The following is a 56040-nucleotide window of genomic DNA, read 5'->3' as shown; positions in this document are numbered from 1 at the left end:
AACGATATAAGTCACGCCGATGTATTGCGCCAGCTTGCGGGCTACCAAGGCTTTGTCGTCTGCGAAAAGCCGCTCGCCACACCCACTGACGCGCTGAACGGCGTCCAAGACGCGCTCAGCGGTGTCGGCGGATTCGCGTTGAATCTGATTGAGCGCTATTCGCAGGCGACGCAGATCTTGCGTGAATGGGTCGCCCGCCATGGGTGGGAATTGGCACGTGCCAGCTTCTATTGGGGCAAGGATCGCATCAATGACTACCGGCCCACTTGCGGAGTTACCAGTGAAGCGATTCATGCGTTGGATCTGCTGCGCTGGGTATGCCCGACCGCGGGTCCGCTGCGGCTGGATGGCGTTCTGGGTATCCGGTCAGACTTTTCGGTATCTGGACTTGCGGTTCTCGACACCGTGCAGCTGACTGCTGTCCTTGGTTCCGCGCCAGTCACCGGCTACAGCAGCTTTGTCAACGTCGTTCGCCAACGCACCGTCGACTTCAGCTTTATCGATCGGGAAGACCAGCTTATCCATGCGCGACTGACCTTCGATACGCCGCGCTGGGATCATGACCATCTGCGGATCTGGATGCGGGATATCGACGGCACGGAACTCGTGCTGCACGAGCTCCGACTCTCTCCCAGCCAGTCGGGACTCGAGATTCTGCACAAGCTTTCTGAGTTCTGCCAACAGGTCCTTGACTGGGTCGTGCGGCGCCAGCCGCCTCCCCTCCCATTCGCCAGCCTGGACGACGCCGTCGAGCTACAGGAATTGCTCAATCAACTGGAGCATCGCGCGCTCACCCCTGCCGCGGCCCGTTACAACCGTGGCGCTCAGCGCGCCTTGCTCGTCGAGGGCAGCGACCTGGAAGCCCTCGGCTAAATGGATATCAGCGGGAGAACCACATGTGTGGAATAGTTGGATGGCTGTCCTACAGCCAGGACATGCAGGCGCAACGCAATACGCTGAAGCGCATGACCGAGACGATGGCAAATCGGGGGCCCGACGCCGAGGGGATCTGGATAACGGGTCCAATCGGCTTTGGCCATCGAAGGTTGTCAATAATCGACCTGGAAGGTGGTCGGCAGCCCATGCTGGCTCGACGCGACGACGGGTTAGAAGCGGCGGCGATCACCTACAGCGGTGAGGCCTACAACTTTCGTGAACTGCGCGCCGAGCTGAAAGGACGCGGCCATCGTTTCGAAAGCCTCAGCGACACTGAAGTGGTCCTGCGCGCCTACCTAGAATGGGGAGAGGGATTCGTCGAGCGGCTCAACGGGATGTATGCCTTCGCGGTTTGGGACCTCACAACGCAGGAACTACTGCTGGTTCGTGACCGGATGGGCGTGAAGCCGCTTTATTACTACGAGACGGTCGACGGGGTGGTGTTTGGGTCCGAACCCAAGGCCCTGTTAGCCAACCCGCTCGTGCCCCGTACCGTAAGGGCCGACGGGCTGCGTGAGATCCTGGAGATGGTCAAAACTCCGGGCCATGCAGTGTATGACGGCATGCGTGAAGTCTTGCCTGGCGAGGTCGTTCGCATCAATCGTCAGGGCCTCACACGACACCGTTATTGGCGACTCGAGGCTCGTGAGCATGGTCATACGCTTGACCAGACCGTCCGGCATACGCGAGATCTCCTGGAAGATATCGTGCAGCGGCAAGTCGTTTCGGATGTACCCCTGTGCAGCCTGCTTTCCGGTGGTCTCGATTCGTCGATCATCACCGCCTTAGCGTCCAGAAAACTGCTTGCTGAAGGCAAGGAAAACATTCATTCGTTCTCGGTCGATTTTCTCGATCACGGCAGCAGTTTTGCCAGCGATGCAGTGAGGGGCACGCCTGATGCGCCCTTCGTTCGCGACTTGGTTGAGCGTATCCACTGCAGTCATCACGAGATCGTCCTGGACAGCCGAGAGCTGGCCGATCCGGCGCTTCGCCATCGAGTCATCGAGGCGCTCGATCTACCGCCTGCCTTCTGGGGCGACATGTGGCCATCGCTCTATCGGCTGTTCCAGGAAGTGCGCCAGCACTCCACCGTTGCACTGTCCGGAGAAAGCGCGGACGAGGTCTTTGGGGGCTACCGCTGGTTCCACGACCCCGCGGCAATCCAGGCCCAGACCTTTCCCTGGCTGGTGTCTGTGACGGGCAAATACTTCGACGGCAAGACCCTCTTCGAGCCGGCGCTCCTACATCAGCTAGACCTGCCCGGGTTCGTACAGGATAGCTACAGTCAGGCGCTCAGCGAAGCCCCAGTACTGCCGTCGGAGGAGCAGACGGATCGGCGCATGCGCCAGATGAGCTACGTCAACCTGACCCGCTTCGTCCAGACATTGCTTGATCGCAAGGACCGGATGAGCATGGCCGTCGGTCTTGAGGTCAGGGTGCCCTTCTGTGACCACAGGCTTGTCGAGTACGCATTCAACATTCCTTGGGAAATGAAGACCTTCGACGGGCGCGAAAAGAGCATCTTGCGTGCGGCGACTCGTGACCTGTTACCCGAATCGATCAGCGATCGGGTCAAGAGCCCCTACCCCTCGACGCAGGATCCTGCTTACGAGCAGGCGCTTCGCACCTCACTCATCCAGATCATGGCCGACAAGGACGCACCTGTGCGAGCCCTTCTCGATGCATCGCAGGTCAAGCGCACCCTGGAGAGACCCGTTGGCGACACCTCGCCCATGTACGACCGCATGGGCATGGAGCTGGCGGTTGGCCTGAACACCTGGCTGACCGAACAGGATGTCAGCCTCGAACCTTAACTCAGCGCGACGCGGTCCGGCGGCCGCGTCCAGCCTTCTTCCTGGAGCGGCGATACTATGAATACCCCGTATTCCAACAAGCAACTTCCCATCTACCTGATCGCACTCGGTGCATTCGCGCTGGGCATGGCCTCCTATGTCACAGCAGGCCTGATTCCCCTAATCGAGGCCTCCTTTTCCGTTTCGGTCGCTGTGGCTGCGCAGCTGGTGACCGCCTTTACCCTCGCCTATGGCCTTGGCTCGCCGGTATTCGTTGCGCTGACCCCGCCCGATCATCAACGCACCAGTCTGCTATTCGCGCTTGGATTGTTCGTTCTAGCAAACGCGGCCAGCGCCCTCGCAGCAGAGTTTACCGAACTAGTGATCTGGCGGGCCGTAGCCGGGATCGGCGCTGGCGTCTACCTCGCCATGGGCATCGGCGCCTCAGCAGCGCTCTCATCGCCCGAGCGGCGCGGAAAGTCGATCGCCATCATCATGGGGGGTATGGCCAGCGGCGTTGTGCTGGGTGTTCCAGTGGGTTTGATAACTGCAGATCGCTTCGGCTGGCAAGCTGCACTTTGGCTCGTCACCTTGCTGGGGTTGTTAGCTTTTGCGGGCCTGGTATTGATGTTGCAGAGGCTGCAAGCGGCGCCCACCAGCTCCCTGGGACAAAAGCTCAGGATCCTTGCCGATGGGCACGTGATGACCATACTTCTTATTTCCCTACTAGCTGCCGTTGCCAGTCTGGGCATGTATACCTTTATCGCTCCACTGCTCGCCGACCCGGAACTCGGTGCAGTCCGCTCGGTAACGCCTTATCTCTGGATCTGGGGCATCGGCGGCGTGCTCGGCAGCTTTCTTGTAGGCCCGGTTGTCGATCGAGTCAGGGGGCCCGTGCTGGTCTTCGCCATTATGGTCATCCTCTCGGCCTCCTTGTTTCTCTTACCGGTTGCGGCCACGCTCGGCACGTGGCTGGTCATGCTGCCGATCATGGCATGGGGCGCCGTAGGCTGGGCCCTGCAGGTACCGCAGAACAACGAACTGATACAGGCCAGGCAGGCACACGGCGATGGCAACCTTGCCATCGCTCTCAACGAATCGGCGCTATACCTGGGCAGCGCCATAGGTGCGGCCGCCGGAGGCTTCGTCCTGCTGCTACAGATGCCCACCTGGACGCTGGCCGCCTGTGCCGGCTTGATCGCCTTACTCGGCGCACTGCTTCAGGTTCTCAACCTTCGTCGTCAGCGAGCCTGGCCGCGCACAGTCCAACCTGAAACCAACCATTGACCTAGCCGGAGGTGCAAGTTGGAGCTTCGTCATCTTCGCTGTTTCGTGGCCGTCGCCGAGGAGCTGCATTTCGCACGGGCTGCCGAACGTTTGCATATGGAGCAATCGCCCTTGTCGCGGACCATCAAGGACTTGGAGTACCGCTTGGGTGTGCAGCTGTTCGAACGCACAACGCGCCGAACGCGTCTCACCTGGGCCGGCACGGTCCTGTTGCAAGAAGCCCGGCGTGTCATTGCGGTCGTAGAGCAGGCCAAAGCGAGCGTGAAAGGCGCCGCTTCGGGTTACCAAGGTCAGCTACGTATTGCCCTGTCCGACGGCGTCCCGCAATCGCGGCTGGCGTCGCTGCTCGCGCTGTGCCGCGAGGAAGACCCCGACATCGAAATCTTCCTGCGCGAAGTGCCGTCTGCGATGCAGACCAGAGGCCTGCTGGACGATTTGTTCGATGTCGGTCTGTCGCAAACCACATACCAGGCTGACGGGCTGCTGGCCGTGCCCGTATGGCATGACCCGCTTGTCGTTGCCCTGCCAGCACGCCACCAATTGCTCGCCCACCGCGAGATTCCGCTGGAGGAACTCGCCGGGCTCCCATTGGTGCTCTGTGAGCCTCAAGTCTGCGAAGGGTTCTGGCAGCAGCTACAGCTCGTACTAAGGCCTATTGCGCCCAGACTGACCATTGCGGAGCGTGTCCCAACCCTCGATCTGATGATCGCGCTGGTAGCCGCCGGTTACGGTCTGGGGTTCTCCAGCCTGCCGCGAATTTCAGAGCTCCATAATCCGGACATCGCCACCCGTCCCCTGGCGGGCCAGAGCAAGCTGACCACCTACTTGGTTCGTCGCAATAGCGAGCCGTCAGCACCATTGGATCGTTTTATCGACCGAGTGGCACGGGTTGCGTGCGGCATGGATGATCATTCCGGCCACCAACCGACAGGCTTGCGCTCTCTGGACGCATAGGTACGGACCTGAGCCACGAGTCCAGTGGGCACTCGCCAGGATTTGCTGCAGCTACAACCTCAAGCCCCGCTGTGCCTTGCGCAACGGCGGGCTTCAAGCGCTCTGAGCGCTCGGCGTAGAAAGCGACGAGGATCCAGAGCGGTTTGCCTCACGTTTGAACCCGCGGTCCCCCGCCATGAAGGCCTCCAGCATGTACGGGACGAGGGTTACCGCATCAACCGGCTCGCCATATGTCTCCACGTGCATCGAGGCGTAACGGTCTAGATCGGCCTTAAGACTTGCAGGACAGAGAAAGGTCAGCTTGGTGTTCTCAGTCTTAGGCAGCGGCCCCAGTCTCAGCTTGCGCGTCGCGCTCATCGTGATCCTCCACTGTTAAAGAACAAGGGTTGGTAAGGTCGCAGCACCAAGTCCCGGTTAACGATGATGCGCACCGGCAAGCCTGGTCGTTCGGTCAATGTCGGCTGGATGTTCATATTGCGCCGGGTCATTTCCTGGCCCACCTGATTGACGCTGTCTTGAAGGCCATCGCGACCAGCGATGATGACGCGGTCTCCGCCCTGTCGGTTTTCCGGTGCTGCCAGCTCGGCGCCGATACCCAGCAGCGTGGTCAACGCAGCGCCGGCGAAGACGCGATTCCAATGCCAGTCGGTCCCATCCTCCAGGCCGGCGTAGCCGGCCGGGTCGGTGCCGATCAAATTATCCAGCGTCAGCGAACTTGTGTCCGGCAGGATGATGCGGTTCCACACCACCTGCACGCGGCTCTGCCCGTAGCTGACCTGGCTGTTGTAACGTCCAAGTATTCTCGAACCCTGGGCTTGCATACCAAGGAAGCCGCAGACCCTCTCGCGCAACAGATCACGCTGAGAAATCGCGATGAAATCCAACCCTACATCGATGCTTTGACAGCCCAGGCCTGACCTCCCATGACAACAATTTTCGAACTAGTTAAAGACCCATACGAGCGCAAGGCTCGAGTGGTTCCGGGTCTTCTCGTGGCGTTGCCATTGCTCGTCCCTTTGCTATGCGTATACGGAGCAAAGCATCCTGTGCTCACAGGCGTTATCGGTTTACTTGGCGGCTGCGGCGCCATTTACGCGCTTGCGAGCGTGGCACGTGGGCGCGGTAAAAAGCTTGAAGAGCTTTTAGTCAAGAAATGGGGCGGCATGCCTACAACCATAGCCCTGCGGCATCGCGACAATTTTCTCGATAGCGTAAGCAAGCAGAGGTACCACTCTGCGATCACTACTAAACTGGGTATCGACATACCAACGGCAGAAGAAGAATCAGCGAACCCTGACAAAGCGGACGACATCTACATCGGAGCAACCAAGCGACTTCGCGAACTCACGCGTACCAATAAGCAACTCCTACTGAAAGAGAATATTGCCTACGGATTCCACCGCAATATGCTGGCGATGAAGCCCGTCGGCATCCTGTCGAGCCTCCTGGGAATCCTCTACGGATTGCTGATTGCAAAGGTTCTGCAGATAACGCCTCCCCATTTTTACCCCGTGCATTTTGCAGACCCGGGACTCGCCGCTGGCTTGACACTGCTTATTTCGATGGCGCTACTCGCGGCCTGGCTGCTGTATTTCGATCAGAGTGCCGTCAGACGTATGGGGTTTGTGTATGCGGAACGTCTGTTTGAGTGCCTGCCGTCGCTGACTTCTTCAGCATCACGAAAGAAGGCACCAAAATCGACACCTACAGAATGATCACCTCCGGCTGAGCTGCTGGATAAGGGAGCAGGATCGAATTAACTGGAGAACTGCCACAACCTCAGCGATGAAATAACATCACTGAAAGCTTTCTAGCAGCCAATAATCGCACCAGGTCTGCCCCTGTACGCCGCAGCGGGTTGTCCCGATAAGCACCGAACCGCAAGATGCCCCATCCAACCAGACTCACGGAGTCCGAGATGGAACATCTATCGCCTACACCCGGCGCGTCAATTCTCGAATTCGTCCAGCCTCTTCCGAGGCCTAACACGGAAGCCTACGAGGCATTGCCGCAGTTTCCGAAGGGAAGCCCCCTTCCCTTCCGGCGCACCATTCGACGACAAGAGCTGAGGCAGATCATCCCGCTATCTGAGACGACCATCTACGAGATGGAGCGACGTGGCGAGTTCCCTAGACGCTTTAACCTGACACCACGTTGCGTGGTGTGGGACTTGGCCGAGATCGAAGCATGGATCGAGGAGCGCAAGCAGGCGCCTCGTAAAGACATCAGCGGACCGGATGTCCGCCTAAGGAAAACTCGCCCTGTTCGGGCGGGTTCGGATCAGGCATGAGGCCGGCAGTCACCTCAGCCAACGAGAGCCTCCAGCTCCTCGGAAGCCGAGCGCGGTAAACGTCGACTTTCCTTGGCTAGATTGACCTGCAAGGCCACTCGCGCCACCTCCAGAACATCCCTGGCCAGCGAATAACCACCTTTGGTCTGTAGCCAGGCCAGCACGTCTGCCAGGTGCCAGATCGACGCACTGCCCTCGTGTACCGGTGCCGGGAAGCTGCCCGGATTGGCCAGCATCAGCTTGCGCATGTTTTGTCGCGATACCCCAACCATTTCGGCCACGTCGGTTAGACCAACCAGATCAGGGGCGACCTCGATCAACCTGGCAGAGGGCACTGCATGGCGCACATCGGCCAGTGCACTGCGCACAGCCGCATCTGCACTCTCCGCCTCTCGAGTGAACTCCAGCGCCAGCCGACCCGGCTGGCCGATGCCTACCAGGGCATCGTCGCAGCCCGATTCGCCAAGGCGCTCGACCAGAATATCCGGAGTACGGCCATCCTCGGCGAGTTGGTATTTCAGTGTGAAGGTGTATTCCATCGTGCTACTCCTCTGCACCGTCGGCAGCATCCTGATGCTTACGATGCGTGGTGCAGTTGTCCGCCACGCGCCGTAAGGCGCGTGCGTGGTTGCTGGGGTTCTTCGGCGTACTCCACACGCTCGTGATGCAGAACTCGCCGCAGCGACATTCCTCGTCGTTGTAGGGGCAGTAGATCCGCCCCCAGGCGTGACTGCCGCCAACTTCGATGCGCCACCCCTGCCCTTCGGCATGCTTGAGCGCTTCTTCGACCTCTTTCTTCGGATGCGAGGGACGGCCCATTAATGATCTCCAGTATCCCCATGACTCGACAGGTTGTCAACTGACAACCAACCCATTCCCTTAAACAGCGGCACTCAACACCGGCACGGTCACATGTTCCGGCAGCAGCTTCGGCACATAAGTCCGACCATCGATCCAGGCATCGACCATGTCTGCCCACTCCTGCAGCATATGGCGCCGCTGCTCCGCGTACTCGGCCTTGTTGTAGACCGAGCGCGATGTACGCCCATCCTCATGCGCCAGGCACTTCTCGATCCAGTCGCTATTGAAACCCACCTCATTGAGTAATGTGGATCCTGTCCTGCGCAGGTCGTGAACAGTAAACGGCTCCAACGGCAGCCCCGCTTCCTTAGCACGCGATGCAATGAGTTGGGTGATCCGGTTCAAAGTGGCGTGCGACATGCAGCGGTGGATGTCATAGCGTGAGGGCAACACGAATCTGGAACCAGCAGCACAGGTGTGTAGCGCAATGAAGATATCCAAGGCCTGTCGCGACAGGTAGACCACATGGGGATTGCGCCCCTTCATCCGTTGCTTGGAGATCGTCCAGGTGGCATTTTCAAAATCCACCTCATTCCAGGTCGCCTCAATCAACTCGCTCTTACGTACAAGGGTCAAAAGCACCAGCCGCAAGGCCAACCGTATAGTGGGGTACGCAGCAATGGACTCCAACTGGTGAAAAGCCAGGCGAATCTCGGTCGGAGTCAGCGCTCGGTCTTTCGGCACGAAGGTGGCGATCGATGCCGCCTTCACATCGTCGGCCGGATTCTCGACCTTCTCGCCATGCAGGATTGCGAACGCATAGACCTGCTTCACGATGTCGCGAATATGGACGGCCGTAGCCGGAGCGCCACGGCCCTTCACCTTGGCACAGAGCGCCCGCAGATCGTCAGGAGTGATTTCGGTCAGGAGCCGGTTCTCGAAGACCGGCAAGATGTCGCGGTCGATGATGCTCTTGCGCATGGACCGCGTGCTGTCGGCCATACGCGCATCAGCCAGCCAGTTCTTCAGCATGTCGCCGAACGACTTGGCAGCTGTCAGACGCCGTTTGGCCCGCTGCTTTTCCAGGGAGGGCGATATGCCCTGGGCGACCATTCGCTTGGCATCCAGCAACTTTTCGCGAGCCATGGCCAGCGAAATTCCCGCTGGGCCATACCGTCCGATGGTCAGCGTCTCCCGGCGCCCATTGAGACGGTAATCGTAGCGAAAGGTGACGGTACCGCCGGGAGATACCGTCACGTACATGCCATCACGGTCGGAAGCCTTATAGGGCTTGGCTTTGGGCTTGAGATTGCGCAGCGCGGTGTCAGTAAGCATCGAGGTTTTTCCTCCTGTTCATGACGGCTTTTACCGTCAAGGGCCAGGAGACCTGCTGATGCCGGGAAAGCCGCATGGCGCAAGCTTTCCCAAGGAGAGATTTACCGTCAAAGACCGGTTTGGTCTCGATAGTAAACGGGAGGGTCTTAATCCGGCTTCCGATTCCTACCGTCACCCTTACCGCCAGAGCGTTCTGCTGCTCGGCGATAGCCACCGATAGATGCCGTGACATATTTTCTTCTAAATCAACACGTTACAGCATCTTATCGATAGGTGCCGATAGTCCCTGAAGGACCTGATTTCACTCCCACTCGATGGTCGCCGGCGGCTTGCTCGACACATCGTAGGTCACGCGGGAGATGCCTTCGATTTCGTTGATGATGCGGTTGGACACCTTCTCCAGCAACTCGTATGGCAGGTGCGCCCAGCGCGCGGTCATGAAGTCGATGGTCTCCACCGCGCGCAGCGCGACGACCCAGGCGTAGCGGCGGCCATCACCCACCACACCGACCGATTTCACCGGCTGGAACACCACGAAGGCCTGGCTGGTCTTGTGGTACCAGTCGAAGTTGCGCAGCTCTTCGATGAAGATGTGGTCGGCGCGACGCAGCAGGTCGGCGTATTCCTTCTTCACCTCGCCGAGGATACGCACGCCCAGGCCAGGGCCCGGGAAGGGGTGGCGGTAGACCATGTCGTAGGGCAGGCCGAGTTCGAGGCCGATCTTGCGCACCTCGTCCTTGAACAGTTCACGCAGCGGCTCGACCAGCTTGAGGTTCATCTCTTCCGGCAGACCACCAACGTTGTGGTGCGACTTGATCACATGGGCCTTGCCGCTCTTGGCGCCGGCAGACTCAATGACGTCGGGATAGATGGTGCCCTGGGCGAGGAACTGGATGTTGTCCAGCTTGCTGGCCTCGGCATCGAACACGTCGATGAAGGTGCGACCGATAATCTTGCGCTTCTTCTCCGGATCCGCCTCACCTTCGAGGTTGGCCAGGAACTGCGCCTCGGCATCGGCACGGATCACCTTGACGCCCATATTCTCGGCAAACATGGCCATCACCTGGTCGCCCTCGTGCAGGCGCAGCAGGCCGTTGTCGACGAAGACGCAGGTCAGCTGGTCGCCGATCGCCTTGTGCAGCAGCGCCGCGACCACCGACGAATCGACACCACCGGAGAGGCCGAGCAGAACGTTGGCATCACCGACCTGAGCACGCACCTGGGCGATGGCGTCCTCGACGATATTCGACGGCGTCCACAGCGCTTCGCAGCCGCAGATCTCCAGGATAAAGCGCGACAGGATGCGACCGCCCTGGCGAGTGTGGGTCACTTCCGGGTGGAACTGCACGCCGTAATAGCCACGGGCATCGTCGCCCATGGCGGCAATCGGGCAGCTCGGGGTGCTGGCCAGGATGTGGAAGCCGGTAGGGATCTCGGTGACCTTGTCGCCGTGGCTCATCCACACGTCGAGGCCAAACACGCCGTCGTCATCCATGTGGTCTTCGATGCCGTCGAACAGCTTCGACTTGCCGACCAGATCGACGCGGGCATAGCCGAACTCGCGAACGTCGGAGCCCTGCACCTTGCCACCCAGCTGCTCGGACATGGTCTGCATGCCGTAGCAGATGCCGAACAGCGGCACGCCCAGATCGAACACGGCCTGCGGCGCGCGCGGGCTGCCTTCCTCGTGAACCGACTCCGGGCCGCCGGCGAGGATGATGCCGCGTGGCGCGAAGGCACGAATGTCGTCCTCGCTCATGTCCCACGGATGCAGCTCGCAGTACACACCGATCTCGCGCACGCGGCGGGCGATCAGCTGGGTGTACTGGGAACCGAAGTCGAGGATCAGGATGCGGTGGGCGTGAATGTCTTGGTGAGCCATGAGCTTTCCTTCGGAAAGAGCCTGAAGCTGAAAGCCGGAAGCTGGAAGCCGAAACCAGGATTTCTCCCGGCTCCCGCTGCCAGCTTCCGGCGCCTGTCTAGCTGAGCGCTGAGCGGATCAACCCACTCGGTAATTCGGGGCTTCCTTGGTGATCTGCACGTCATGCACGTGCGACTCGGCCATGCCGGCACCGGTGATGCGCACGAACTGCGGACGGGTGCGCATCTCGTCGATGGTGGCGCTGCCGGTGTAGCCCATGGAAGCGCGCAGGCCACCCATCAGCTGATGGATGATCGCCGACAGCGAACCCTTGTACGGCACACGGCCTTCGATGCCTTCGGGTACCAGCTTCTCGGCACCAGCGGACGAGTCCTGGAAGTAACGATCCGAGGAGCCCTGCGCCTGGGACATGGCGCCCAGGGAGCCCATGCCGCGGTAGGCCTTGTAGGAGCGGCCCTGGAACAGTTCGATCTCGCCCGGGGCTTCTTCGGTACCGGCGAACATCGAACCCATCATCACGGCGTTGGCGCCGGCGACAATGGCTTTGGACAGGTCACCGGAGAAGCGGATACCGCCGTCGGCGATCATCGGCACGCCGGTGCCTTCCAGCGCGGCGGAAACGTTGGCGATGGCGGAGATCTGCGGTACGCCGACACCGGCGACGATGCGGGTGGTGCAGATCGAACCCGGGCCGATGCCGACCTTGACCGCGTCGGCGCCCGCCTTGACCAGGTCCAGCGCGGCTTCGGCGGTGGCGATGTTGCCGCCGATCACCTGCACCTGCGGGAAGTTCTCCTTCACCCAGCGCACGCGATCGATCACGCCACGGGAATGGCCATGGGCGGTATCCACCACCACCACGTCGACGCCCGCCGCGGCCAGCGCCTCGACGCGGTCACCGGTGTCGGCACCGGTACCGACCGCCGCACCAACACGCAGACGGCCCTGGCTGTCCTTGGAGGCCAGCGGGTAGGTCTTGGCTTTCTCGATGTCGCGGAAGGTCACCAGGCCGCGCAGGTGGAAGTTGGCATCGACCACCAGCATTTTCTCGATGCGGTGTTCGTAGAGCTTGGTCTTGATCTCTTCCAGACCAGTGCCCTCGAGGACGGTGACCAGCTTGTCCTTGGGCGTCATGATCGCCGCGACGGAATCACCGGCATTCGGCGTGAAGCGCAGGTCGCGGCCGGTGACGATGCCCACCAGCTCCTTGCCGGACACCACCGGAAAACCGGAGAAACCCAGCTCGTAGGCCTTGCGCAGCAAGTCGCTGATCTTGGTTTCCGGGGTGACGGTGACGGGATCATGGACGATGGCGGTCTCGTGACGCTTGACCTTGCGCACCTCGGCAGCCTGCTGCTCGATGCTCATGTTCTTGTGGATGATGCCGATGCCGCCTTCCTGGGCCATGGCGATGGCCAGGCGGGCTTCGGTGACGGTGTCCATGGCCGCGGAAACCAGCGGAATGTTCAGCTCGATTTCGCGGGTCAGGCGGGTCTTGAGGCTGACATCCTTCGGCAGAACCTCGGAATATCCCGGGATCAGGAGAACATCATCGAAAGTCAGGGCTTCTTGGCTGATACGCAGCATGGCGGGGGCTCCCAGGCGGGAAAAAGGAAGCGCGGCATTATACCCACGCACCCCATCACGCTCAATGCGGTTGTGAGGTATGTCGCGCACGGCAAAGTGCGCAGCATCGCCGGAATGACCAAGAGGTCACGATCGATCGATAATCAGCGCCACCTTGAAACCCAGGCGCTCGGCGAACTCGTCGAGGAACGACTGACGCAAGCCGGCCTCACCCCATCCGTTGAAAATGAAGCCCAGGTTGGAAAACGCGCAGGCCGGAATGAACAGGAAGCCATTAATATCGTCCTCGAAGCCACATTCCGGACAGGTGAAATTGTCGGTCTGCTTAGGCATCCACTCGTCGAGGCTTTCGAACAACGCTTCGCCAATCTCGCGGCGGCACTCGGGGCAACCTGCCTCCTCGGCGAAATCCCGTGTCGGCGTGTAGATGCAGCGCCTGGTCACCACTTCAAGGCCGTTGATGGCCGCGCCAAAGGGCAAGCGCTCCGGATGCTGCACGACGCTGCGCGCACCGGAAGCGATGGCGTAACCCATGCCGCCAACACCGCGGCCGCAGGTGGTCGGCAGCGCCTCGACGATACGCCGCTCGGCCAGCCAGCGCAGAATCATCCGCGCCTTGGCTTCGTGCGCTGGAAACGTGGAAATGCGCGGCACGATGATCGCTTGACTGTGGCTCATGACGGCTCGGAACGGGAGATGAAGAAAGGCCGCGCAGCTTAGCGCCGCGCGTTGGCCGGTCAAGGCCCGCTGGACGGACGCGAAGCAGATTCGGTTTCCGCCTGGCCGCGCCCGGCTTATCATCGCCGTCATGCTCAAAGATCCCTTCCAGCGTCTCAATCTTGATCGCGAAGTGCTGACCGTCAGTCAGCTCAACGGTCGCGCCCGCCTGTTGCTCGAAGACGTGTTCGCCCAGGTCTGGGTCGAAGGCGAGATTTCCAACCTCGCCCGCCCGGCCTCCGGCCACATCTATTTCACCCTCAAGGACAAGAACGCCCAGGTGCGCTGTGCCCTGTTCCGGCAGAACGCGGCGCGGGTTCGCCAGGCCCTGCGCGATGGCCTGGCGGTGCGGGTGCTCGGCAAGGTCTCGCTGTTCGAGGGCCGTGGCGACTACCAGCTGATTCTCGACACGCTGGAGCCGGCTGGCGACGGCGCTTTGCGCCTGGCCTTCGAGGCACTCAAGGAAAAGCTAAGCGCCGAAGGCCTGTTCGCAGCCGAACGCAAGGCCGCCCTGCCCGCCCACCCGCGGCGCATCGGCATCGTCAGCTCGCCGACCGGCGCGGTGATCCGCGACATCATCTCGGTGTTCAAGCGCCGCGCGCCCCAGGTCGAGCTGACCCTGATCCCCACCGCCGTCCAGGGCCGCGAAGCCACCGCGCAGATCGTTCGCGCGCTGCAGCTGGCCGACGCCCAGGGCTTCGATGCGCTAATCCTGGCCCGCGGCGGCGGCTCGCTGGAGGACCTCTGGTGCTTCAACGAGGAAGCCGTGGCGCGTGCGGTGGATGCCTGCGTTACACCGATCGTCAGCGCGGTGGGCCACGAAACCGATGTATCGATTGCCGACTTCGTCGCCGACGTCCGCGCCCCAACGCCATCCGCGGCTGCCGAGCTGCTGGCCCCCAGCAGCGCCGACCTGCAGCAGCGGCTGACCGGCCTGCAGCAGCGCCTGGTGCTGCGCATGCGCGACCGCCTGCACCGTGACGCCATGCGCTTGGAAGGCCTGACCCGCCGCCTGCGCCACCCCGGCGAACGGCTGCAACAGCAGGCCCAGCGCATCGACGACCTCGAGCAGCGGCTGCTGCGTGCCGTCGACCGTCGGTTGTGCAGTGGTCAGGAGCGTCTGGCCCGGCTGGAAACGCGACTGGCCGCGCAACATCCGGGGCGTTCACTGAATCTGTTGCGCCAGCGACTCGAACATCTGTCCTCACGCCTGCCACGGGCGATGCAGGCCAATCTCAAAGGCCGCCGCCAGCAGCTGCAGGGCCTCGTACAGACGCTCAATGTGGTCAGCCCGCTGGCCACACTCAGCCGCGGTTACAGCATCCTGTTGGACGAGCGCGGCCAGGCGATCCGCAGCGCCAGCCAGACCGAGCCTGGCCAGCGGCTCAAGGCCAGGCTCGGCGACGGCGAGCTGGACGTTCGGGTGGAAGACAATCATCTGCAACCGGTCACCCTGCCACTGCTCTAAGCAAGCCGCGCCAGAAATTTCCTGACATCCCTGGCCCTTTCTCTTGCCCGAGGTTTACGCGAGGATTGGGCCATTTTCCGCAACGGACCCGCCCATGCCTCGTGTCTTCGCCCTGCTGTTCTCCCTCGCTCTTGCACTGCCTGCGCATGCCGAAGGCTTCATCACCCGTCTACTGAACAAGCCGGTGCCCGGCGGCGTCGCCGTGATCGAACTCGGCAATGGCCCGCGCGCACCGCAGGCACGCTACCAGGGCAAACCGACGCTGGTGATACGCGAGGACGGCCAGCGCTGGATTGCCATCGTCGGCATCCCGCTGTCGGTCAAGGCAGGTACCCAGCAACTGGAGGTCGATGGCCGCAGCACGGGTTTTCAGGTTGGCAGCCGCGACTATCGCGCCCAGCACATCACCCTGAAGAATCAGCGCCAGGTCAATCCGAATCCGGCAGACCTCAAGCGCATCGAGCGCGAGCTGGACGAACAGACCCGCGCCTACCGGCAGTTCAGTGCCAACCAGCCAAGCAATCTGCTGTTCGATCGCCCGGTGGACGGACCTTTGTCCTCGCCCTTCGGCCTGCGCCGCTTCTTCAACGGCGAGGAACGCAACCCGCACTCCGGCCTGGATTTCGCCGCCAAGAGCGGCACGCCGATCAAGGCACCGGCAGCCGGCCAGGTCATACTCACCGGTGACTATTTCTTCAACGGCAAGACCGTGTTCGTCGATCACGGGCAGGGGCTGATCAGCATGTTCTGCCATTTGTCCGAGATCGGCGTGAAGGTCGGCGATCAACTGGCGCGCGGCCAGGTGCTCGGCAAGGTCGGCGCGACCGGCCGTGCCACCGGCCCGCACCTGCACTGGAACGTGAGCCTGAACGACGCCCGCGTCGATCCGGCGATCTTCATCGGTGCCTACAAACCCTGAACCACGAGGAAGCACAGCGATGCGCATCAAGGCAACGGATTCCACCCTGCTGATCATCGATATCCAGGAACGCCTGTTTCCGGTGATCCTCGACAATGCCGCCATGGCCGAGCACACCGCCTGGTTGCAGCAGGTGGCGCAGCGGGTCGGTGTGCCGGTGCTGCTGACCGAGCAGTACAGCAAGGGCCTCGGCCCGACCATCGCCGCGCTGCGCGACGGCGTGGAGGACACCGCGATCCTCGAAAAGCTGCACTTCTCCGCAGCCGGCGACGGCGAGCTGTTCAAGCGCCCTGGTGGCGAACGCCGCCAGTTCGTCATCTGCGGCTGCGAGACTCACGTCTGCGTGCTGCAGACGGTGCTCGACCTGCTCGACCGCGGCAACGAAGTGTTCGTCGTCGAGGAAGCCGTCAGCTCGCGGCGCGACAGCGACAAGGCGCTGGCACTGCAGCGCATGCGCCAGGCCGGCGCGCAGATCGTCTCGCGCGAGATGGTTGCCTTCGAGTGGATGGAGCGCGCCGGCACCGAGTTGTTCAAGACGATCAGCCGCGAGTTCATCCGTTAAACCAGCGCCGCCAATCGCAGCCCGGGCACACCGCTGGGCCGCCCGCCCACCCTTCGATGGAGAAACACATGTCTGACGATCTGGCCACCTGGCTGGACTGGCTCAGAGCCCATGCCGAACTGCAGACCCTACTTGCCAGCGCCACGCTGATCTTCGCCGCCTGGCTGTCCAACTGGATCGTAAAACGCATCCTGGTGCGCGGCCTCTACCGCCTGTTAAGGCACACGCGCGATGGCGAACTGCAGGATTTCGGCGTCATCAAGCGGCTGTCGAACATCGTCCCGGCACTGGTGCTGTCGATTGGCGTAAGGACGGTCCCCGGCCTGCCGGACGCTGCGGTGACCGTGGTGCAGAATGTCTGCGGCGGCTTCATCGTGCTGACCATCGCACTGGCCCTCGGCGCGGTGCTCGACATCATCAACGTGGTCTATCAGCGTCGACCGGACGCCCGCCTGCACCCGATCAAGGGCTATCTGCAGGTGGTGAAGATCGTCATCTACGCCATCGCGACGATCCTGATCATCGCCACGCTGATCGACCGCTCGCCGCTGATCCTGCTCTCCGGTCTGGGTGCCATGGCCGCGGTGCTGATGCTGATCTTCCAGGACACCCTGCTGTCGCTGGTGGCCAGCGTGCAGATCACGTCCAACGACCTGATCCGCGTCGGCGACTGGGTGGAAATGCCGCAGCTCAATGCCGACGGCGACGTGATCGATATCGCCCTGCATACGGTCAAGGTGCAGAACTGGGACAAGACCATCACCAGCATCCCGACCAAACGCTTCATTTCCGACTCGTTCAAGAACTGGCGCGGCATGCAGGAAAGTGGCGGTCGACGCATCAAGCGCAGCCTGTATCTGGATCAGCAGAGCGTGCATTTTCTCAGCCGCGACGAATGCGAGCGCCTGCATCGCTTCAACCTGCTGGACGAGTACCTGACCGAGAAGACCAAGGAAATCGAGGAGTGGAACGCCAAGCTCGCCGAGCGTGGCAAGGAGCCGGTGAACACGCGCCGCATCACCAATATCGGCAGCTTCCGCGCGTACGTCGAACGCTACCTGCGCAGCCACGGTGGCATCCATCAGAACATGACGCTGATCGTGCGGCAGCTGAGCCCGACCGCGGACGGCCTGCCGCTGGAGGTCTACTGCTTCACCAATACGGTGGCATGGACGCAGTACGAGGCGATCCAGTCGGACATCTTCGATCACCTGCTGGCGATCCTGCCGGAATTCGGCCTGCGGGTATTCCAGCACCCGAGCGGTGGGGATATGCGGGACTGGCGTGATTCACTGATACCGCGCGGTAATGCCGCGCTGCAGCAGCCGGATGAGCACCCGACCGGGGAGAAAAGCTAATCGTAGGTTGGCGCTGAGGCACGAAGCGTGTGGCATCACCTTGGACACTGCCCATTGCGTCATCCCTGACGCCAGCGCCGCCAGTGGCACCATCGCGCCCCGCGCCTCAGCGCCAACCTACGTCCGGAGCGGGGACGCCCCCGCTCCTTTACCGCTAGCGTTGCATTCAGAAACTCATGTCGACCCGCGCCCAGTACGTGCGCCCAGGCTCGTTCACTCGACTGGTGGGCTCGAGGCCGTAGTCGGCGAAGCCGGCGCTACCGGCGAGGTTGAGATGCTCGCTGTAGTTCTTGTCCAGCAGGTTGTCGATGCCCGCGCTGAGCTTGAAGTGCTGGTTCACGCGATACGCGCCGTTGACCGCCAACACGCCGAAGCCGGCGGACTCGTCGAAGTCCTTGCCAACCACGGTGCCCTGGTTCTCGGCGACCCGCCCCTGCGCGGCGACCACGCGCCAGAGGCCACTGGTGCTCCAGTTGTCTTGCTCGTAGGTCAGCCCCAGGCGCCCTTCCAGCGGCGGGATCTGCGGTAACGCGCGATCGTCGCTGCGGTTCTCGCCCCAGGCATAGGCCAGGCTCGCATCCCCCTTCCAGTTGCTGCTGAAGCGGTAGCTCGCACCCATCTCGGCACCGGCGATGGTGGCGTCGATATTGCTGACTTCGGCGCGGACCATGCCGGGCATCACGCCTGGCACATAGCTGAACAGGATGTAGTCTTCGACCACGCCGGCATAGGCGGAAACCCAGGCCTCCAGCGGCCCCTTGGCGTACTGCAGACCGACGTCCAGCTGCGTGGTCTTTTCCGGGCGTACCGAGTCGAACGGCTGCACGGTGCCCACCGGGCCGGGGTTGGAGACGAACAGCTCCCAGTAGTCGGGGAAGCGTTCGGCATGGCCGAGGCCGGCATACCAGGTCGCCGGCACGCTGACCAGCTCTTCCTCGTAGCGTACGAACCCGCTGTACAGCGTGTCGCGACGGGTCTCGCCGGCAGTGGGGTTGTCCCAGTTGCGCGAGACGATGGGCATGCTGGAAGGATCGTGGCTACGGAAAAAGGCGCGCTCGTCGGTCGCCTCGTGCAGGTCCAGGCGCAGCCCGCTGATCAGCTTCTCGCGCTCGCCGAGCTGCCAGCTCAGCTCACCGAACACACCGTAGCTGTGCAGCATCGCATCCGGCACCCAGGGCAAGGCGTCGCTGCCGGCGGCGTTGACCATCTGATTGGCGGCGCCAGCCGGGTTCATCACCTTGCGATGCTCACTGCGCTGGGCGTCGACCCCGGCCTTGAGCTCGACGTCGGTCCACTGCCAGGTGCCGACCAGACGGCCTCCCAGGGTACGACGGTCGACGCGCGACAGCGTCGGGTTGGGCATCATCATCGTCGGCACGAAGTCGCGCAGGCTGTAGTTGTCCATGATGTGATCGGCGTAGTTGTAGTAGACCTGCGCCTCGAGGCCATAGAAGGTCTCACCGATGTTGGTCTTCTCGAAACGCAGGCCGAGGCTTTCGCGCTGGAACTGGCTGCCGTCCATGCCGCGACCTGCGTAACGCGCATAGCCATCGCCGCGACCTGCGGTCAGTTCGATGAGGGTGTCCGCATCCGGCGTCCAGCCCAGGGCGACATCGGTGTTCCACTTGTCGTAGCGCGACGGCATGGTGTCGCCATTGCCGTCGTCGTAATCGTCGGCCTGAGAGCTGTTGGCCATCAGCCGCGCGTAGCCCTGGCCGTTGCCCGCCGCGGCATCCAGGTTGCGGTCGAAGCGCCCGTTGGAGCCGGTCAGCAGGCTGCCGTTGATGCGGTAGTCGGGCTCACTTGACTGCTCAGGCTCACGCTCGAACAGCACTGTGGCTGCTGACGCACCGGGCCCCCAGAGCACGGTCTGCGGCCCCTTGATGACGGTCAGCTTGTCGAACGTATCCGGGCTGATATAGGAACTGGGCGAATCCATGCGGTTCGGGCAGGCGCCGAGCATCTCGCCGCCGTTGGAGAGCAGCTTGAGGCGCGAGCCGAACATGCCGCGGAATACCGGATCGCCGTTAACCCCGCCGTTGCGCACGGCGGAGAAGCCGGGAATGGTCTTCAGATAGTCCGCGCCGTCGCTGGCCGGCATCGGCTGGCGGGGAATCTTCGGGTCGGTAACGACGGTGAGTGGCGACTGCTGGCTGACACCGGTAATGACCATCGGTGCCAGTTCGACGCTGTCGGCCTGCCCGGTGGACGTCGAATGATCGTGCTCGGCCGCCAGCGCGCTACCGGCGAGCAGCGCCAGGAGTGCAGCATGGGCAACCTGCCAGCGCAAACGGGACGGCTGGACTGAAAATGATTCGGACAGGCGCGCACGCGCCGCACGGCCATGAGTAATGCTGGACATAGATACTTCCACTTCTGCGTGTGATTGAGCCGCCAGGGAGGCGGCTGATGAACCTCAGCAATGCAGAAGCGGGGGCGCACGGGGATGGCCACTGCTACGGCGCGTGGCCGGCGGCAGCGGTTGCTCGGGAAGCGGTTGCAGAGTGCCTGGCTCATGCCGCGGCAGGACCAGGTCGACGGATAGGCTGAGCGGTGGATTGAGCGTCAGCAGTTCGCAGTAGCCGCAGAGTTCCAGCGCGGCCAACCATGCCGGTTCCCCTGCACGCGCCTGGCCATGATGACCGTGGGCTGCGGGCTCATGCTCGGCATGATGGTGATGCTGGGCGCTAGCTTGGGCAGCCTGGACGGCGGAGTACAACGGGCCGACATGAATCATCAGCATGGCGAACAGGCCAAGCCAGATACTCATTGTCGATAGCCGTTTGCGTGTCACCGGCATGTCCTTGGTTGACCCGAGCCAAGCCCGCGGGAGGTGCACGGATGATCGCATGTCCGCCATGCCTCGTCCGCTGCGACATGAGGCCGCAAGCCGAGCGAGCAATTGAACACGAAGATTCCCCCTGCGATAGAAATAAAACACTCACAAAGCTCAATAATCGAAATAAATCACCAATTTTTTTCGATGTATTGCAATGCGTGCATACGAAGCAATAGCTTTGCACCATAAACCGGTGCCCGCACCGGGCAGACAAGTTGCTTAGCTCGAGCTTCACCTGGGGAAACGCCATGACCATGCTCAAGAATCCATCGACTAAATACCGCGCCTTCCCGGCCATCGACATTCCGGACCGCACCTGGCCGTCGAAGTCCATCACCCAGGCGCCTATCTGGCTGAGCTCCGATCTGCGCGACGGCAACCAGTCGCTGATCGAACCGATGGATGCCGCGAAGAAGATGCGTTTCTTCAAGACCCTGGTGCAGGTCGGCCTCAAGGAAATCGAGGTGGGCTTCCCCTCCGCGTCGCAGACCGATTTCGACTTCGTCCGCGAGCTGATCGAAGGCGGCCACATCCCCGATGACGTCACCATCCAGGTGCTGACCCAGGCGCGCGAGGATCTGATCACCCGCACCTTCGAGTCGCTCAAGGGTGCCAAGCAGGCCATCGTCCACTACTACAACGCCACCGCGCCGAGCTTCCGCCGCATCGTCTTCAACCAGGACAAGGCCGGCGTGGTTCAGATCGCCGTGAACGCCGGCAAGGTCATCAAGCGCCTGGCCGAGCAGAATCCGGAGACCAACTGGCGCTTCGAGTATTCGCCGGAAATCTTCAGCTCCACCGAGCCGGAATTCGCGGTCGAGGTGTGCAACGCGGTGATCGAGGTGTTCCAGCCGACGCCCGAGCAGAAGCTGATCCTCAACCTGCCGGCCACGGTCGAGGCCGCCACCCCGAACATCTATGCCGACCAAATCGAGTGGTTCTGCCGTCACATCGACCGACGTGACAGCGTGCTGGTCAGCCTGCACACCCACAACGACCGCGGCACCGGCGTGGCCGCCACCGAGCTGGGCCTGATGGCCGGCGCCGATCGCGTCGAGGGCTGCCTGTTCGGCAATGGCGAGCGCACCGGCAACGTCGACCTGGTCACCGTGGCGCTGAACATGTACACCCAGGGCGTCGACCCGCAGCTGGACTTCTCCGACATCGACGCCGTGCGCAAGGTGGTCGAGGAATGCAACCAGTTGCCGGTGCACCCGCGCCATCCCTATGTCGGTGACCTGGTGCATACCGCGTTCTCCGGCTCGCACCAGGATGCGATTCGCAAGGGCTTTTCCCAGCAGGATGCGGAAGGCGTCTGGGAGGTGCCGTATCTGCCGATCGACCCGGCCGATATCGGTCGCAGCTACGAGGCGGTGATTCGCGTCAACAGTCAGTCCGGCAAGGGCGGCATCACCTTCCTGCTCGAGCAGGAATACGGCATCAGCCTGCCGCGACGCATGCAGATCGAGTTCAGCCAGGTGGTGCAGAAGGAAACCGATCGCCTCGGCCTGGAGATGAGCGCCAAGCAGATCTACGCGCTGCTGGAAGCCGAATACCTGCAGGCGACCGCTCCCTATACGCTCAAGGGCCATCGCCTGCAGGAAGAGAACGGCACCAGCGCGGTGGACGTGGAAGTCGCGGCCAATGGCGAAGTCGCCCACTGGCGCGGCATCGGCAAGGGCCCGCTGGAGGCGCTGGTGGCCGCGTTGCCGGTCAAGCTTGAGATCATGGACTACCACGAGCACTCCATTGGCGCCGGCAGCAACGCCAAGGCCGCGGCCTATATCGAGGTTCGCCTGGATGGCGAGCGCCCGCTGCACGGCATCGGCATCGACGAGAACATCACCACCGCCAGCATCCGCGCCCTGTTCAGCGCCATGAACCGCGCGCTGCGTGAAGCGCAGGTGGCAGCCGCCTGAGGCTGATCAGGCAGGTCGCTTACCCTGCCCTTGTAGAGCCAGCGTAACGACGGGCGCCATCCGCGATGGCGCCCGTTTTCGTTTCCAGCCGACCGCGCTCGTCGCCCAGCAGCTGCGAACAACTGAACTGTTCACCTCCCAACGCCCTCCCAATTCGGTCACCAAGCCGGACCACCCACAGTCCCTTTCCGGCAGAAACACGTCAATCATAGGCAGGATTGTGCAAACGCCCTGCGCCCGTCGCCGTTAGGCTTGGCCTCACATACCGATCAACCAAGGAGCCGTCATGAGCAATACCACCGCATACGCTGCCCTCGACCCGAACAGCCCGCTCGCACCCTATTCGTTCTCGCGCCGCGAAGTGGGCCCGAATGATGTGAAGATCGACATCCTCTACTGCGGCGTCTGCCATTCGGACCTGCATACCGCGCGCAACGAGTGGAACAACACGCTCTACCCGTCCGTGCCCGGCCACGAGATCGTCGGCCGTGTGAGCGCAGTCGGCGCTAACGTCAGCAAATTCAAGGCAGGCGATATCGCCGGTGTCGGCTGTCTGGTCGACAGCTGCCGTACGTGCTCGTCCTGTGGTGAGGGCCTGGAGCAGTATTGCGAGAACGGTTTCGTCGGCACCTACAACGGTCCGGCGTTCGGCGGTGGCGAGAACACCCTCGGCGGCTATTCCGACAATATCGTGGTGGACGAAAAGTACGTGCTGCGCATCAACCACACCGACAACCTCGCCGCCGTCGCGCCGCTGCTTTGCGCGGGCATCACCACCTACTCGCCGCTGCGTCAGTGGAAAGTCGGTCCGGGGCAGAAGGTCGGTGTGGTCGGCCTCGGCGGTCTCGGCCACATGGCGGTGAAGATCGCCAACGCCATGGGCGCGAAGGTGGTGTTGTTCACCACCTCGCCGGACAAGCGCGAAGATGCACTGCGCCTAGGCGCTGCCGAAGTGGTGGTATCGAAGAACAAGGAAGAGATGGCGGCGCACGTCAACAGCTTCGACTTCATCCTCAACACCGTTGCCGCGCCGCACAACCTCGATGCCTTCGTGAATCTGCTCAAGCGCGACGCAACCATGACGCTGGTCGGCGCACCGGCATCGCCGCATCCGTCGCCCAGCGTGTTCGGCCTGATCTTCAAGCGCCGCCGCATCGCCGGCTCGCTGATCGGCGGCATCGCCGAAACCCAGGAGATGCTCGACTTCTGCGCCGAGCACGGCATCGTCTCGGACATCGAGATGATCCGCATGCAGGACATCAACGAAGCCTACGAGCGCATGCTCAAGAGCGACGTGAAGTACCGCTTCGTCATAGACATGGCCACCCTGAAAGCGGCCTGATCGTTCGGCTGGCGGGCCCAGAGGCGCGCCAGCCCTTCCCTCTTTCATGCGCAGCCGCTAAGGTCGCCGGCCTTCGTCGTGGAGGCGGCATGCGCTATCTGATCTTCGTCACCCTGCTCTGGGCCTTTTCCTTCAACCTGATCGGCGTCTACCTGGCCGGCCAGGTGGACAGCTATTTCGCCGTGCTGACGCGGGCGGTCCTCGCCGGGCTGGTGTTCCTGCCGCTGACCCGCTGGCGTGGCGTGGCGCCCGGCTTCATCGCCGGCGTGACCCTGGTCGGCGCGCTGCAGTTCGGCGTCACCTACCTGTGCCTGTACATGAGCTTCAACGTGCTGACGGTCGCCGAGGTGCTGCTGTTCACCGTGCTCACGCCGCTGCACGTGACGCTGATCGACGACGCGCTCAACCGTCGCTTCAACCCCTGGGCGCTGGTCGCTGCAGCCGTCGCGGTATTCGGCGCCGGGCTCATCCGTTATGACGGCGTTTCCGGCGATTATCTCGGCGGCTTCCTGCTCATGCAGCTGGCCAACTTCACCTTCGCCGCCGGCCAGGTGGCCTACAAGCATCTGGCGCAGCGTTACCCCTCTGACGTGCCGTTGCATCGCCGCTTCGGCTACTTCTTCCTCGGCGCGCTGCTGATCGTGCTGCCGGCGTGGCTGCTGTTCGGTAACGTCGAGAAACTGCCGACCACCACGACGCAGTGGTCCGTACTGATCTGGATGGGCGTGCTGGCTACCGCGCTGGGCCAGTTCTGCTGGAACAAGGGCGCCACGCTGGTGGATGCCGGTACGCTGGCGGTGATGAACAACATGGCGGTGCCGGTGGGCCTGCTGCTCAACCTGCTGTTCTGGGGTACGACGACCAACCTGCTGCTGCTCGCGGTTGGCGGCGCGATCATTCTCGCCTCGTTGCAGATCAACCGCCTGGGCCATATGAAGGCCTGATGACATCATGCAAGCCTTTGATTTTTATGATTTTTACTTAGACGACAGGTAAGATGCCGGCCCGCGCATGGATGCGACACTCGTTCAGTTGTCGAGAATTCCATGCGCCGCCTCAGTCTCTTTCTACTTGCCCTGTTCTGCTGCACCAACACTTACGCCGATGCGCCTCGCACCTTCCGCGAAGCGAAGAAGGTGGCCTGGACCCTCTATGCCGACCGACCGGTGGACTTCTACTGCGGCTGCAGCTTCAAGGGCAACCGTATCGACCTCGCCAGTTGTGGCTACATTCCCCGAAAGCAGCCCAAGCGCGCTCAGCGCGTGGAGTGGGAGCACATCGTCCCGGCCTGGGTCATCGGCCATCAGCGTCAATGTTGGCAACAGGGCGGACGCAAGCACTGCACCGCCAACGATCCGGTGTTCAGCCGAGCCGAGGCCGACCTGCACAACCTGGTCCCGGTGGTCGGCGAGGTGAACGGCGACCGCAGCAACTTCGGCTTCGGCATGCTCAGCGAAAAGCCCAGCCAGTACGGTGCCTGCCCTTTCGTGGTCATCTTCAAGCAGCGCACGGCCATGCCACCCGAGTACAGCCGCGGTGCCATCGCCCGCACCTATCTGTACATGAGCGAGCGCTACAAGCTGCGCCTGTCGAAACAGGACCGGCGCCTGTACGACATCTGGAACCGCCAGCATCCGGTCAGCGAATGGGAGCGCACGCGCAACCAGCGCATCGCCTGCGTGCAGGGCAATGCCAATCCCTTCGTGGGCCCGGCTGATCCGCGCAACTGCCACCGAGGCAAGAAAGCAGTCGCCGCACGCTGAACCGCCGACCGATCGCCTGCTTGCCGTGTCCCGCACATAGCGCCATGCTTGCCAGCACTCGGTCAGGACCGGACAAGATGCCAACAACCAACCTTAACCTTGCTCTCGGGCTGGCGGTTCTGCTGGCCCTGATTGCTTCTGGAATAGACCCATACGATCGCGCGACCTGGTTGCTGGAAGTGGCACCGGTGCTGATCGCCGCGCCGATTCTGCTTTCCACCTACCGCCGCCACCCACTCACGCAATTGCTCTATGTGCTTATCGCAGCCCACGCGCTGGTGTTGATTCTGGGTGGGGCCTACACCTATGCGCGTGTGCCACTCGGTTTCTGGGTGCAGGAGCTGTTCGAGCTGAGCCGCAACCCCTACGACAAGCTGGGGCACTTCATGCAGGGTCTGGTTCCGGCGCTGCTGGCGCGGGAAATCCTGCTGCGCGGGCGGTACCTTGCCCATGGCTGGATGCTCGATCTGCTGGTGGTCTGCGTGGCCCTTGCCGTCAGCGCGTTCTATGAGTTGATCGAGTGGTGGGTGGCCCTCGCGGCCGGACAGGGGGCGATCGAGTTCCTCGGCACGCAGGGCGATCCCTGGGACACCCAGTCGGACATGTTTCTCGCCCTGATCGGAGCCCTGAGTGCACTGCTGCTGTTCGCCAGGCTGCATGACCGTCAGCTCGCGGCGCTGCCGGGAGCCGAAGCTGCGGCAACCCGGCCATGATCCATCGCATCGGTGCGGACGCCCTGCTGCTTCTGCACCTGGGGTTCATTCTCTTCGCGCTGCTGGGAGGCCTGCTCGCACTCTGGCGTCCGCGGGCGATGCTCTTGCATCTGCCGGCAGCAGGATGGGCGATATTCGTCGAGCTGGCCGATCGCGGCTGCCCGTTGACCCGCTGGGAGCAGCTACTGCGAGCGCGCGCCGGCGATGCCGGTTACAGCGAAGGATTCATCGAGCATTATCTGCTACCGCTGCTGTATCCCGACTGGCTCACGCTGCCGGTGCAATACGTGCTGGCAGGGGTGGTCGTGCTCTTCAATCTCGCGGTGTACGGCTGGGTTTGGTTTCAGCGGCGCCGGAACGCCGCCGAAGCGCCCTGAAGGCACCGGCCGGTCAGGGCTTGAGCTTGAGCTCGAACACGTCCCCGTCATGGTAGGCCGGGAAGCGCTCGCGGAACGCGGCCAGATCGCGCGCCCGCAGCGTGCAGCGAAGCACCGCGTCGCTGTCGCCGCCGTTAAGCAAGGTGTCGCCCTTGAAATCGAGCACCTGGCTATCACCGCTGTAGGGGTAGCCCTTGCCATCCTCGCCGACCCGATTGACCGCCGCCACGTAGCAGAGGTTTTCGATGGCCCGCGCCGGCAGCAGACGATTCCAGGCGTCGCGGCGCGCCGCTGGCCAATTGGCCGTGTAGAGCAGCAGGTCGGTGCCGTGCGGATCGCGGCTCCAGACCGGGAAGCGCAGGTCGTAGCAGATCAGCGGGCGCACCCGCCAGCCGTTCACCTCGAACAGCGCCTGTTGCAGCCCTGGCGTGTAGTGCTTGTGCTCGCCAGCCATGCGGAACAAGTGGCGCTTGTCGTAATGCAGCACCTCGCCGTCCGGCCGGGCCCAGAGCAGGCGGTTGCGATGGCTGCCGTCGGCGGCCTCGATGATCACGCTGCCAGTGACTACTGCCTCCAGCCGCGCCGCCTGACTGCGCAGCCAGGCATAGGTCGGCCCCTCCTCCGGCTCGGCCAATGTCGCCGAGTCCATGGAAAAGCCGGTGGTGAACATCTCCGGCAGGACGATCAGATCGGCACCGCGGGCCTGCTCGAGCAGCCCGGCGAAACGCTCACGGTTGGCATCGGCATCCTGCCAGACCAGCGTGGTCTGAATCAGGGCCAGTTCGAGATCGGGCAGGTTGTTCAGATCGCGCATAGTCGTTCCGCCGCCTGACGCAGCGTCTCCTCTCGTTTGGCAAAGCAGAAGCGCACCAGCCTGAGATCGGCCGGCGCATCCTGGTAAAACACCGAGATCGGGATGCTCGCCACACCGTGCTCGCGGGTCAGCCATTCGGCCATGGCGACGTCGTCGAGGTCGGGGCGGATCGCCGAGTAATCGGCCAGCTGGAAGTAGGTGCCAGCGGCGCGGGTGAAGCGGAAGCGGGAGCCCGCCAGCAGGTCGCAGAACAGGTCGCGCTTGGCCTGATAGAACGCCGGCAGCTCGCGGACGTGTTCTGGATGCGCCGCCATGAAGTCGGCCAGGGCCCATTGCAGAGGCGTGACGCCGGTGAAGCTAACGTACTGGTGCACCTTGCGCAGTTCGCTGCTGAGCGACGCCGGCGCCACCACGTAACCGGTCTTCCAGCCGGTGACGTGATAGGTCTTGCCGAACGAGCTGACGACGAAGGCACGCTGATACAGCTCCTCGTGACGCAGCACGCTGGCGTGCTCCCGGCCGTCGAATACGAGGTGCTCGTAGACCTCGTCGCTGAGCAGGTAGATGTCGCGCTCGCGGATCAGTGCCGCCAGCCGCTCCAGATCGCTGCCCTCGATCAACGCACCGCTGGGATTGTGCGGGGTGTTGAGCACGATCATCCGCGTGCGCGCGGTTATGGCATCGGCCAGGCGCTGCCAGTCGATCCGGAAGTCCGGCAGGCTCAGCTGCTGGTGGATACAGGTGCCTCCGGCCAGTTGCACGGACGGCTCGTAACTGTCGTAGCAGGGATCGAAAACGATCACCTCGTCGCCGGGGCGGATCACCGCCTGGATCGCGCAGAAGATTGCCTGGGTGGCGCCAGGGGTGATGGTGACCTCGCTGGCGACGTCCACCTGCCGTCCATACAGGCCGGCCACCTTGGCCGCCACCTGCTCGCGCAGCGCCGGCAGACCGGTCATCGGCGCGTACTGGTTGTGGCCGCTCATGACGTGGCGAGCGACGGCCTCGCGCAGCGCCTCGGGACCATCGAAGTCGGGAAAGCCCTGGGAAAGATTCAAGGCACCGGTATCGGCCGCGAGCTGCGACATGGTGGTGAAGATGGTCGTGCCGACATTGGTGTGGGATGCGAATAAAGTTTCATCCGTACTAATAAAGTTTCATCCCAATAAAGCGGCTTCTGGTGGCGTTCAAACCGTGCGATCCGGTAGGGAATTAGCAAGATCACAATAGAAATCAATGGCTTATGCTTGCGGCCTGTGTGCAGCAAAATGCAGGAAAGGATGAAACTATATTTGCATGGCTCCGTGGTTTTCAGACCGTTTGAAGGCCGCTGCGAGGCATTAGGATGAAACTTTAGATGCAGGCCGGGCAGGGTGCTTCCCAGCCAGTCCAGCAAAATCGTTCGCGTTAGGGTGAAACTTTATTTGCATCCAACAATTGGGCAATTTACTGGTGAGCATGACGATCGTCCGACAGGCCTGCCGTTTGGGACTCGGCAGCGAAGGCGGACAGGATAGCCGATGAGCGCGACCCGATACGAGACGCGGCGGCCGACCGCCTGCTCGGGCTGCTACAGTTCAGGCAATGGCCAACCCCACCGACCGTAAGGAACCTCAATGCCGAACCTTTCCGTCAGCGACCTCTGGAGTGACCTGCAAGCACAGGCGCAACGCGCCTTGGACAGCGAGCCGACCCTGGCCACGATCGTCAGTCAGAGCGCCCTCAATCAGCCGGACTTCGGTGGTGCGCTCGCCCACCGTATCGGCCATGCCCTGGCGGACGGCGCCGAGCAGAGCCATACCCTGACTGATCGCTTCGCCGGCCTGCACCATCAGCTTCCTGTGCTCGCCGAGACGGCCTGCTGCGACCTGCAGGCGATCGTCAGCCGCGATCCGGCATTCGACAGTGCGCTGGAAGTGTTCCTGTTCTCCAAGGGCTTTCTGGCACTGCAGGCGTATCGTATCGGACACCAGCTGCATGGTCGCGGCGAGCGCTTGCTGGCCATGTTCATCCAGGCGCGCTGCAACGAACGACTGGGCATCGACATCAATCCGGCCAGCCATATCGGCAGCGGGATCATGCTCGACCATGGCACCGGGATCGTCATCGGCGAGACGGCGGTGGTCGGCGACGATGTATCGATCCTGCAGGGCGTGACGCTGGGCGGGACCGGCAAGGAAGGCGGCGACCGTCACCCCAAGGTGCACAGCGGCGTGATGATTGGCGCCGGAGCGAAGATCCTCGGCAACATCGAGATCGGCGAAGGCGCCAAGGTAGGCGCCGGCAGTATCGTCCTGCATCCCGTCGCGCCACATACCACGGTGGTCGGCAACCCGGCCCGCCAGGTCGGCAAGCCGCGCCATGCACGACCAGCCCTGGACATGGACCAGTCGTTCGACGGAGATGGCTGAGCGATCAGCGCTTCTTGTCGCGGCGCTTCTTCTCGGCCTTCTTGTGGTGCGACATGAGGCGGCGCTTCTTGTTGACCTGGCGGTCGGTGAGCGTGTTCTTCCTGCCCTCGTAGGGATTGTCACCGCCCTTGTACTCGATGCGGATCGGCGTACCGACCAGCTTCAGCACACGCCGATAGGTGTTCTCCAGGTAGCGTGTATAGGACTTGGGCACCGCCTCGACCTGGTTGCCGTGGATCACGATCAGCGGCGGGTTGGCACCACCCAGGTGAGCATAACGCAGCTTGATGCGCCGGCCGTTGACCATGGGCGGCTGGTGCTCGCGCACGGCGTCCTCGAGGATCTGCGTCAGGCGGCTGGTCGGCCAGCGGGTGATCGCCGACTTGAACGCGGCCTGCACCGACTTGTACAGGTGCCCTACCCCGGTGCCGTGCTTGGCTGAAATGAAATGGATGTCGGCGTAGTCGACGAAGAACAGCCGGCGCTCCAGCTCGGTCTTCACGTAGTCCTTCTCGCCCTGCTCCATGCCGTCCCACTTGTTCAACGCTATGACCAGGGCGCGGCCGGTCTCCAGCACGAAGCCCAGCAGGTTGAGGTCATGCTCGACGACACCTTCACGGGCATCCATGACGAAGATCACGACGTTGGCGTCCTGGATCGCCTGCAGCGTCTTCACCACCGAGAACTTTTCCACCGCCTCGAAGATCTTGCCGCGGCGGCGCACGCCGGCGGTGTCGATCAGCGTGTACTTTTCCTCGTCGCGCTCGAAGGGGATGTAGATGCTGTCGCGCGTGGTGCCGGCCTGATCGTAGACGATGACCCGCTCCTCACCGAGCATGCGATTGACCAGTGTCGACTTGCCGACATTGGGCCGCCCGATGATGGCGATCTTGATGCCATCCTTCTCGCTCGGACCCGGGATGCGCCTGGGCTCCTGGCCTTCGGCGACGACTTCCTCGCCGTCCGCGGGCTCGCTGCCCTCCTCGCCTTCCTCGGTCTGCTCGGCATCATCGCGGGGGAAGATGCCGAGTGCCTGCTCGAGCATATGACTGATGCCACGCCCATGGGCGGCGGCAATCGGTAGCGCGTCGCCCAGGCCCAACGGGCTGAACTCGGCACGGGCGATGTCCGGATCGACGCTGTCGACCTTGTTCGCGACCAGGAAGCAGCGCTTGTTCCGCTTGCGCAGGTGTTCGCCGATCATCTGGTCCGCGGCGGTCAGTCCGGCGCGCGAGTCGACCATGAACAGCACGGCATCGGCTTCTTCGATTGCCTGCAGCGATTGCTCGGCCATCTTCGCATCGATGCCTTCCTCGTCACCGGAAATACCACCGGTGTCGATCACGATGTAGGTGCGCCCCTGCCACTTGGCCTCGCCATATTGGCGATCACGGGTCAGCCCGGCGTACTCGGCGACAATGGCGTCGCGGCTCTTGGTCAGGCGATTGAACAGGGTGGATTTGCCGACGTTCGGACGACCCACCAGGGCGATTACGGGAACCATACGGCTCTCCACTGCGATATTTCAGAAAACACGAAGGCCGCTGCAAGGCAGCGGCCGAATATTCATGGCTCCGCCAAGCGGAGCCGGCGGCTCAGCGGGTGGTCAGTCAGCCTGACGGATCGTCAGCGCCACCAGCTTGCCGTCATTGGCGAAGGCATACAGCCAGTCACCCTCCACCACTGGGCGTGCCCGTACACCAGAGCTGTCGATCCGCTCGCGAGCGGCAAAGCGGCCATCGACCTGACTCAGGAAATGCAGATAGCCCTCCCGGTCACCGACCACCACATAGCTGGACAGCACCGCAGGGGCCGAAAGCTGACGACGGGCCAACGAATCATTGCGCCACAACGCGGTGGTGGAGCGCTCGTCGATGCCCTCGACGGTACCATCGGCCAGGCTCAGGTAGACACTGCCATAGCCGAGCGCCACTCCGGAGTAGCTGGATGCGTCACGCTGCCAGAGCACTCGGCCGCTTTCCAGCTCCAGCGCTGCAGCGCGGCCCTGGTAAGTCGCGACGTAAAGCGTGCCGCCAGACAGCAGCAGGCCACCATCGATGTCCACCACCCGCTCCAGCTCGGAGCGACCTTGCGGTATCGCCACTCGCTGCTCCCAGACCGGCAAGCCGCGGCGGGTATCCAACGCAATGACCTTGCCACTGGAAAGGCCGGCGATCGCCAGCTGATTGGTCAGCAAAGGCGCTCCGGTACCGCGCAGGGTGAGTACCGCGGGCGAGCTCTCGTAGCTCCAGCGCTGCGCGCCTGTGTCGATTTCCAGGGCGATCAGCCGATCGTCCTGGGTCTGCACCAGTACGATATCGCCGTTGACGGCCGGTGCAGCCAGCACTTCGCTGCTGACCTGGCTGCGCCAGCGCTCTTCGCCGGAACTCACATCCAGCGCCAGCACCTCGCCACGCAGGGTGCCGATCAGCACCAGACCGTAGCCGGCACCTACCGCACCCGACACCGGCGTATCGAGCTTCTGCTTCCAGTTGACCTTGCCGGTCAAGCGATCCATCGACACCACCAGCCCCTCGACATCGGCGGCGTAGATCTGATCGCCATAAACGACGGGCGTCAGCAGGTTGTAAGTCTCACCCTGACCTTCACCAATCGAGCGGCTCCACTCCTTCTTCAAGGAGATTTCTGCCTCGAACTTGGTCAGCTCGGCCGGCTCCGGCTCTTTGGTGTTGTTGCTGCTGCAACCGGTGGCCAGTACGGCCAGGGTCAGCAACGCGGCAGTCTTCCAACGCATCGATTACGCCTCCCCTCGGGCCAGATCATCCAGTTTCATTTGCAGGCCGCCGATAGCCGCATCCTGGGACAGCGACTCCTTGGCCTTGCTGTAAGCGGCATGCGCCTCGTCATCGCGACCGAGTTGCACCAACAGGTCACCCTTGAGTTCCTCACGGCTGGCAGCGAAGGCTTTGTCAGCCTCACCGTCCAGCAGCTTTAGCGCTTCATCCGCCTTGTCCTGCGCCGCCAGTACCCGCGCCAGGCGTTGACGGGCGAGCTCGTCCAGCGTCTTGTCGGCTGGCTTGTCGAGGATCGCACGCAGTTCGCTTGCGGCCTCATCGAGACGACCGGCCTCGACCGCAACCTTGGCGATGAACAGGCTGCCGTACTGCGCATAATGCGTCCCGGCGAAATCCTTCTTGAGCAGATTGCCCAGACGCGAAACTTCGGCGGCATCGACTTCACCCGACTCCAGCGCGGCAGTCAGCAGCTGCTGGTAGAGGACCGAGGCACTCTGCGCCTGATTGATCTGGTGCTTCTGCCAGAATTGCCAACCGAACACCAATACCAGGGCAATCACGGCGCCGAGCATCAACGGCTTGCCGTTGCGCTGCCACCACTCTTTGATCTGCGCCAGTTGCTCTTCTTCAGTACCCGAGGTCACGCTGTCACTCCTTTTTATTCGCTAAGTCTCAGACCTGCTCGAGGCAGGCAGCCAGACGCTCGGGCAGAGCATCCCAGGCAATGCTTTGTTGCTCGCTGTCGTCGCGCAGCGGCTTGCAACCTACCACGCGCCCGGCCAGTTCGTCGTCACCCAGAATCAGCGCATAGCGCGCACCGCTCTTGTCGGCCTTCTTGAACTGGCTCTTGAAGCTACCGCCGCCGGCATTGACCAGCAGGCGCAGCCCCGGCAGCTCGTCGCGCAGGCGCTCGGCCAGGGCCAGTGCGGCCAGCTCGGCGGCCTCGCCGAACGCACAGATATAGGCATGCGGCGTTGGGTTCAAAGCGTCTGGCACCAACCCGAGGGTCTCCAGCAGCAGCACCAGACGCTCGACGCCCATGGCGAAGCCGACACCCGGCGTCGGCTTGCCGCCGAACTGACTGACCAGGCCATCGTAACGCCCCCCTGCACAGACAGTGCCCTGCGCACCCAGCTTGTCGGTGACCCACTCGAAAACGGTGCGGCCGTAGTAGTCCAGGCCGCGAACCAGCTTGGGGTTGATCTCGTAAGCGATGCCGACTGCATCGAGACGCGCTTTCAGGCCTTCGAAATGCACGCGCGACTCTTCGTCGAGGTAGTCATGCAACGTCGGCGCATCGGCCAGCAGCGCCTGAGTCTGGGCATTCTTGCTGTCGAGAATGCGCAAAGGATTGGTCGTCAGGCGACGCTGACTGTCCTCGTCGAGCTGCTCGAAACGCTGCTGCAGGTATACCACCAGGGCATCGCGATAACGCGCACGTGCTTCACTGGACCCCAGGCTGTTGAGCTGCAGCGTCACTGCATCGGCGAGGCCGAGCTGCTTCCACAGGCGCGCCGTCAGTACGATCAGCTCGGCATCGATATCGGGGCCCGGCTGGTTGAACACCTCCACACCGATCTGGTGGAACTGCCGGTAGCGACCCTTCTGTGGTTTCTCGTAGCGGAACATCGGCCCGGTGTACCAGAGCTTTTGCACTTGCCCGCCACCGGTCATGCCATGCTCGAGCACGGCGCGCACGCAGCCGGCGGTGCCCTCGGGACGCAGGGTCAGGGACTCTTCGTTGCGATCGAGGAAGGTATACATTTCCTTGTCGACCACATCGGTGCCCTCGCCGATGCCGCGGGCGAACAGGTCGGTGAACTCCAGGATCGGCAGACGGATCTCGCTGTAGCCGTAGCTGTCCAGCAGCTGCGCGAAGGTGCCTTCGAGGTAGCGCCAGATCGGTGTCTGCGCAGGCAGGATGTCATTCATGCCACGAATGGCTTGCAGGGACTTGCTCAATGGGATTCCTTAAAGATCAGCTGCGCGCGATAACCGCCGCGTCGGACGCAAGCTTCTCGGCGGCCTTGCGCCGGATGAGCTGCTCCAGCTCATCGACGAGGTTTTCGTTGTTCAGTTTCTGCGCCGGCTTGCCATCGATGTAGACCAGGTTGTTCGGGCTGCCACCGGTCAGGCCGACGTGGGCCTCCTTGGCTTCGCCCGGCCCGTTCACCACGCAGCCGATCACCGCGACGTCCATCGGCACCAGCAGGTCCTCGACGCGGTTTTCCAGCTCATTCATGGTCTTGACGACATCGAAGTTCTGTCGCGAACAGCTCGGGCAGGCGATGAAGTTGATGCCGCGCGAGCGCAGACGCAGGGACTTGAGGATATCGAAACCGACCTTGATCTCCTCGACGGGGTCGGCCGCCAGCGAGACGCGAATGGTGTCGCCAATACCTTCGGCGAGCAGCATGCCCAGGCCCACCGCGGATTTCACCGTGCCGGAGCGCAACCCACCCGCCTCGGTGATGCCCAGGTGCAGCGGCTGCTCGATCTGCCCGGCCAGCAGCCGATAGGCTTCCACCGCCATGAACACATCGGAGGCTTTGACGCTGACCTTGAAGTCCTGAAAGTCCAGACGGTCGAGATGATCCACGTGACGCAGCGCGGATTCCACCAGCGCCTGCGGTGTCGGCTCGCCGTACTTCTTCTGCAGATCCTTTTCCAGCGAACCGGCGTTGACGCCGATACGGATCGGGATGCCTTTGTCACGGGCAGCATCGACCACGGCACGGACACGATCTTCGCGGCCGATATTGCCTGGATTGATACGCAGGCAATCGACGCCAAGTTCGGCCACGCGCAGGGCGATTTGATAGTCGAAGTGAATGTCGGCAACCAGCGGCAGCGTCACACGCTGCTTGATCCGGCCAAAGGCTTCCGCGGCTTCCATAGACGGCACCGAGACCCTGACGATATCGGCGCCGGCATTGGCCAGGCGCTGGATTTGCCCGACCGTTGCGTCGACATCACAGGTTTCGGTGTTAGTCATGCTCTGTACGGAAATCGGCGCATCGCCACCGACCGCAACGCCACCCACCCAGATCTTGCGGGATTGGCGACGCTTGATAGGAGATTCGGAATGCATGATCACTGTCCGAGCTTGAGGCGCGCTGTCTCGCCGCGCATATGAGAGGCGAGGCTCACGGCCTCACCGTTGTAACTGAGCTGAGCACCACGGGCATATCCCAGATGCACATCCAGCGGCGCCTTGCCGCTGACCGTCCGGCTGGTTCCGGCCTTGGCCAGCGCGCTGTAGAGCACACGTCCTTCCGCGTCCGCTACCCGCGTCCAGCAGTCAGCAGTGAAACGCAGTTCGAGAACCGCCTCACCGGGTGCCGTCGCGCTGGCGCTTTCCGAGGTCTCCACTGGCACGGCTGCATTGCCGGAAGGCAGCTCGACCGGCGTAGATTCTGCCGGCGAGGACGCAGCGCCGGACTCAGACTCGCTCAAGGGCAGCGATTGAGCCGCCTCTACACCCGCCTCGCCGGGATCGGCATCGGCATCGGTCGAGGCCTGCGAGCTCTCGACAGGCGTCGACATTTCCCCAGGCGACAAGGCTGATCCTTGTTCCGTCGGCTCCGCCAGCTCGACCGCAGCATCCTCATCCGCCCGATCGAGAAGATGGATTTCGGTCGTCCCGTCCGCACCCTCCACTTCGATCCGCTCCAGGGCGGAAACTGGCGGAGTCAGGGCCTCACGGGTTGAGCGCTCCTGCCACCAATACCAGGCTGCCGCAGCAAGAACGAGGAGCAGCACAAAGCCGAACAGGCGCATGAAGCTACGCGACAGCCGGCCCGGCTCCTCGATACGGCCGAGGCTGTTGACGTTACTGCCAGAAGCATTGGTACCCGTGTGCAGATCGAACTCCTGCACAAGACGGGTCTGATCAAGCCCGAGCAGCTTGGCATAAGCCCGCACATAACCACGGGCAAAGGTGTGTCCCGGCAACTGGCTGAAGTCGCCGGCTTCGATACGGGCCAGCGCCCGCTCGGTGAGATTCAATTGCTGCGCTACCGCCGCGAGGGTCCAGCCCTTTTCTTCACGCGCAGATCGCAGCGTCTCGCCCGGGTTGTTGCCCATTGGTACAGCGGATTCTTGGTGCGGCGCGGTCATCGTTGCTCCGAAAGATATTGCTTGTACTCATCCGTGCCGGGATACAACCTTCTCAACTGCAGTCCGAGGCTCGCAGCCGTGTCGCGGTCCTGATGGATGTTGGCCAGGCGAATGCCAAGCAACAGGCTACGCGCATTCTGCTCGGCCAACTGGCTGAAGCTGTCGTAATAACGTTTCGCAGGAACGTACTGCTTGTCCTCATAGGCCATGAGCGCGAGCTCAAGCAGGGCTCGCGGTTGCCGGCTGTCGAGACGCAGAGAGCGGGTGAAATACCGTTCGGCCTCGTCCCGCTGCCCCATCTGCAAGGCAGTCATACCGAGGTTCTGAAAGACCCGCGCACGTTCCGGATACAGGTTGTCCTCGGCGGCCTGGCTGAAACGCTCCATCGCTTCGGCATACCGTTTCTGCTCGAACAGAAAGCTGCCGTAGTTGTTGAGAATACGCGCGTCCTTGCGAGCGGAGAGCGCCTCGCGGTAGTGCTTGTCGGCCAGATCGTTCTCCATTTCGGTCTGGAACACCAGAGCCAGCGCGGCATGGGCGTCGGCGCTACGCGGGTCGATCTCGAGCGCTTTGCGTAAAGGGGTCTTGGCGCGGCCGGCAGCGCCTTGCTGCAGATAGCCGATACCCAACTGGATGTAGGCATCACGCGCCTCACGCCGCCCCTGGTCGGTCTTCAGCGGATCAACAGTGCCAGAAGACACACAACCGGCCAACAGGCCGGTCAGTACAAGCAGCAGCGCAGCGCGCAGAGTCATCAGCATCCCCCTCAGGATCGGTTCGAAGCCATGTGCGCCGCACCCGGCTCGCTCTGCAGCTCGCGCACAGCGATGTAACGCTCGCTTCGACGCGTCCGGTCCAGAACCTGGCCGACCAGCTGACCGCAGGCCGCGTCGATGTCTTCGCCGCGGGTGGTACGCACCGTCACATTGTGCCCGCCTTTGTGCAGGATGTCCTGAAAACGGCGGATGGCATTGTTGCTCGGCCGCTCATATCCGGAATGAGGGAACGGATTGAATGGAATCAGATTGATCTTGCACGGGATACCCGCCAGCAAGGCGATCATCTGCTCGGCGTGCTCGGGCTGATCGTTGACACCTTTAAGCAAGGTGTACTCAACGGTCAGCACACGCTTCTCGCCAAGCCTCGAGACATAACGCTTGCACGCCTCGAGCAGGACATCCAGCGGATACTTCTTGTTGATCGGCACCAGCTGATCACGCAGCGCATCGTTCGGAGCATGCAGCGACAGCGCCAGCGAGACATCGATGACCTTCGCCAGCTCATCGATCATCGGCACGACGCCGGAGGTCGAGAGGGTCACCTTGCGCTTGGATATGCCGTAGCCGAGGTCATCCATCATGATCTGCATAGCGGCGACGACATTGTCGAAATTCAGCAACGGCTCGCCCATCCCCATCATCACCACATTGGTGATGGCGCGATCGATCTTCGCCGGGACGGTGCCGAATGATTTGTTGGCAATCCAGACCTGACCGATCACCTCGGCCGCGGTGAGATTGCTGTTGAAACCTTGTTTGCCGGTGGAACAGAAGCTGCAATCCAGCGCACAGCCTGCCTGGGAGGACACACACAGCGTGCCGCGGCCGCCTTGCGGGATGTAGACCGTTTCCACACAGCTGCCCGAAGCGACACGTACGACCCATTTACGGGTACCGTCGCTAGAGATGTCTTCGCTGACGATCTCCGGGCCGCGAATCTCGGCACAGGCCTTGAGCTTTTCGCGCAGGGCCTTGCCGAGATTGCTCATGGCATCGAAATCATCGACGCCAAAGTGGTGAATCCATTTCATCACCTGACCGGCGCGAAAACGCTTCTCTCCGATGGACTCGAAGAAGCTTTCCAGTTGCGGCTGGGTCAGACCCAGCAGATTCACCTTACCGGTCGTGGCAATCATTGGATTCACCTTCGCTCACTCAGCGAATGCGTGCGCACACTTCGGTGGCAGCGAAGAAGTAGGCGATTTCGCGGGCGGCCGAGGCTTCCGAATCGGAACCGTGAACGGCGTTCTCGTCGATGGAGACAGCGAAGTCAGCGCGGATGGTACCCGGAGCAGCTTCCTTCGGGTTGGTAGCGCCCATCAGCTCACGGTTCTTGGCAATGGCGTTCTCGCCTTCGAGCACCTGAACGATGACCGGACCGGAAGTCATGAAGGCAACCAGATCCTTGAAGAAGCCACGCTCGCTGTGCTCGGCGTAGAAACCAGCGGCTTCGCGCTCGGACAGCTGAACCATCTTGGAAGCGACGACGCGCAGGCCGGCCTTCTCGAAACGGGTGGTGATTTCGCCGATCACGTTCTTGGCGACAGCGTCAGGCTTGATGATGGAGAAGGTGCGTTGCAGGGCCATGTAGGACTCCAAAACTGATGGGTTAAAGCGAACGAGTAAACCCGCGGATTATACGCGGGTCTCTGGCAAAACATAAGGGTAGAGGGCAGTACCTGGACGAGCCGACCGGCCGCCGATCGGCTGCATCGGCCGCCTTCCAGGCAGGAGCGAAAACTTGCGACGACCTACTCGGCCTCTTCAATCCAGGCAGACTGGATCGCCTCGAGCACCTTCTCGCCGCCTCGCCCTGGCTCGTCGGCAAAGTTCGGCAGCTCCATCACCCAGCGATGCAGATCGACAAAATTCACGAAGCGCGGGTCGACATCGGTCTTGCTCTCGGCCAGCTCGATGGCGATCTCTTGTACATCCGTCCACTTCAGCTGCATGGTCCGCTTCCTCAATGCCCTTCCGACACCTGATTGATCGTGTACTTGGGTATTTCCACGACCAAGTCGGTATCCGCCACAACCGCCTGACAGGAGAGCCGCGAATTCGGCTCCAGCCCCCAGGCCTTGTCGAGCATGTCATCTTCGAGTTCGTCTGACGCCTCGAGCGACTGGAAACCCTCGCGGATCACCACATGACATGTCGTGCACGCGCAGGACTTCTCGCAGGCATGCTCGATATCGATGCCATTACGCAGCGCGGCGTCCAGCACAGTCTCGCCAGCCTGAGCCTCGATGACAGCCCCTTCGGGGCAATGATCAACGTTAGGCAGGAAAATGATTTGCGGCATTCGGGTTAATCCTCGATATCGTTGAGCCGCCGCCCGGCCAGCGCGGCCTTGACGGTGGAGTCCAGACGACGCGCAGCAAAGGCGTCGGTGATCTGGCTCAGGCGTTTGGTCTGGCGCTCGATGGCGGAAACGTCCTGACTGCCGAGCAGCGTACGCAACTCTTCCATCTGCGCTTCGATGGCAGCGCGCTCCTCAGCAGCAAGCAGGCGCTCGCCATCGGCTTCCAATGCTGCCTCGACGGCCTCCAGCAGACGCTGAGCCTCAACCAGCTGCTCACGCAAGGCGCGCGCATGACGATCGTCGTCCGCCTTGCGGAACGAATCCTCCAACATTCGGGCTATTTCGCCATCGGTCAGCCCATAAGACGGCTTGACCTGAATGTTGGCCTCGACCCCTGATGCGAGCTCTCGAGCAGAAACACTGAGCAGGCCGTCGGCGTCGACCTGGAATGTCACCCGAATCTTGGCAGCACCCGCAACCATCGGCGGAATGCCGCGCAGCTCGAACCGCGCCAACGACCGGCAGTCAGCGATCAGCTCGCGCTCACCCTGAAGCACATGAATCATCATGGCCGTCTGGCCATCTTTGTAGGTGGTGAAGTCCTGGGCACGAGCCACCGGTATCGTGGTGTTGCGCGGAATGATCTTCTCCATCAATCCGCCCATGGTTTCCAGCCCCAACGACAGCGGGATCACATCGAGCAGCAGCAACTCTTCGCCATCACGATTGTTGCCAGCCAGCGTTTCGGCCTGGATCGCGGCGCCGATCGCCACGACTTCATCAGGATCGATATCGGTCAGCGGCTCACGACCAAACAGCTGCCCGACCGCGGAGCGCACCCTAGGCACCCGCGTCGAACCGCCCACCATGACCACGGCGGTGATTTCTTCAAGCTCCACGCCGGAATCACGCACGGCGCGTCGGCAGGACTTCAGGCTACGCGCAACCAAGGGCTCGATCAGGGAATCGAAAGTTTCCCGGCGCAGCTCGCCCGACCAACCAGCGTAATTGATCGTGACCACATCAGCCGAACTGAGGCGCTCCTTCGCATCACAGGCGAGCTTCAGCAGCTCGCGCTGGCTACCCGGAGTCAGGTCGCCGGAGACACCAGCCTGCGCGACGATCCAGTCAGCCACGGCATGATCGAAGTCATCACCACCCAGCGCGGTATCGCCGCCGGTCGCCAATACTTCGAACACCCCCTTGGTCAACCTCAGAATCGAGATGTCGAACGTGCCACCGCCCAGATCGTAGATCGCGACGACGCCCTCTGCTTGCCGATCTAGGCCATAGGCCACAGCCGCAGCGGTCGGCTCGTTGAGCAGCCGCAGCACGTTGAGCCCGGCAATACGTGCGGCATCCTTGGTTGCCTGGCGCTGAGCATCGTCGAAATACGCCGGCACGGTAATTACTGCACCGACAAGCTCGCCCCCCAGACTGGCCTCTGCCCGCTGACGCAACGTTCGAAGTATCTCAGCGGACACCTCAACCGGACTCCTGGCTCCCTGCACCGTCTCGATGAAAGGCATTTGCGATTCGCCTTCGCGGAAACGATAGGGCAACTGCTCCCCCAGCTGCTTGACGTCGGCTAACCCACGCCCCATCAGGCGCTTGATCGAACTGATGGTATTGAAGGGATCGCTCGCCGCGGCAAGCTTGGCTTGCGCACCCACCTCAACATAATCAGGGTGATAACGCACGACAGAAGGCAGAATCACCTGCCCTTCGGCGTCGGGCAGCGGCGCGGTGATACCACTGCGCAGCGCAGCCACGAGGGAATTGGTGGTGCCCAGGTCTATTCCTACAGCCAGGCGGCGTTGATGAGGCTGTGGGCTCTGTCCTGGCTCGGCAATCTGAAGTAAGGCCATGTCTGTCTGATATCGGGCGCAGCGTCTGGCACTGCGCGGGGTTAATCGTCGAGGCGCTCTTCGAGTTGGCGCACTTCCTGGGTCAGCTTGTCGAGAAACTGCATTCGCCGCACCAGCCGCTCGGCATCGGCGCGACGCGCCGGAAGTTGCCAGACCTGCGCAAAGTCGTCATTCAGCTTTTGCTGGGCCTGCTTGAGCCGCGACTTGAAGGCAGCGACGCCGTCCAAATCCGCCTGTTCATGGAGCTCTTCGAGCTCCTCGCGCCAATGCATCTGCTGCATCAGGAAATCAGGATCCTGAACCGTGGCCTCCAGCGGCACGTCATGCCCTTCGAGGGCTAGCAGATAGCGCGCCCGCCGACTCGGAATCCGCAGCGTCTGGTACGCCTCATTGAGATTGGCAGACCGCTCGAGCGCTTGACGCTGCTCGCTTTCGCTGGCGTCCGCGAAACGATCGGGATGAGTCTGACGAGCGAGCTCGCGGTAACGATCGGCTAGTCGCTCAAGATCCAGATCGAAATCCGGCTTCAGCTCGAACAACGCGAAATGACAAGGAGTACCCACAGCGTCCTCAGATGTTGAAGCTCTCGCCGCAGCCGCACTCGCCACGAACGTTCGGGTTGTTGAACTTGAAGCCCTCGTTAAGGCCTTCACGAACGAAATCGAGTTCGGTTCCGTCGAGATAGACGAGACTCTTGGGGTCGATGATCACCTTGACCCCGTGGCTTTCGAACACCGAGTCCTCGGCGGCGGTCTCGTCGACAAACTCCAGCACGTAAGCCAGACCAGAGCAGCCGGTGGTGCGAACTCCCAGCCTCACGCCCACGCCCTTGCCGCGCCCCTCAAGGGAGCGGCGGACATGCTGCGCGGCAGCGGGCGTCATGGTGATAGCCATCGCAACGCTCCTTTAAAGCAGACCTTTCTTTTCACGGTAGTCACGCACTGCCGCCTTGATCGCGTCTTCGGCGAGTACCGAGCAGTGAATCTTGACCGGCGGCAGCGCCAGCTCTTCGGCCAGCTGCGTGTTCTTGATGGTCTCCGCTTCTTCCAGGGTCTTGCCCTTCATCCACTCGGTAGCAAGCGAACTGGAGGCGATGGCGGAGCCGCAACCATAGGTCTTGAACTTGGCATCTTCAATGACACCCTGCTCGTTGACCTTGATCTGCAAACGCATCACGTCGCCACATGCCGGCGCGCCTACCATGCCGGTACCGATGCTCGGGTCTTCAGCGTCGAACTTGCCGACGTTGCGCGGGTTTTCGTAGTGGTCGATGACCTTGTCGCTGTATGCCATGGTGAAATCCTCTCTATATCAGGCGATGCGGCGTTAGACGCCAGTCAGTGGGCTTGCCACTCGACCTTGGAAATGTCGACGCCGTCTTTGAACATGTCCCACAGGGGCGAAAGCTCTCGCAACTTGGTCACGGCTTCGCAAACCTTCTGCGCTGCATAGTCGATTTCCTCTTCGGTGGTGAATCGACCAAAACTGAAGCGAATGGAGCTGTGTGCCAGCTCATCGTTGCGCCCCAATGCACGCAGCACGTACGAAGGCTCCAACGAAGCAGATGTACAAGCGGACCCGGAAGATACCGCCAGGTCCTTGAGAGCCATGATCAGCGACTCACCCTCGACGTAATTGAAGCTGAGGTTGAGGTTGTGCGGGACACGCGCAGTCATGCTGCCATTGACGTACAGCTCTTCCAGGTGCTCGACCTGCTTGTAGAAGCGATCCCGCAGAGCGCGAATACGCTCGTTTTCCTGAGCCATCTCCAGCTTGGCCAGATGAAAGGCCTCGCCCATGCCGACCAGCTGATGAGTAGCCAGGGTCCCGGAGCGCATGCCCCGCTCGTGGCCACCGCCATGCATCTGCGCCTCGAGGCGCACACGCGGCTTACGGCGAACATAGAGCGCACCGACCCCCTTCGGGCCGTAGGTCTTATGAGCAGAGAAGGACATCAGATCGACCTTCATCTTCTCCAGATCGATCTCGACCTTGCCGGTCGACTGCGCCGCATCGACGTGAAAAAGAATGCCGCGAGAGCGCGTCAGCTCGCCAATGGCGGTGATGTCATTGATGGTGCCGATTTCGTTGTTCACGTGCATGACCGACACAAGAATGGTGTCGTCGCGCAATGCAGCTTCAACCATCGCTGGCGTGACGATGCCATCCTCGCCCGGCTCGATGTAGGTCACCTCGAAGCCTTCGCGCTCGAGCTGTCGGGTGGTATCCAGTACGGCCTTGTGCTCGATCTTGGTGGTGACGATGTGCTTGCCCTTGGACGCATAGAAATGTGCGACGCCCTTGATGGCCAGGTTGTCCGACTCGGTCGCACCGGATGTCCAGACGATCTCCCGCAGGTCGGCATTGACCAGCTCGGCAACCTGACGGCGCGCATTTTCCACCGCCTCTTCGGCTTTCCAGCCGAAGGCGTGGGAGCGTGAAGCCGGGTTACCAAAATTGCCTTCATTGGTGAGGCATTCGATCATCTTGGCAGCGACACGAGGATCCACCGGGGTAGTGGCGGAATAGTCGAGGTAAATCGGCAATTTCATTCAGATATCTCCTATCAGGCGATCGCCCTGCTCATTCGATGGCAGACGCTTCTATCTTGTCCATTTGCGGCAACGAGCCCCCGGCCTTGCGCATATCCTGGCGCAGAGCGACCTGCTGCACATCCTGGCGATTGACCAGGTCGGCCAGACTGATGCCACTGAGGAATTCATGGATTCGATCACTGAGATCGCACCACAGGTGATGGGTCAGGCAGGTATCGCCGGAGTGACAGCCTCCTAAGCCCTGGCAACGCGTCGCATCGACGGATTCGTTGACCGCATCGATTACCTGAGCGACCTGAATACCGGCCATGTCGCGAGAGAGCTGATAACCGCCCCCCGGGCCACGCACACTGGTCACCAAAGCGCTGCGGCGGAGCTTGGCAAACAGCTGCTCAAGATAGGAAAGCGAGATCCCCTGACGTTCGGAAATATCGGCCAAAGAAACCGGACCATGCTGGGCATGGAGCGCCAGATCAAGCATGGCGGTCACGGCATAACGGCCTTTGGTGGTCAATCGCATCGGTCTGCACCAAGCATTACGGTTTGGCGCAAGTATGCTATTCCCGAGTATTTAAGTCAACTATAAGACCCATTGATTTAGTCGGGCTTTATTTGCCTGCAGGTGATGAAGACCGCCCGATCGGAAACCGTCGCAATGATACCAGCTGCTGCCAGCACCCGCACTTCATGCACGCGGCTCGCCGCCTTCGGATTTCACCTCCACGAAATCCTCCTCGCGCAGTTCGGGCAACTCCTTGGCGCAATAGTCACTCCCGAGCGCCTTGAGCGCCCCGCACATGCCCTCCAGACGCTCTTCAACCGCCTGCACATGATCCAGCAACTGCCCAATCGCTCGCGCTACCGGATCGGGCATGTCCTCGCTGACCCCATAGGCATCGAAACCGATCTTCTCGGCGATGGCCTTACGTCTTGCTTCCTGCTCGTCGCTGGACTTCACGATGATGCGCCCCGGTATCCCGACGGCCGTGGCGCCTGGCGGAACCTCGCGCGTCACGACCGCATTCGAACCGATCTTCGCGCCCGCCCCCACAGTGAAGGGGCCGAGAATCTTCGCGCCCGCCCCGACGATCACACCATCCTCGAGCGTCGGGTGGCGCTTGCCCTTGTTCCAACTGGTCCCGCCCAGCGTCACGCCGTGGTAAAGCGTCACGTCATCACCGATCTCGGCGGTCTCGCCAATGACAATGCCCATCCCATGGTCGATGAAGAAACGACGACCGATCCGGGCACCCGGATGTATCTCGACTCCGGTCAGCCAGCGCCCAAGATTCGACGACATGCGTGCCAGCCATTTCCACTCATGCGCCCACAGCCAGTGAGATAGACGGTGGATCCATACGGCATGCAGCCCCGGATAACAGGTCAATACCTCGAACGCATTGCGTGCCGCCGGATCGCGATGGAACACGCTCTGGATATCTTCGCGCATGCGTTCGAACATCAGTCATTTCTCCGCTTGTGGGGCTCGCCACGGGCGGCCTTCTGTGTCTCTGTGAGAATACCGCGCAAGATGTTCATCTCCAGCTTGCTGATGCCGCTGCGCCCGTAGAGCCTGCGCAAGCGCGGCATCAAATGACGGGGCTTTGCCGGATCGAGGAAGCCGATGTCAATCAGCGTCTGCTCCAGATGACCGAAGTAGTTCTCCAACTCATCGACCGTGACCGGCTGCGCATCCAGCATGGCGGTGGTTTCCAGCTTCTCGACCTTCGTTGGCCGGCCCTCAGCAGCCAACCAGGCCATGCGCACCTCATAGGTCAACACCTGCACGGCCGCAGCAAGGTTCAACGAGCTGAACTGAGGATCGGAAGGAATGTGCACGTGGTACTGGCACCGCTGCAGCTCTTCATTGGTCAGCCCTGCGTACTCACGACCGAACACCAGCGCCACGTCGCTACCAGCAGCAGCCTGCTCCACCGATACCGCCGCGCACTCGCGCGGATCGAGCAAAGGCCACGGAATGCGACGATCGCGGGCACTGGTACCAAGCACAAGGCTACAACCAACCAGCGCCTCCTCCAGCGTGTCGACGACCAGCGCGGCATCGAGAATATCGGTCGCACCGGACGCCCGGGCGATAGCGTCGGAGCTCGGAAAATCTTCCGGCTCGACCAGCACCAGCCGCGACAGGCCCATGTTTTTCATGGCCCGAGCTGCGCCACCGATGTTGCCGGCATGACTGGTGTTGACCAGCACCACACGAATGTTCTGCAGCGACACAATTCTTCTCAGCTTGAAAACCAGCGGAAAGCTTACAGGAAGCCGCTCTTCATTCGCCATCCGCCAAAGGCCGCAGCAGCACCGGTCACGCTACATGCGGCAACGCTTTCCTGATAGAATTTCGCGCTTTCTTTAACGACCCAGGTAATTGATCCATGCAGCCCATGCTGAATATCGCGCTGCGCGCCGCCCGCAGCGCCGGCGAACTGATTGTCCGTTCCACCGATCGCCTGGATGCAATTTCGGTCAACGAGAAAGAGGCGAAGGATTACGTCACCGAAATCGACAAGGCCGCCGAGCAATGCATCATCAATGCGCTGCGCAAGGCCTACCCGAATCACGGCATCCTCGGCGAGGAAGGCGGACTTCTCGAAGGCAGCGGCGATGGCGCTGATTACCTCTGGATCATCGATCCACTGGACGGCACCACCAACTTCGTTCGCGGCATTCCGCACTACGCCGTCAGCATCGCCTGCAAGTACCGTGGCCGCCTTGAACACGCTGTTGTTCTGGATCCGGTCCGCCAGGAAGAGTTCACCGCGAGCCGCGGCCGAGGGGCAGCCCTGAATGGGCGCCGCCTGCGCGTCAGTTCGCGCAAGAGCCTGGAAGGCGCCCTGCTCGGCACAGGCTTTCCATTCAAGGACGGCCAGCTGGACAACCTGGACAGCTACCTGAACATGTTCCGCAGCCTGGTCGGCCAGACCTCAGGGCTGCGCCGCGCCGGCGCGGCGAGCCTCGACCTGGCCTACGTCGCAGCGGGTCGTTTCGATGCGTTCTGGGAATTCGGTCTTTCCGAGTGGGACATGGCAGCCGGCGCACTCCTTATTCAGGAGGCAGGCGGCTTGGTGAGCGATTTCAGCGGCGGCCATGAATTCCTCGAGAAGGGCCAGATCGTGGCCGGCAACACCAAGTGCTTCAAGGCGGTACTGACCACCATCCAGCCTCACCTCACGCCATCGCTCAAGCGCTGAGCCAAGCTGAGCGTCACGCATAAAAAACGCCCCGTCGGGGCGTTTTTTTTGCTGCTGGTTTGCTTATTGCTGAGACAGCATCAACTGTCCATCCTGCACCGGTATCTGGCTGCCCGGATCACGATCCATTCGTACGCGACCAACCTTGCCCGGCCAGATCGTACTTGACGTCATAGCCGACGATCTTGTCGTGTGTATCGGTCACCGTGCTGCAGCGGGTCTCGGTAGTGGTGTAGGTACTGTTGGCCTGCATACGCCCCTGCACCTGATTGCCGGCGTAACCACCGCCGACCGCACCCGCGACAGTGGCGATCTTCTTGCCGGTGCCGCCACCGATTTGATTGCCCAGCAGCCCACCGACAACGGCGCCGACCGCGGTGCCCGCAATACGGTGCTCATCTTGCACGGGCTTCTGCCGTGTCACCGCGACGTCCTTGCAGACTTCACGCGGCGTGCGGATGGTTTCCTTGATAGGTTCGACCGCCAGCACCTCGGCGAACTTCGGACCGCGATCAACCAAGCTATAAGTAGCGAAAGCTCCGCCAGCCGTGGCAACAACCACCCCAAGTGCCGTACCGACCAACATGGACTTGTTCACTGTGACATCCTCTTCCATCGGGCTGCGCCCGTTCCGCAGCCTTGGACCGCGCAAGACTGCGGAAGTTCGGAGCGAGGATCAGGGGCGGTCGTCGACCTCTTCTTCGGCGACCGGCGGGATGAGATCGTCACGCGTCAGCTTGAGCCAGACCAGCAGCATGCCTGCAACGTAGACGGAGGAGTAGGTACCTACGCCCACACCCACCAGCAACGCTAGAGAGAAGCCCCAAAGGTTCTCGCCCCCGAAGACCATCAACGCCCCCACTGCCAGCAAGGTAGATACCGAGGTGGCCATGGTGCGCAGCAGTGTCTGGGTGGTGGAGATGTTGATGTTTTCCAGCAGCTCGGCCTTGCGCAGCATGCGGAAGTTCTCGCGAATCCGGTCGAAGATGACAATGGTGTCGTTCAACGAGTAGCCGATCACCGCGAGCACCGCCGCCAGCACCGTCAAGTCGAAGGAAATCTGGAAGAAGGAGAATACGCCCAGCACCACGATCACGTCATGGAACAGCGAGAGGACCGCACCCAGGCCGAACTTCCATTGGAAGCGGAACGCCACGTAAACCAGAATTCCTCCCAGCGCCAGCAGCATACCCAGGCCACCCTGGTCGCGTAGCTCCTCACCCACTGCCGGCCCGACGAACTCTACACGCTTGACGCTGACCGAGTTGCCGCCATCGGCGTTACGCAAGGCGCTGGCGATACGTTCACCCAACTGAGGATCGTCGCCCGGCATACGCACCAGCACATCGGTGGTGGCACCGAAGCTCTGCACTACCGCATCGGTGAAGCCGGCCTGCACCAACTGGCCGCGCACCTGCTCGAGCCCCACCGGGCGCTCATAGCCCAGCTCGATCAACGTGCCACCGGTGAAATCCAGACCGAAATTCAAGCCCTTGACCACCAGGCTGCCTAGCGAGGCGATGGTCAGCAGCACGGTGAGGGCGAATGCCAGATGGCGGACGCCCATGAAATTGATTACGCGTTTCATCGTGCTAGCCCCTTAAATCCACAGCTTCTTGAGATCGCGGCCACCGTAGATCAGGTTGACCATGCCGCGCGTCACGATGATTGCAGTGAACATCGACGTCAGGATGCCGATCGACAGGGTCACCGCAAAGCCCTTGATCGGACCGGTTCCCATGGCGAACAGAATGCCGCCGACCAGCAAGGTGGTCAGGTTGCCGTCGAGAATCGCCGAGAATGCCCGGTCGAAGCCCTCGTGAATGGCCCGCTGAATCGACATGCCATTGGCGATCTCCTCCCGAATACGCGAGAAGATGAGCACGTTGGCATCCACCGCCATGCCCATGGTCAGCACGATACCGGCGATACCTGGCAGCGTCAGCGTGGCGTTGAGCATCGACATCAGCGCCGTGAGCACCACCATGTTGAACAGCAGCGCGATGGTGGCAAGCAGACCGAAGAACTTGTAGATCAGCACCATGAAAATGGCGACAAAGAGGAAGCCCCACATGGCGGCCTGCACACCCAGCTTGATGTTCTCGGCGCCGAGGCTCGGGCCGATGGTGCGTTCCTCGGCGAAGTACATCGGCGCCGCCAGACCGCCGGCACGCAGCAGCAGGGCAAGCTCGGACGATTCACCCTGGCCATCGAGACCGGTAATACGGAACTGACTGCCGAGCGGCGATTGGATCGTCGCCAGGCTGATGATCTTCTTCTCTTCCTGGAAGGTTTCAACCCGAACTTCCTGTTCGACACCGTCGACCATTTGCCGCACGTAGCGGGTCATCGGCCGCTGCTCGATGAAGATCACGGCCATGCTGCGCCCGACATTGCTGCGCGTGGCGCGATTCATCAGATCGCCGCCATGGCCGTCGAGACGAATGTTCACCTGCGGACGACCGTTTTCATCGTAACTGGCCTGAGCATCGGTTACCTGATCACCGGTGATGATCAGAGTGCGCTCAAGCTGCACGGGCGGGCGACCTTCTTCACGGAACTCGAACGTCTCGGTCGAAGCCCGTGAGGCATCAGGCTCAGCGGCGAGACGGAATTCCAGGTTCGCCGTCTTGCCAAGGATGCGCTTGGCCTCGGCCGTATCCTGCACACCCGGCAGCTCGACCACGATTCGGTTGGCGCCCTGGCGCTGCACCAGAGGCTCAGCCACACCAAGCTCATTGACACGGTTGCGCACGGTGGTCAGGTTTTGCTTGATCGAATATTCGCGGATTTCCGCCAGCTTGGCCTCGGTCAACGTCAACCGCAGCACCTGCTGGCCGTTACGCTCGCTGGACGCGAACTCGAAATCGGTGAAGTTCTTGCGAATCAGCGCCTGCGCGGCAGCGAGCGTCTCCTCGTCAGCGAAGCCCAGCTGCACGGCATTCTTCAGATTCGGCAGACTGCGGTAACGCACTCGCTCCTTGCGCAGCAAGCTCTTGACCTCGCCTTCCGAAACGTTCAGGCGCGTCTCAATCGCCTTCTCCATGTCGACTTCCAACAGGAAGTGCACACCACCAGAGAGGTCCAAACCAAGCTTCATCGGGCTCGCGCCAAGGTTGCGCAGCCACTCCGGCGTGGTCGGAGCAAGATTGAGCGCTACGACGTAAGCGTCGCCCAGAGCACGTCGAACGATATCCTTTGCAGGCAACTGGTCGTCCTGGCGCTCCAGACGCACGAGACCGCCGCGCCCCTGTTCATCGAGCGACGCCGACTTGACGGCGATACCGCCATCTTCGAGCGCCTTGCTGATGCGTTCGAGATCTGCCGAACCGATCTCCTGCGCCGTGCTGGCGCCAGTGACCTGGATCGCCGGGTCGTCCGGATAGAGGTTGGGTGCCGAGTAAACGAAGGCAATCGCGAGCACTGCCAGAATCAGCAGGTATTTCCAGAGAGGGAATCTATTGAGCATGACGCAGCCCGTTTAATGAACGAGGGGCGCCTTGCGCGCCCCGTCGATATTGAATGAAGTCAGCTCAGATGGCTTTCAGAGTGCCCTTGGGCAGGGTGGCGGCGATCGCCACCTTCTGGAACTTCAACTCAACGTTGTCGGAAACCTCGATCACCACGAAATCGTCAGCGACCTTGGTGACCTTTCCAGCGATACCGCCGGAGGTGACTACCTCATCGCCTTTCTGCAGCCCGGCGATCAGATTTTTGTGCTCCTTCGCACGCTTGGCCTGGGGACGCCAGATCATCAGATAGAAGATGACCAGAAAACCGACCAAGAATACCCACTCGAAACCGGTGCCGGCAGGACCTGCGGCAGCCTCCTGGGCATAGGCGGCGGGAATCAGAAAGCTCATGTACCACTCCTGTTGCAGAAAGGATTGTGTTGTTCTGGCACGTCACGCAAGCGGCGGCGTTGGCAGGCCGCGCTTGGCATAAAAGGCGTCGACAAAGGCCGCCAATGTACCCTGTTGAATGGCGTCGCGTAAACCAGCCATCACCCGCTGGTAATGCCGCAGGTTGTGGATGGTATTCAACATGCTACCCAGCATTTCGCCGCATTTATCCAGGTGATGCAGATAGGCGCGGGAGAAGTGTTTGCAGGTGTAACAATCGCAGCCCGGATCCAGCGGCGAATCGTCGTGCTTGTGCACTGCGTTGCGAATCTTGATAACGCCGGTGTCGGTGAACAGATGGCCGTTGCGCGCGTTACGCGTCGGCATCACGCAGTCGAACATGTCCACGCCGCGTCGCACACCCTCGACCAGATCCTCCGGTTTGCCCACGCCCATCAAATAGCGCGGCTTGTCGGCCGGCATCTGCGGCGGCAGGAAGTCCAGCACATGGATCATCTCTTCCTTCGGTTCGCCCACCGAGAGGCCGCCAATTGCCAGCCCGTCGAAGCCGATCTCGCAAAGCCCTTCCAGCGAACGCATGCGCAGCGACTCGTGCATGCCGCCCTGGACGATGCCAAACAGTGCCGACGGGCTGTCGCCATGAGCGACCTTGGAGCGCTTGGCCCAGCGCAGCGAAAGCTCCATCGAGCGGCGCGCGACGTCTTCGTCAGCCGGATAGGGCGTGCACTCATCGAAGATCATGACGATATCCGAGCCCAGGTCACGCTGGACCTGCATGGACTCTTCCGGCCCCATGAACACCTTGGCGCCATCGACCGGCGAGGCGAAGTAGACGCCCTCCTCCTTGATCTTGCGCATCGCCCCCAGACTGAACACCTGAAAACCACCGGAATCGGTAAGGATCGGCCCCTGCCACTGCATGAAGTCGTGCAGGTCGCCGTGGCGCTTGATCACCTCGGTGCCAGGTCGCAACCAGAGGTGAAAGGTGTTGCCCAAAATAATCTGCGCACCGATCGCTTCGATGTCCCGCGGCAGCATGCCCTTGACGGTACCGTAGGTGCCCACCGGCATGAAGGCCGGCGTTTCCACGGTTCCGCGAGGAAAGGTCAGGCGCCCCCGACGCGCCTTGCCATCGGTGGCGAGTAGCTCGAAAGACATGTGGCAGGTACGGCTCATCGGGTTTCCTCGGGACCGCGCGGTGCGGGGTTGCGGGTAATGAACATGGCGTCGCCATAGCTGAAGAAGCGGTAGCGCTGCGCCACGGCCTCGACATACGCCGCCATGGTTTCCGGATAACCAGCGAAGGCGGAAACCAGCATCAGCAGCGTCGATTCGGGCAGATGGAAATTGGTCACCAGCGCATCGACCACATGAAAGGTCTTGCCCGGGTAGATGAAGATATCAGTGTCGCCACTGAACGGCTTGAGCTCGCCGTCGCGTGCGGCCGTTTCCAGCGAGCGGACACTGGTGGTACCCACCGCGATCACCCGACCTCCGCGTGCGCGGCAGGCCGCTACCGCATCGACCACCTCCTGCGTCACCTCCAGCCACTCGTGATGCATATGGTGCTCTTCGATGCGCTCCACGCGCACCGGCTGGAAGGTGCCGGCCCCGACATGCAGGGTGACATAGGCAGTCTGGACCCCAGCATCGCGCAGCGCTCCCAGCAGGGCCTCATCGAAATGCAGCCCGGCGGTCGGAGCCGCCACGGCGCCGGCTCGCTGCGCGTAGACGGTCTGGTAGCGCTCGCGATCGGCGGCATCGTCCGGCCTGTCTATATAAGGAGGCAACGGCATGTGACCGATGCGCTCGAGCAGCGGCAACACGTCCTCATCGAAGGCGAGTTCGAACAGGGTATCGTGCCGCGCGACCATTTCAGCTGTGCCGCCACCGTCGAGCAGGATCTGAGAGCCGGGCTTGGGGGACTTGCTCGAGCGCACATGCGCCAGCACGCTGCGATTGCCGATCACGCGCTCGACCAGGATCTCCAGCTTGCCGCCGGTAGCCTTCTGGCCAAACAGCCGCGCCGGAATGACCCGCGTATTGTTGAAGACCATCAGATCACCGGGCCGCACGCAGTCCAGCAGGTCGGCAAAGTTGCGGTGCGACATCTGCCCGGACTCACCGTCGAGCACCAACAGCCGGCTCGCTCTGCGCTCGGCAAGTGGATGACGGGCAATCAGGGCGTCGGGGAGCTCGAAGTAGAAATCGGCGACTTGCATGGGCGGTTTCGGGGCGCGGAAAGGGCGCAGATATTAGCCGAAACACGTCGATCTGACCACGCCAAACGATTGACCACTCAGCCCGGCATCCCTATACTGCGCCGCCACTGTGCCTCGATGGCGGAATCGGTAGACGCAGCGGATTCAAAATCCGCCGTTGGTAACAACGTGAGAGTTCGAGTCTCTCTCGGGGCACCATCACAGTATCAAGCCAGTGTTCGGCGAACTCAGATCGATACGCACACGGGCAATTAACACCCAGTTCCACTGCCTTCTCGCTGACTGACTGACAATGCAGTCACCGTGGCCTTGACGATCCGCAGCAGCGGAGCAGCACGTCAAACCACCCTTCACAAGCGCCGAAATGGCGCCGCCTGGACAGGCAAATTCTATGGCTCCGAGGGGTTGGCATTCCCCGGCGAGTTATCGTAGAGTGTGCCCACTGTGTTTGCATGGGTCGCTGTTGAATCGTGACCTGGTGCAGTAGATCTTCAGATCCGCTACTCCGCTCGACTCTCTTACTCCTTGCAACCAGTTCCAGCCTCCTGTTTTTGCGGGAAGCAATTCTACTTTTGAGTTTCAAGGATACAAAGACATGTCGAATCGTCAGAACGGTACCGTCAAGTGGTTTAACGACGAGAAAGGTTTTGGTTTCATCACTCCCGAGAGCGGTCCGGATCTGTTCGTGCACTTCCGCGCGATCGAAGGCAACGGCTTCAAGAGCCTGAAAGAAGGCCAGAAAGTCAGCTTCATCGCCGTGCAAGGTCAAAAGGGCATGCAGGCCGACCAGGTTCAGATCCTGGGCTAAGCCTTCTCTCCGAAAAGCCCCTGATGGCAACATCAGGGGCTTTTTTATGCGCGCAATTCCGTAGAATGCCCCGCCTTCCACTTGATCGAGACACGCAATGCGCCGACATCTGCTGAGCCCGCAGGGCCAATTCCCCGCCGCCGGTCTGATGCGACGACTGGCAGCAATGTTCTATGACAGCCTGCTCTGCATCGCCCTGATGATGGTGGTGACCCTGTTCTATCAACAGGTGCTGCTGCGCCTGCTGTATGGCAGTGAACAGCTGAAGATGCTCGCCGAGGCCGGCCGCCTGGACATCGACCCCCTGCTTTCGACGCTACTGCTGTTCAGCCTGTTCGGCTTCTTCGCCAAGTTCTGGACCCACAACGGTCAGACACTGGGCATGCAGGTCTGGGGCATCCGTATCCAGAACAGCGACGGACGCGCCATCGATCTGTGGCAGGCGCTGCTGCGCTTCCTCATCGCGATCGTCTCGCTGCTGTGCCTGGGAATGGGTTATTGGTGGATGCTGATCGACAAGCAGAAGCGCACCTGGCACGACATCTACTCCGAGAGCCAGGCGGTGCAACTGCCGAAGAACATCCACAAGAAATAATCGCAGCGCCCGGCCATCTCTCACGCCCGGGCGCTTGCCCCTCAATCCATCGCGACCGCCATGCGCGACGGCATAGCCTCAGCCGGCGCGCCTCAGCAACCAGGCGCCGATCAGCGCACAGACACAGGCCGGCAACACCACCGCCAGCAGCGGCGAGAAACCGAACACCTGGCTCGCCGGCCCCAGCAGATCCTGAATGATGCGGAACACGAAGCCGACGACCACGCCGGTGAAGATCCGCTGCCCCAGCGTCACCGAACGCAGCGGTCCGAAGATGAAGGAAATCGCCAGCAGCACCAGCGCAACGGTGACCGCCGGCTGTAAAACCTTGGTCCAGAAAGCCAGCCAGTAACGGCTGTTGTTCAGCCCCTGCTCGCCCAGATAGTGGATATAGCGCCACAAGCCGGTGATCGACAGCGCCTCCGGCTCCATCACCACGGTGCCGAGCAGCTGCGGCGTCAGCTGGACGTCCCAGCGCTCCTCTGGCGCGCGCATGACTTCGGTGTGATCACCGCGGAAGTGGGTGATGGCGATGTTCTCGAGCCGCCAATGGTCGCCCTGGTAGCTGGCGCGGCGCGCGAAACTGGACGATAGCAGGCGACGCTCTTCGTCGAAGCGGTAACGCGTGACGCCCACCAGCACACCGCCGGGCTGCACCGCGTTGACGTGCACGAACTCGTTTTCCTGACGATGCCACAGCCCACGCTTGCTGCTCTGCGCCTCACCTGCCCCCTGCGCCAGGGACCGTCTGGCCTGGGCGATGTCTTCGCTCAGCGGCGCGACATACTCGCCGATGAGGATTCCGGCGACGAGCAGGACGAGCATTGGCTTCATCACCGATAACACGATGCGTCCCAGGGAAACCCCGGCGGCGCGCATGATGGTCAGCTCACTACT

General features: G+C 62.1%; 56 protein-coding genes, 1 tRNA gene and 2 pseudogenes (2 of these 59 running past the window's edge). 21 read left to right on the top strand and 38 right to left on the bottom strand.

What is annotated here, in order from left to right; all coding sequences use genetic code 11:
* The 4 genes in view from HZR81_RS06625 to HZR81_RS06610 are tightly spaced (at most 57 nt apart) and all read left to right on the top strand, a layout consistent with a single transcriptional unit that may run on beyond the window.
* Positions 1-873 carry the 3' portion of a Gfo/Idh/MocA family oxidoreductase gene (locus HZR81_RS06625; RefSeq protein WP_312842059.1) on the top strand. 198 nt of this gene lie to the left of the window's left edge, so only the last 873 of its 1071 coding nucleotides appear in the window; the start codon falls outside the window, past its left edge; the stop codon is at positions 871-873.
* Between the two features lie 23 nt (positions 874-896).
* A complete protein-coding gene (asnB, locus tag HZR81_RS06620; RefSeq protein ID WP_500127647.1) occupies positions 897-2750 on the top strand; it encodes an asparagine synthase (glutamine-hydrolyzing) in 1854 nt (617 codons plus the stop codon).
* Positions 2751-2807: 57 nt separating this feature from the next.
* Positions 2808-4016 (top strand): MFS transporter, encoded by a 1209-nt coding sequence (locus tag HZR81_RS06615; RefSeq protein WP_500127646.1) that lies wholly within the window; start codon positions 2808-2810, stop codon positions 4014-4016.
* 18 nt (positions 4017-4034) lie between these two features.
* Positions 4035-4970 (top strand): LysR family transcriptional regulator, encoded by a 936-nt coding sequence (locus tag HZR81_RS06610; RefSeq protein ID WP_500127645.1) that lies wholly within the window; start codon positions 4035-4037, stop codon positions 4968-4970.
* Between the two features lie 93 nt (positions 4971-5063).
* Here HZR81_RS06610 and HZR81_RS06605 read toward each other — a convergent pair whose 3' ends face one another.
* Both HZR81_RS06605 and HZR81_RS06600 read right to left on the bottom strand, forming a co-directional pair.
* Positions 5064-5327: a DUF2274 domain-containing protein gene (locus HZR81_RS06605; protein ID WP_500127644.1), complete on the bottom strand. Its 264-nt coding sequence runs from the start codon at positions 5325-5327 to the stop codon at positions 5064-5066.
* A pseudogene (locus HZR81_RS06600) lies at positions 5324-5782 on the bottom strand (TraB/TrbI/VirB10 family type IV secretion system protein); the annotation flags it as partial. The pseudogene HZR81_RS06600 and the gene HZR81_RS06605, both read right to left, overlap by 4 nt.
* Positions 5783-5893: 111 nt before the next feature.
* Between HZR81_RS06600 and HZR81_RS06595 the strand changes: the two are divergent.
* A complete protein-coding gene (locus tag HZR81_RS06595; RefSeq protein WP_023087035.1) occupies positions 5894-6685 on the top strand; it encodes a hypothetical protein in 792 nt (263 codons plus the stop codon).
* Between the two features lie 203 nt (positions 6686-6888).
* Entirely contained in the window at positions 6889-7260 is a 372-nt protein-coding gene (locus tag HZR81_RS06590; RefSeq protein WP_200632165.1) for a helix-turn-helix transcriptional regulator, read from the top strand.
* Positions 7261-7274: 14 nt separating this feature from the next.
* Here HZR81_RS06590 and HZR81_RS06585 read toward each other — a convergent pair whose 3' ends face one another.
* From HZR81_RS06585 to HZR81_RS06560, 6 genes are all read right to left on the bottom strand, one after another.
* Positions 7275-7799, bottom strand: a complete 525-nt coding sequence (locus tag HZR81_RS06585; protein WP_200632167.1) for a helix-turn-helix transcriptional regulator — start codon at positions 7797-7799, stop codon at positions 7275-7277.
* Between the two features lie 4 nt (positions 7800-7803).
* The gene (locus HZR81_RS06580; protein WP_500127643.1) at positions 7804-8079 is read right to left on the bottom strand and encodes a hypothetical protein; all 276 of its coding nucleotides are present in this window, start codon (positions 8077-8079) and stop codon (positions 7804-7806) included.
* Between the two features lie 60 nt (positions 8080-8139).
* Positions 8140-9396 carry a tyrosine-type recombinase/integrase gene (locus HZR81_RS06575; RefSeq protein WP_500127642.1) on the bottom strand — a complete coding sequence of 419 codons (1257 nt, stop codon included), beginning with the start codon at positions 9394-9396 and terminating at the stop codon, positions 8140-8142.
* A gap of 301 nt (positions 9397-9697) precedes the next feature.
* Positions 9698-11278 (bottom strand): glutamine-hydrolyzing GMP synthase, encoded by a 1581-nt coding sequence (gene guaA, locus HZR81_RS06570; RefSeq protein ID WP_020307002.1) that lies wholly within the window; start codon positions 11276-11278, stop codon positions 9698-9700.
* 117 nt (positions 11279-11395) lie between these two features.
* Positions 11396-12865: an IMP dehydrogenase gene (gene guaB / locus HZR81_RS06565; RefSeq protein WP_020307003.1), complete on the bottom strand. Its 1470-nt coding sequence runs from the start codon at positions 12863-12865 to the stop codon at positions 11396-11398.
* A gap of 126 nt (positions 12866-12991) precedes the next feature.
* Positions 12992-13543, bottom strand: coding sequence for a sugar ABC transporter ATPase (locus HZR81_RS06560; protein ID WP_500127661.1), 552 nt, complete (start codon positions 13541-13543; stop codon positions 12992-12994).
* Between the two features lie 130 nt (positions 13544-13673).
* Here HZR81_RS06560 and xseA point away from each other — a divergent pair, with 130 nt between their 5' ends.
* From xseA to HZR81_RS06540, 4 genes are all read left to right on the top strand, one after another.
* Positions 13674-15050 (top strand): exodeoxyribonuclease VII large subunit, encoded by a 1377-nt coding sequence (gene xseA / locus HZR81_RS06555; RefSeq protein ID WP_500127641.1) that lies wholly within the window; start codon positions 13674-13676, stop codon positions 15048-15050.
* Positions 15051-15144: 94 nt separating this feature from the next.
* Entirely contained in the window at positions 15145-15969 is an 825-nt protein-coding gene (locus HZR81_RS06550; RefSeq protein WP_267935113.1) for a M23 family metallopeptidase, read from the top strand.
* A 19-nt stretch (positions 15970-15988) separates the two neighbouring features.
* Positions 15989-16531: a hydrolase gene (locus tag HZR81_RS06545; RefSeq protein ID WP_500127640.1), complete on the top strand. Its 543-nt coding sequence runs from the start codon at positions 15989-15991 to the stop codon at positions 16529-16531.
* 68 nt (positions 16532-16599) lie between these two features.
* Positions 16600-17889: a mechanosensitive ion channel family protein gene (locus HZR81_RS06540; RefSeq protein WP_500127639.1), complete on the top strand. Its 1290-nt coding sequence runs from the start codon at positions 16600-16602 to the stop codon at positions 17887-17889.
* Positions 17890-18055: 166 nt separating this feature from the next.
* Here the strand turns inward: HZR81_RS06540 and HZR81_RS06535 are convergent, their stop codons facing one another.
* Entirely contained in the window at positions 18056-20251 is a 2196-nt protein-coding gene (locus HZR81_RS06535; RefSeq protein ID WP_500127638.1) for a TonB-dependent copper receptor, read from the bottom strand.
* 54 nt (positions 20252-20305) lie between these two features.
* A complete protein-coding gene (locus HZR81_RS06530; RefSeq protein WP_063542484.1) occupies positions 20306-20659 on the bottom strand; it encodes a DUF2946 domain-containing protein in 354 nt (117 codons plus the stop codon).
* Between the two features lie 317 nt (positions 20660-20976).
* Between HZR81_RS06530 and leuA the strand changes: the two genes are divergently transcribed.
* The 6 genes from leuA (at position 20977) to HZR81_RS06500 (ending at position 26842) form a co-directional block, all read left to right on the top strand.
* On the top strand, positions 20977-22647 hold the full coding sequence (leuA, locus tag HZR81_RS06525; protein ID WP_482738761.1) for a 2-isopropylmalate synthase: 1671 nt from the start codon (positions 20977-20979) through the stop codon (positions 22645-22647).
* 286 nt (positions 22648-22933) lie between these two features.
* A complete protein-coding gene (locus HZR81_RS06520) occupies positions 22934-23989 on the top strand; it encodes an NAD(P)-dependent alcohol dehydrogenase (RefSeq protein ID WP_102839852.1) in 1056 nt (351 codons plus the stop codon).
* 89 nt (positions 23990-24078) lie between these two features.
* Positions 24079-24933, top strand: a complete 855-nt coding sequence (locus tag HZR81_RS06515; RefSeq protein WP_500127637.1) for a carboxylate/amino acid/amine transporter — start codon at positions 24079-24081, stop codon at positions 24931-24933.
* Positions 24934-25035: 102 nt separating this feature from the next.
* Complete coding sequence (locus tag HZR81_RS06510) at positions 25036-25752, top strand: endonuclease (RefSeq protein ID WP_500127636.1); 717 nt, start codon at positions 25036-25038, stop codon at positions 25750-25752.
* A 77-nt stretch (positions 25753-25829) separates the two neighbouring features.
* A complete protein-coding gene (locus tag HZR81_RS06505; RefSeq protein WP_500127635.1) occupies positions 25830-26465 on the top strand; it encodes a DUF2238 domain-containing protein in 636 nt (211 codons plus the stop codon).
* Positions 26462-26842, top strand: coding sequence for a DUF2784 domain-containing protein (locus HZR81_RS06500; RefSeq protein ID WP_156244683.1), 381 nt, complete (start codon positions 26462-26464; stop codon positions 26840-26842). The genes HZR81_RS06505 and HZR81_RS06500 overlap by 4 nt, the downstream gene beginning before the upstream one ends.
* 13 nt (positions 26843-26855) lie before the next feature.
* On the opposite strand, the gene HZR81_RS06495 is transcribed toward HZR81_RS06500, so the two are convergent.
* Both HZR81_RS06495 and HZR81_RS06490 read right to left on the bottom strand, forming a co-directional pair.
* The gene (locus HZR81_RS06495) at positions 26856-27656 is read right to left on the bottom strand and encodes an amidohydrolase (RefSeq protein ID WP_500127634.1); all 801 of its coding nucleotides are present in this window, start codon (positions 27654-27656) and stop codon (positions 26856-26858) included.
* On the bottom strand, positions 27644-28744 hold the full coding sequence (locus HZR81_RS06490; RefSeq protein WP_500127633.1) for a pyridoxal phosphate-dependent aminotransferase: 1101 nt from the start codon (positions 28742-28744) through the stop codon (positions 27644-27646). The genes HZR81_RS06495 and HZR81_RS06490 overlap by 13 nt, the downstream gene beginning before the upstream one ends.
* A gap of 528 nt (positions 28745-29272) precedes the next feature.
* Between HZR81_RS06490 and cysE (HZR81_RS06485) the strand changes: the two genes are divergently transcribed.
* Positions 29273-30067, top strand: a complete 795-nt coding sequence (gene cysE, locus HZR81_RS06485; protein WP_500127632.1) for a serine O-acetyltransferase — start codon at positions 29273-29275, stop codon at positions 30065-30067.
* A 4-nt stretch (positions 30068-30071) separates the two neighbouring features.
* Here cysE (HZR81_RS06485) and der read toward each other — a convergent pair whose 3' ends face one another.
* From der to trmJ, 19 genes are all read right to left on the bottom strand, one after another.
* A complete protein-coding gene (gene der / locus HZR81_RS06480) occupies positions 30072-31571 on the bottom strand; it encodes a ribosome biogenesis GTPase Der (protein WP_500127631.1) in 1500 nt (499 codons plus the stop codon).
* 102 nt (positions 31572-31673) lie between these two features.
* Entirely contained in the window at positions 31674-32822 is a 1149-nt protein-coding gene (gene bamB, locus HZR81_RS06475; protein ID WP_500127630.1) for an outer membrane protein assembly factor BamB, read from the bottom strand.
* A 3-nt stretch (positions 32823-32825) separates the two neighbouring features.
* Complete coding sequence (locus tag HZR81_RS06470; RefSeq protein WP_063542461.1) at positions 32826-33467, bottom strand: YfgM family protein; 642 nt, start codon at positions 33465-33467, stop codon at positions 32826-32828.
* Positions 33468-33495: 28 nt separating this feature from the next.
* Entirely contained in the window at positions 33496-34785 is a 1290-nt protein-coding gene (gene hisS, locus HZR81_RS06465; RefSeq protein WP_110776198.1) for a histidine--tRNA ligase, read from the bottom strand.
* A 16-nt stretch (positions 34786-34801) separates the two neighbouring features.
* The gene (gene ispG / locus HZR81_RS06460) at positions 34802-35914 is read right to left on the bottom strand and encodes a flavodoxin-dependent (E)-4-hydroxy-3-methylbut-2-enyl-diphosphate synthase (protein ID WP_063542457.1); all 1113 of its coding nucleotides are present in this window, start codon (positions 35912-35914) and stop codon (positions 34802-34804) included.
* 2 nt (positions 35915-35916) lie between these two features.
* Positions 35917-36942, bottom strand: a complete 1026-nt coding sequence (locus tag HZR81_RS06455; RefSeq protein WP_500127629.1) for a helix-turn-helix domain-containing protein — start codon at positions 36940-36942, stop codon at positions 35917-35919.
* Positions 36939-37697: a type IV pilus biogenesis/stability protein PilW gene (gene pilW, locus HZR81_RS06450; protein ID WP_133456404.1), complete on the bottom strand. Its 759-nt coding sequence runs from the start codon at positions 37695-37697 to the stop codon at positions 36939-36941. The genes HZR81_RS06455 and pilW overlap by 4 nt, the downstream gene beginning before the upstream one ends.
* Positions 37698-37708: 11 nt before the next feature.
* Positions 37709-38857 (bottom strand): dual-specificity RNA methyltransferase RlmN, encoded by a 1149-nt coding sequence (rlmN, locus tag HZR81_RS06445; RefSeq protein ID WP_267931017.1) that lies wholly within the window; start codon positions 38855-38857, stop codon positions 37709-37711.
* 19 nt (positions 38858-38876) lie between these two features.
* The gene (gene ndk, locus HZR81_RS06440; protein ID WP_102839840.1) at positions 38877-39308 is read right to left on the bottom strand and encodes a nucleoside-diphosphate kinase; all 432 of its coding nucleotides are present in this window, start codon (positions 39306-39308) and stop codon (positions 38877-38879) included.
* A gap of 164 nt (positions 39309-39472) precedes the next feature.
* Positions 39473-39673, bottom strand: coding sequence for a Fe-S cluster assembly protein IscX (gene iscX, locus HZR81_RS06435; RefSeq protein ID WP_063542449.1), 201 nt, complete (start codon positions 39671-39673; stop codon positions 39473-39475).
* Between the two features lie 11 nt (positions 39674-39684).
* Positions 39685-40023, bottom strand: coding sequence for an ISC system 2Fe-2S type ferredoxin (fdx, locus tag HZR81_RS06430; protein WP_102839838.1), 339 nt, complete (start codon positions 40021-40023; stop codon positions 39685-39687).
* Between the two features lie 5 nt (positions 40024-40028).
* Positions 40029-41891 carry a Fe-S protein assembly chaperone HscA gene (gene hscA, locus HZR81_RS06425; protein ID WP_500127628.1) on the bottom strand — a complete coding sequence of 621 codons (1863 nt, stop codon included), beginning with the start codon at positions 41889-41891 and terminating at the stop codon, positions 40029-40031.
* A gap of 41 nt (positions 41892-41932) precedes the next feature.
* Positions 41933-42454 carry a co-chaperone HscB gene (hscB, locus tag HZR81_RS06420; protein ID WP_063542443.1) on the bottom strand — a complete coding sequence of 174 codons (522 nt, stop codon included), beginning with the start codon at positions 42452-42454 and terminating at the stop codon, positions 41933-41935.
* 7 nt (positions 42455-42461) lie between these two features.
* A complete protein-coding gene (gene iscA, locus HZR81_RS06415) occupies positions 42462-42785 on the bottom strand; it encodes an iron-sulfur cluster assembly protein IscA (protein ID WP_013983648.1) in 324 nt (107 codons plus the stop codon).
* Between the two features lie 12 nt (positions 42786-42797).
* Positions 42798-43184 carry a Fe-S cluster assembly scaffold IscU gene (gene iscU, locus HZR81_RS06410; protein ID WP_003284664.1) on the bottom strand — a complete coding sequence of 129 codons (387 nt, stop codon included), beginning with the start codon at positions 43182-43184 and terminating at the stop codon, positions 42798-42800.
* Between the two features lie 44 nt (positions 43185-43228).
* Entirely contained in the window at positions 43229-44443 is a 1215-nt protein-coding gene (locus HZR81_RS06405) for an IscS subfamily cysteine desulfurase (protein ID WP_500127627.1), read from the bottom strand.
* A 31-nt stretch (positions 44444-44474) separates the two neighbouring features.
* Positions 44475-44966, bottom strand: coding sequence for a Fe-S cluster assembly transcriptional regulator IscR (iscR, locus tag HZR81_RS06400; protein ID WP_063542439.1), 492 nt, complete (start codon positions 44964-44966; stop codon positions 44475-44477).
* Positions 44967-45131: 165 nt separating this feature from the next.
* Complete coding sequence (gene cysE / locus HZR81_RS06395; protein ID WP_063542437.1) at positions 45132-45908, bottom strand: serine O-acetyltransferase; 777 nt, start codon at positions 45906-45908, stop codon at positions 45132-45134.
* Entirely contained in the window at positions 45908-46744 is an 837-nt protein-coding gene (gene trmJ, locus HZR81_RS06390) for a tRNA (cytosine(32)/uridine(32)-2'-O)-methyltransferase TrmJ (protein ID WP_500127626.1), read from the bottom strand. Before trmJ ends, cysE (HZR81_RS06395) begins: the two co-directional genes overlap by 1 nt.
* 95 nt (positions 46745-46839) lie before the next feature.
* Here trmJ and suhB point away from each other — a divergent pair, with 95 nt between their 5' ends.
* On the top strand, positions 46840-47655 hold the full coding sequence (gene suhB, locus HZR81_RS06385) for a type III secretion system regulator SuhB (protein WP_063542433.1): 816 nt from the start codon (positions 46840-46842) through the stop codon (positions 47653-47655).
* Positions 47656-47718: 63 nt separating this feature from the next.
* On the opposite strand, the pseudogene HZR81_RS06380 reads toward suhB, so the two are convergent.
* The 6 genes and pseudogenes from HZR81_RS06380 to queA form a co-directional block, all read right to left on the bottom strand.
* A pseudogene (locus HZR81_RS06380) lies at positions 47719-48253 on the bottom strand (glycine zipper 2TM domain-containing protein).
* A 78-nt stretch (positions 48254-48331) separates the two neighbouring features.
* Positions 48332-49243 carry a protein translocase subunit SecF gene (gene secF, locus HZR81_RS06375; RefSeq protein ID WP_063542431.1) on the bottom strand — a complete coding sequence of 304 codons (912 nt, stop codon included), beginning with the start codon at positions 49241-49243 and terminating at the stop codon, positions 48332-48334.
* A 12-nt stretch (positions 49244-49255) separates the two neighbouring features.
* Positions 49256-51124: a protein translocase subunit SecD gene (secD, locus tag HZR81_RS06370; protein ID WP_133456398.1), complete on the bottom strand. Its 1869-nt coding sequence runs from the start codon at positions 51122-51124 to the stop codon at positions 49256-49258.
* Positions 51125-51188: 64 nt separating this feature from the next.
* Entirely contained in the window at positions 51189-51518 is a 330-nt protein-coding gene (gene yajC / locus HZR81_RS06365) for a preprotein translocase subunit YajC (protein WP_014597404.1), read from the bottom strand.
* Between the two features lie 42 nt (positions 51519-51560).
* Positions 51561-52676 (bottom strand): tRNA guanosine(34) transglycosylase Tgt, encoded by a 1116-nt coding sequence (tgt, locus tag HZR81_RS06360; RefSeq protein ID WP_500127660.1) that lies wholly within the window; start codon positions 52674-52676, stop codon positions 51561-51563.
* 14 nt (positions 52677-52690) lie between these two features.
* Positions 52691-53740 (bottom strand): tRNA preQ1(34) S-adenosylmethionine ribosyltransferase-isomerase QueA, encoded by a 1050-nt coding sequence (queA, locus tag HZR81_RS06355; protein WP_500127625.1) that lies wholly within the window; start codon positions 53738-53740, stop codon positions 52691-52693.
* A gap of 111 nt (positions 53741-53851) precedes the next feature.
* Between queA and HZR81_RS06350 the strand changes: the two genes are divergently transcribed.
* The 3 genes from HZR81_RS06350 (at position 53852) to HZR81_RS06340 (ending at position 55143) form a co-directional block, all read left to right on the top strand.
* Positions 53852-53938, top strand: a tRNA-Leu gene (locus HZR81_RS06350).
* A 397-nt stretch (positions 53939-54335) separates the two neighbouring features.
* A complete protein-coding gene (locus HZR81_RS06345) occupies positions 54336-54548 on the top strand; it encodes a cold-shock protein (RefSeq protein ID WP_003246255.1) in 213 nt (70 codons plus the stop codon).
* Positions 54549-54645: 97 nt separating this feature from the next.
* The gene (locus HZR81_RS06340) at positions 54646-55143 is read left to right on the top strand and encodes an RDD family protein (RefSeq protein WP_011914148.1); all 498 of its coding nucleotides are present in this window, start codon (positions 54646-54648) and stop codon (positions 55141-55143) included.
* A gap of 78 nt (positions 55144-55221) precedes the next feature.
* Here the strand turns inward: HZR81_RS06340 and lptG are convergent, their stop codons facing one another.
* Positions 55222-56040, bottom strand: partial view of an LPS export ABC transporter permease LptG gene (lptG, locus tag HZR81_RS06335; protein WP_500127624.1) — the 3' portion only. Its footprint extends 243 nt past the window's final position; 819 of the gene's 1062 nt are visible here — the last part of the coding sequence; its start codon lies off the right edge, out of view — the gene reads right to left on this strand; its stop codon occupies positions 55222-55224.

The sequence above is a fragment of the Pseudomonas sp. LM13 genome (assembly GCF_041381355.1).
GTDB lineage: Bacteria > Pseudomonadota > Gammaproteobacteria > Pseudomonadales > Pseudomonadaceae > Stutzerimonas > Stutzerimonas frequens.
The sequence above is the reverse complement of the archived record's forward strand: the minus strand, read 5'-3'. Positions and strand labels throughout refer to the sequence as shown.

Coding starts and splice junctions, on each gene's coding strand:
- asnB (WP_500127647.1), top strand. CDS start 897: ATGTGTGGAATAGTTGGATGGCTGTCCTACAGCCAGGACATGCAGGCG.
- HZR81_RS06615 (WP_500127646.1), top strand. CDS start 2,808: ATGAATACCCCGTATTCCAACAAGCAACTTCCCATCTACCTGATCGCA.
- HZR81_RS06605 (WP_500127644.1), bottom strand. CDS start 5,327: ATGAGCGCGACGCGCAAGCTGAGACTGGGGCCGCTGCCTAAGACTGAG.
- HZR81_RS06595 (WP_023087035.1), top strand. CDS start 5,894: ATGACAACAATTTTCGAACTAGTTAAAGACCCATACGAGCGCAAGGCT.
- HZR81_RS06590 (WP_200632165.1), top strand. CDS start 6,889: ATGGAACATCTATCGCCTACACCCGGCGCGTCAATTCTCGAATTCGTC.
- HZR81_RS06585 (WP_200632167.1), bottom strand. CDS start 7,799: ATGGAATACACCTTCACACTGAAATACCAACTCGCCGAGGATGGCCGT.
- HZR81_RS06580 (WP_500127643.1), bottom strand. CDS start 8,079: ATGGGCCGTCCCTCGCATCCGAAGAAAGAGGTCGAAGAAGCGCTCAAG.
- HZR81_RS06575 (WP_500127642.1), bottom strand. CDS start 9,396: ATGCTTACTGACACCGCGCTGCGCAATCTCAAGCCCAAAGCCAAGCCC.
- guaA (WP_020307002.1), bottom strand. CDS start 11,278: ATGGCTCACCAAGACATTCACGCCCACCGCATCCTGATCCTCGACTTC.
- guaB (WP_020307003.1), bottom strand. CDS start 12,865: ATGCTGCGTATCAGCCAAGAAGCCCTGACTTTCGATGATGTTCTCCTG.
- HZR81_RS06560 (WP_500127661.1), bottom strand. CDS start 13,543: ATGAGCCACAGTCAAGCGATCATCGTGCCGCGCATTTCCACGTTTCCA.
- xseA (WP_500127641.1), top strand. CDS start 13,674: ATGCTCAAAGATCCCTTCCAGCGTCTCAATCTTGATCGCGAAGTGCTG.
- HZR81_RS06550 (WP_267935113.1), top strand. CDS start 15,145: ATGCCTCGTGTCTTCGCCCTGCTGTTCTCCCTCGCTCTTGCACTGCCT.
- HZR81_RS06545 (WP_500127640.1), top strand. CDS start 15,989: ATGCGCATCAAGGCAACGGATTCCACCCTGCTGATCATCGATATCCAG.
- HZR81_RS06540 (WP_500127639.1), top strand. CDS start 16,600: ATGTCTGACGATCTGGCCACCTGGCTGGACTGGCTCAGAGCCCATGCC.
- HZR81_RS06535 (WP_500127638.1), bottom strand. CDS start 20,251: ATGTCCAGCATTACTCATGGCCGTGCGGCGCGTGCGCGCCTGTCCGAA.
- HZR81_RS06530 (WP_063542484.1), bottom strand. CDS start 20,659: ATGAGTATCTGGCTTGGCCTGTTCGCCATGCTGATGATTCATGTCGGC.
- leuA (WP_482738761.1), top strand. CDS start 20,977: ATGACCATGCTCAAGAATCCATCGACTAAATACCGCGCCTTCCCGGCC.
- HZR81_RS06520 (WP_102839852.1), top strand. CDS start 22,934: ATGAGCAATACCACCGCATACGCTGCCCTCGACCCGAACAGCCCGCTC.
- HZR81_RS06515 (WP_500127637.1), top strand. CDS start 24,079: ATGCGCTATCTGATCTTCGTCACCCTGCTCTGGGCCTTTTCCTTCAAC.
- HZR81_RS06510 (WP_500127636.1), top strand. CDS start 25,036: ATGCGCCGCCTCAGTCTCTTTCTACTTGCCCTGTTCTGCTGCACCAAC.
- HZR81_RS06505 (WP_500127635.1), top strand. CDS start 25,830: ATGCCAACAACCAACCTTAACCTTGCTCTCGGGCTGGCGGTTCTGCTG.
- HZR81_RS06500 (WP_156244683.1), top strand. CDS start 26,462: ATGATCCATCGCATCGGTGCGGACGCCCTGCTGCTTCTGCACCTGGGG.
- HZR81_RS06495 (WP_500127634.1), bottom strand. CDS start 27,656: ATGCGCGATCTGAACAACCTGCCCGATCTCGAACTGGCCCTGATTCAG.
- HZR81_RS06490 (WP_500127633.1), bottom strand. CDS start 28,744: ATGTCGCAGCTCGCGGCCGATACCGGTGCCTTGAATCTTTCCCAGGGC.
- cysE (WP_500127632.1), top strand. CDS start 29,273: ATGCCGAACCTTTCCGTCAGCGACCTCTGGAGTGACCTGCAAGCACAG.
- der (WP_500127631.1), bottom strand. CDS start 31,571: ATGGTTCCCGTAATCGCCCTGGTGGGTCGTCCGAACGTCGGCAAATCC.
- bamB (WP_500127630.1), bottom strand. CDS start 32,822: ATGCGTTGGAAGACTGCCGCGTTGCTGACCCTGGCCGTACTGGCCACC.
- ispG (WP_063542457.1), bottom strand. CDS start 35,914: ATGCATTCCGAATCTCCTATCAAGCGTCGCCAATCCCGCAAGATCTGG.
- HZR81_RS06455 (WP_500127629.1), bottom strand. CDS start 36,942: ATGACCGCGCCGCACCAAGAATCCGCTGTACCAATGGGCAACAACCCG.
- pilW (WP_133456404.1), bottom strand. CDS start 37,697: ATGACTCTGCGCGCTGCGCTGCTGCTTGTACTGACCGGCCTGTTGGCC.
- rlmN (WP_267931017.1), bottom strand. CDS start 38,857: ATGATTGCCACGACCGGTAAGGTGAATCTGCTGGGTCTGACCCAGCCG.
- ndk (WP_102839840.1), bottom strand. CDS start 39,308: ATGGCCCTGCAACGCACCTTCTCCATCATCAAGCCTGACGCTGTCGCC.
- iscX (WP_063542449.1), bottom strand. CDS start 39,673: ATGCAGCTGAAGTGGACGGATGTACAAGAGATCGCCATCGAGCTGGCC.
- fdx (WP_102839838.1), bottom strand. CDS start 40,023: ATGCCGCAAATCATTTTCCTGCCTAACGTTGATCATTGCCCCGAAGGG.
- hscA (WP_500127628.1), bottom strand. CDS start 41,891: ATGGCCTTACTTCAGATTGCCGAGCCAGGACAGAGCCCACAGCCTCAT.
- iscA (WP_013983648.1), bottom strand. CDS start 42,785: ATGGCTATCACCATGACGCCCGCTGCCGCGCAGCATGTCCGCCGCTCC.
- iscU (WP_003284664.1), bottom strand. CDS start 43,184: ATGGCATACAGCGACAAGGTCATCGACCACTACGAAAACCCGCGCAAC.
- HZR81_RS06405 (WP_500127627.1), bottom strand. CDS start 44,443: ATGAAATTGCCGATTTACCTCGACTATTCCGCCACTACCCCGGTGGAT.
- iscR (WP_063542439.1), bottom strand. CDS start 44,966: ATGCGATTGACCACCAAAGGCCGTTATGCCGTGACCGCCATGCTTGAT.
- cysE (WP_063542437.1), bottom strand. CDS start 45,908: ATGTTCGAACGCATGCGCGAAGATATCCAGAGCGTGTTCCATCGCGAT.
- trmJ (WP_500127626.1), bottom strand. CDS start 46,744: ATGGCGAATGAAGAGCGGCTTCCTGTAAGCTTTCCGCTGGTTTTCAAG.
- suhB (WP_063542433.1), top strand. CDS start 46,840: ATGCAGCCCATGCTGAATATCGCGCTGCGCGCCGCCCGCAGCGCCGGC.
- secF (WP_063542431.1), bottom strand. CDS start 49,243: ATGAAACGCGTAATCAATTTCATGGGCGTCCGCCATCTGGCATTCGCC.
- secD (WP_133456398.1), bottom strand. CDS start 51,124: ATGCTCAATAGATTCCCTCTCTGGAAATACCTGCTGATTCTGGCAGTG.
- yajC (WP_014597404.1), bottom strand. CDS start 51,518: ATGAGCTTTCTGATTCCCGCCGCCTATGCCCAGGAGGCTGCCGCAGGT.
- tgt (WP_500127660.1), bottom strand. CDS start 52,676: ATGTCTTTCGAGCTACTCGCCACCGATGGCAAGGCGCGTCGGGGGCGC.
- queA (WP_500127625.1), bottom strand. CDS start 53,740: ATGCAAGTCGCCGATTTCTACTTCGAGCTCCCCGACGCCCTGATTGCC.
- HZR81_RS06345 (WP_003246255.1), top strand. CDS start 54,336: ATGTCGAATCGTCAGAACGGTACCGTCAAGTGGTTTAACGACGAGAAA.
- HZR81_RS06340 (WP_011914148.1), top strand. CDS start 54,646: ATGCGCCGACATCTGCTGAGCCCGCAGGGCCAATTCCCCGCCGCCGGT.